This is a genomic window from Zunongwangia pacifica (genome assembly GCF_023499215.1).
In the GTDB taxonomy this organism is placed as follows: domain Bacteria; phylum Bacteroidota; class Bacteroidia; order Flavobacteriales; family Flavobacteriaceae; genus Zunongwangia; species Zunongwangia pacifica.
Window position 1 is genome coordinate 57,672 of record NZ_JAKHSK010000006.1, and the last position, 57,671, is coordinate 115,342.

The window sequence follows — 57,671 nt, forward strand, 5'->3', positions numbered from 1 at the left end:
AACTTCCCCAACGATATTAAAATACGGATATTCGTCCATGATCGCTTTGGTCCATTTCGCGATGCCTTCTTTATCATTATAAGAATAGGTATCTACACGAAATCCGTCCAATCCCGAATATTCGATCCACCAAATCGCATTCTGAATCAAATAATTTAAAACCAACGGATTACTCTGATTCAAATCTGGCATCGTACCGGTAAACCAGCCATCTACACAATATTTAAAATCACGTTCAGATTTATGAGGATCGTACTGCGTGGTCATTCTATAATTAGAATTCTCGTAACCCGGGAACTGGTGCACCCAATCGTAAGTTGGCAGATCTTTGATCATCCAATGCTCACTACCCCAGTGATTGGTTACGTAATCCATAATTAATTTCATGTCTTTTTTATGAAGCTCATCGGCTAGGCGCTTGTAATCTTCGTTTGTTCCATAACGTGGATCGATCTTGTACACATCACTTTGCGCGTAGGTATGATACGAATATCCCGCATCATCATCGGCCAGTAAAGGTGTGCTCCAAAGTGCCGTAACCCCCAAATCTTCCAAGTAATCTAAATGATCGATCACTCCCTGTATATCCCCACCGTGACGACCGCCTTGTTTAGCACGATCTGCTTTTTCCTGCATTTCTACTGAAGAATCATTATCTGGATTTCCGTTAGCAAAACGATCTGGCATAATTAGATAAATGGCATCACTGGCATCAAAACCTTCACGTAACGCTGAACCTTCAGTTCTTTGCTTTAATTCAAAAGTTTTTTTAAGGTCTCTTTTGCCTTTTTTACTAAAAGTGAATTCATAATTCCCAGCAGCAAGATCTCCAGAATTGATGGTTACAAACACATAATTTGGGTTTTCTGTTTTTCTGATATTATTGATAATCAGATCATCTTTTGAAGAAACCTCGTACGTCCCGATATTCTCTCCGTAGAACATAATCTGAAGTTCCGGCAGGTTCATATCGCTCCACCAAAAAGGCGGCTCCATTTTATCGATTTGCGCTTGCGCCACTCCTGAAAATAATATCAGAAGAAACACAAGATGGTATAATTTAGTTTTCATTTTTGTTATTTTAAGCTGACCGCTTTTAGCGATCAGCTCACAGTTTTAATTATATAAGATCTCTCCACACCACTTTGTTTCGGTCGAAATGACAGTGTATTTTGGATGTAATTCAAAGTTTAAAATTTGAGATTCAATATTAATTTTCAAATTCACACATTAGCATATTTCAAATTAATCGATCTCATTTCTATTTTCTTCGAATTCTCTTCAATATAAACACTCGAAGTAAAATTTTTTCGTGAAAAGATTTCTCCACTCCACTTTGTTTTGGTCGAAATGACAAAGGATTTTATTCGTAATTCAAAGTTTAAAAGATTCTAACCAGAATTCGATTTAACAGCATACCGGAGGCTGAGTGAAATCTTTGCAAAAGATTTTTTATCGAAGCTTCCATTTTGGTTGCATTTCGATACTAACTTTCTTCGAAAATTCACTCAATGCTCCAAAACGCATACATTAATCGAATTCCGGTTTCAATATTAATTTTTCAAATTGACACATCTTCACTTTTTTAAATTAATCGATCTCATTTCTATTTTTTGAATCCTATTCAATATTAACACTCTAAGTAAAATTCTTTCGTAAAAAGATTTCTCCGCTCCACTTCGTTTCGGTCGAAATGACAGCGTATTTCGAATGTAATTCAAAGTTTAAGATTTGAGATTCAATATTAATTTTCAAATTTTCGCATTAACACATTTTCAAATTAACTGATCTAACTTCTAGTTACTTCTTTTCAAAAATACTTATCGCATAACCACCGCCAGGAGCAGAAGTCACTTTTAAAGTCGATTTACTGGTTACGGTTTTCTTAGTGATCTTGTAGGCCTGTGGATTGGTTTTGTAATCGGCACCTTTAGCATCTGCATAAATTGTAGCCTCATAATTTTTGCCTTCGTTCAAGAAATCAAGCTTAATTTTAGAGGTTCTAGGCGTCGTTCCGTTTACATTTCCTACAAACCAGTTTTCAGTTCCTTTTGCTTTACGGGCAATAGTGATATATTCTCCTGGCTCTGCTTCTAAATACAAACTTTTATCCCAATCTACCGCTACATCTTTTATAAACTGAAATGCATCGGGGAAACGCATATAGTTTTCAGGAAGATCGGCTGCCATTTGCAATGGGCTATACATGGTCACATAAAGTGCAAGCTGATTGGCCAAAGTTGCATTTACATGAGAATTGTTATCTGGATTTAATTTGCTAACATCCATTTCAAAAATTCCGGGCGTATAATCCATCGGCCCACCAATTAAACGTGTAAACGGTAAAATAGTAACATGGTTAGGGTTAGAACCTCCAAAAGCCTGATATTCGGTTCCCCTGGCCGATTCATTTCCTATTAAATTTGGCCAGGTTCTACGTAAACCGGTTGGTCTAACCGCCTCATGTGCATTCACCATAATATGATAATCGGCAGCTTTTTTAACGGCATACAGATAGTGATTAACCATCCATTGGCCGTAATGAAATTCTCCACGGGGAATAATATCGCCTACATAACCGCTTTTAACCGAATTATAACCATATTTTTTCATAAACTGATAAGCAGTATCTAAATGTCGCTCGTAGTTTCTTACGGAACTTGAAGTTTCATGATGCATCATCATTTCTACCCCTTTAGATTTCGCATATTGCTGAATTTCTGCTACGTCAAAATCAGGATAAGGCGTCACAAAGTCAAAAACATAATCTTTAGATTTGCCAAACCAATCTTCCCAACCTTCATTCCATCCTTCTACTAAAACGGCATCAAAGCCATTTTCAGCCGCAAAATCGATATATTCTTTTACGTGCTGAGTATTGGCACCATGCTTACCGTTTGGCTTTGCATTTTCAAAATCGGTTTCTCCTAATTTTACCGATGGAAATTCATCAGTATAGGCCCATGTGCTTTTTCCGGTGATCATTTCCCACCAAACCCCAACATATTTTATAGGCTTTATCCAAGACGTATCCTCAATTTCATTCGGTTCGTTAAGGTTTAGGGTGATATTAGAAGCCAGGATATCCCTGGCATCGTCACTTACCATAATGGTTCGCCACGGCGAAACTGCAGGCGCCTGAATATAGCCTTTATTGCCTATTGCATCTGGAGTTAGCCACGATTCAAAAATCAACTTTTTATCATCTAGATTTAAACTCATTAATGAATAGTCTTTTAGTGCGGCTTCATGTAGATTAATATATATTCCATCAGCCGTTTTCATCATCAATGCCGTTTGTACGCCAGTTTTAGAAAACTGATTTTGAGAAGCGTTAGAAGTAACGGCATCATCAAAATGATCACGTATTTCGGTTAATTTCGATGTAGTGTAATCGTATTCCTGAGTATCATAATCTCCCGGAATCCAATACGCCGTATGATCTCCGGTCATTGCAAACTGAGTGTGTTCCTCTTTGATCACGAAGTACACTAAGTTTTTTTGCTTCGGAAATTCATATCGAAACCCTAAACCGTCATCAAACATGCGAAAACGAATGATCATTTTTCGATCTGTTGACGGCTGATCTAAGGCAATCGCCAACTCATTGTAATGATTTCTAATTTCAGCTTGTTCGCCCCAAACCGGTTTCCAGGTTTCGTCGAAATTCGATGTTTTTGTGGCTGAAATTTCAAAACCATCCATTAAAGATGTTGAATCATCTTTAAGCGCTAAACCAAGCGTACTGGTTTTTATCACTTCTTCTCCTTTGTAAAATAATTGATACGCGGGAGTCCCATTCTCTTTTAAACTGAATTTCATCTTTAGATTACCATCGGGAGATTTTAACTCCTGAGCCTGCAATCCTAAAACCGAAAAACAAATTGTAATTACTGCAATAATCTTTTTCATATATAAAAATTTATGGTTTGCCATTCTCCTGGTTGATTTAGCTTTTTAAAGTGTTTTGCACCTCAATGGCTTCTCCGTTTAATAAAACGGTCATTGGGTCGTTACCATCTACAGAAAATGTAGTCTCATTTTTACCAATATTGATCTTTAGAATCTGATTTCTGAAATTAACTTTAAAACTGAAACCATTCCATTGCTCTGGTAATTGCGGCGTAAACGATAACTTACCATCGACCACTCGCATCCCACCAAAACCTTCTACGATACTCATCCAGGTTCCCGCCATACTGGTAATGTGGCAACCTTCTTTAACTTCTTGATTGTAATCATCTAAATCTAATCGCGAAGTTCTTAAATAAAAGGTATACGCCTGCTCCATTCTGCCTAATTTTGCTGCCTGAATGCTATGTACACAAGGCGACAATGAAGATTCATGAACGGTAATGGGTTCGTAAAAATCAAAATGCTTTTCTAAGTTCTCTTCTGAAAAATGATCTTCAAAAAGATAGAATCCCTGAAGCACATCGGCCTGTTTGATGTAGCAGCTTCTTAAGATTCGGTCCCAACTCCAATTTTGATTAATTGGGCGCTGCTTTTTGCTAAGCGTACTTACCGGTTCGATCGCTTTATCTAAGAAACCATCCTGCTGAAGATACACCCCAAATTTTTCAGAATATGGGAAATACATATTTTCAGCTACTTCTTTCCACTTGGTGATTTCTTCAGCTTCTAAACTGGTTTTGGTCATAATTCGAGAATAATCTTCAGCATATTCTACCTTAATTTTCTCGATATTTTCGATACAATATTCGATACACCATTTGGCTAAATAATTAGTGTACCAGTTGTTGTTGACGTTATTTTCATACTCGTTTGGCCCGGTAACTCCAAGGATCACATATTTATTCCAGTTTTTACTGAAGTTAGCCCGCTGTTGCCAAAACCTTGCAATGGCGATCATTACTTCCAGTCCCATTTCAGGCACATAACTATAATCGCCAGTAAAACGAACATAGTTGTAAATTGCAAAAACCATCGCACCGTTACGGTGAATTTCTTCAAAAGTAATTTCCCATTCGTTATGACTTTCTTCTCCGTTCATAGTAACCATTGGGTAAAGCGCCGCACCATTAGTAAAGCCTAATTTTTGTGCATTTTCTTTCGCTTTTTCCAAATGATTGTAACGATAGGTCAATAAGTTTCTGGCTACCTGTTGATCTTTGGTCGCCATATAAAACGGAATACAATACGCCTCGGTATCCCAATACGTACTACCACCGTATTTCTCGCCTGTAAATCCTTTTGGACCAATATTTAAGCGCTCGTCTTTTCCTAAATAGGTTTGATTTAGCTGAAAAATATTGAAACGAATTCCCTGTTGTGCTTTGACATCACCATCGATTGTGATATCTGCCATTTCCCAGATTTTCGCCCAGGCTTCTTTTTGCTCCTGAAGTAATTGTGCAAAACCAGAAGTTGTAGCTTTTTGCAGTACATTTTTTGCGGCTGCAATTAACGAATCTTGATTATGATTCATATCTGTGACATACCCGGCATATTTTTGAAGCGCAATTTTCTCTCCTTTACCCACTTTTACTGCATACGCAATACTTACCTGATCTTCTGCTTTTTCTACTTCACCTTCAACCTGAAGTTTTTCACCATTTAAAGTGACTTCAGATTGCATATAAGTTCCAACGTGATATTCGGTTTTTAGGGTTTTAGAGACTACAAAAGCCTGATCGTTTTCAGCCCTAACTTCTAAAGTCTGCCAAAAACGCTCTTCCCAGTTGGCATCTCGGTTAGTGATCCCGCCATCCAGATAGGGCATGAATTTCACAACCGCATCGGCATTCAGCACCTCAACTTCATAATTTATAGCGCCTAATTCATCATCTACAATAGAAAGGAAACGAGTTGCGGTAACTTTTACTTCAAGATCGTTTGGCATCACCGCAACAAAGCTTCTTTGATGATAACCTTCTTTCATATTTAGTTCACGCACAAAGTCCTTTACCTCTTTACAGGTATTTAGATCTAAGGTTTCTTCGTTTATAGCAACATTAATCCCTATCCAATTAGGCGCATTTAAAACTTTAGCGAAATATTCGGGATAACCGTTTTTCCACCAACCTACTTTTGTTTTATCGGGGTAAAAAACACCAGCGATATAACTTCCCTGAAAGGTATCGCCAGTGTATTTTTCTTCAAAATTGGCACGTTGCCCCATGGCACCGTTACCAATACTGAATAAACTTTCAGAAGATTCTACGCGCGTGGCATCGAAACCTTCTTCTATAATAGACCATGCATCTGGTTTAATATAATCCTGATTCATTGTTGATGTTATTTATTTTTGGAGTAGATTTTTTAAAAATTCGATCGAGATCTCTGTAAAATCGCTGAATATATAATCAGCTTCATAAAGTGTTTTTTCTTCACCAATACCTATACTTGTCATTTCACCTTTGTTCGCTGCCCAAATTCCGGCCACAGAATCTTCAAATACGATACAATCTTCTGGAGCGACATTCAGTTTTTCAGCAGCAATAAGAAAAACTTCGGGGTCTGGTTTGGCCTTGCTTACATCTGTACCATCTACAATGGCGGTAAATCCATCCTTCAGGTCGATTTTCTCTAAAATATGGCGTGCATTTTTACTGGCCGATCCCAGTGCGTAGGGGATATTATTTTCATTTAAATAATCCAGCACTTTTTGAACGCCCGGAAGCACCTCGCCCTTATCCATCCTATCTACATAAGACAGGTAATTCTCATTTTTAAGTTGCATCTGGCGATTAAAAGCTTCCTCAGTAAGTTGTTTATTTCCCCAGTTTAGGATTTTGTTGAGTGAATCGACCCTGCTTACTCCTTTTAATTCTTCATTCTGCGCTACGGTGAAATCGAAACCTAAATCATTGGCCAGTTTTTTCCAGGCCAGAAAATGAAATTTTGCAGTATCGACGATTACACCATCAAGATCGAATATGATAGCTTTTTGACTCATTTTAGTAGTATGTTTCTTAAATTCTTAGTTAGTCTTAGTTGGGGCAACCTCTTCATCTACGTCGTGTATTCTTAGGGTAAGCACGGCTGCAATGATAAAAGCTACACCGCTCATCATTAGTGCATAAATAGGATCGCCACCGTAAAAATATTTTACCATTGGGCCACCAATAAGTGCATTCACAATCTGCGGAATGACAATAAAGAAGTTAAAAATCCCCATGTACACTCCCATTTTTCGGGGCGGAATTGCTCCAGCTAAAATAGCGTAAGGCATGGCAAGGATGCTGGCCCAGGCAATACCAATACCAACCATACTTAAAATCACCCAGTTTTCATTGGGCATAATGTAAATGGAAAGCAAACCGGCACCCCCAATAATCAAAGCGATAATGTGTGTTTTTTTTCGGCCTACTTTTTTGGCGATTACCGGTAAGAAAAATGCGAAAACGGCAGAAACGGCGTTATAAACCCCAAATAAAATACCTACCCAATCCCCGGCATTCTGATAGGCAGCACTGCTGGAATCTGAAAGTGGCAATCCGTAAATATGATGTGCAATAGCCGGAGTCGCAAATACCCACATGCCAAATAATCCAAACCAAGAGAAAAACTGTACCCAGCTAAGCTGACGCATTGTTTGGGGCATTTTTACAAAATCGGTAAAAATATCGGTTATTTTAGATTTCTCTTCGTCGGGAATTACATCGCCGGGTTTATCTTCCTGAGCATGAAATCGCTCTAATTCTTCAGGACTATACTCTTTGGTAGTAAATACAGTAATCAAAATACTTACTATTAAAACTACAGCACCAAGAATAAAAGATAAAAGAAGATTTAAAGGAACCTCTCCTTCCGCAGCTCTATTGGTCAAACCAAACCAGTTAGTCAAAACATAGGGCAACCACGAGCCTACCACAGCACCAATCCCAATTAAAACGGTTTGAATACTAAACCCTAAGGTTCGCTGATCACTGGGAAGATTATCGGCCACTAATGCTCTAAAAGGTTCCATCGCCACGTTAAAGGAGGCATCCATGATCATTAGCATCCCGGCGCCAACCCATAAAGACGGCATTATGGCCGTAAATAAATCGGCATTCGGCATTAAAATTAAACCGATAGCGGCTAAAATTCCACCGGTTAGAAAAAATGGCCGACGTCTACCCAACTTTGTCCAGGTACGATCGCTATAATACCCAATGATAGGTTGAACGATCAAACCTGTAACAGGAGCGACGATCCAAAACCACGAGAGATGCTCGACCTCTGCACCAAAAACCTGAAGGATACGGCTGGCATTTGCATTTTGTAATGCGAATCCCATTTGAATTCCAAGAAATCCGAACGTCATCGTCCAGATTTCCCAGAAACTTAATCTGCGTTTCTGCATATCGTAATATTAAAAGGTTACGATAAGCACTAAGACTTATCAAAACTTATTTTAGATAGGAAGTAAAAATATAAGTTCTGATAAATTAACTAATTTGGCGATAAATATAGCTAATAATTTAAAAATTACGGCATTAAATAATTATTTTGTTGATTCTCTCTCTATTAAACCAGTATCTACGATGATGGTTTTATAGCTTTCTTCCTCTTCTGGAGAATTTTCTAATTTCTCTATCAATAATCTTGCGGCTTCCTCGCCCATACGGCTACCATGCTGGCTAATCGTTGTTAGACTAGGAATAAAACGCTTGGATAATTCGCCATCGGTAAAGCCTATGACCTGCACATCTTGCGGCACTTTTTGTCCTTTTTCCTGAACGGCACGCACGGCTGCTGCGGCAAAATGCTCATTAACCGTAAAAAGCGCATCAAAATCTACTTGTTTTACAAATGCTGAAATTTCCTGCTCTACCCGATCCATATTCTCGATTTTGAGAATATTTTTTGGATTCACGCTAAAGCCATTTTCCTGAAGAGCTTCAGTATACCCTAAGGTTCTTAACTTCCCTACGCTTATATAATCTACGGTAGAGATAATCCCTATATTTTTTGCCCCTTTATCGATTAAGCACTGTACTGCTTTTTTAGCGCCTTTTACATCATCAATGATCACTTTATCTGATGGAACTTCTTCTACAGAGCGATCAAAAAGCACGAGTGGCATTCCCTGATTAACCACTTCGGTTAAATGGTGATAATCGCCTTTTTGCATAGTTTCTTTAGCTACCGACAAAATGAAACCATCGATGCTACCGTTAGCCAGCATCTCCATATTCAGCACCTCTTTATCAAAACTATTATCTGAAAGACATACAATGACGCTATAGCCTTTTTCATTAGCAATATGCTCTATTCCACTAATAACTGTTGTAAAAAAATGGTGTACAATTTCAGGAATAACAACCCCAATGGTTTTTGTCTTTCGGTTTTTAAGACTCAGTGCAATATTATTGGGTTTATAATTATATAATTTGGCAAAAGCCTGTACTTTTTGCCGCGTATCTTCCCCAATTTCTGGGCTATCGCGTAGCGATTTTGAAACTGTGGAAATCGATACGTCCAGCTCTTTTGCTATTTGTTTTAAAGTCAGTTTTGGCCTCATAAAATTCAGTCTTCACTATTACCTGTGCTCTTTTCTTCAAAAATACTACAAAAACACGTTTTGAATTAGAGTTTTGACATTTTAAAGCCCTAAAAAACGAAAAGTTGTCAACACTACATCGTTGTAGTGAAGGTTCGTTGAGATATTCTCAAAAAAAGAACTTAAAATTTATATAATTTTAACCTCAGGAAGTAAAAATATAAAGTTTATAATCTAAGTAAAATTCAATAGGGAAATTTATGAGAACATTTATTAAAAGCACATTGTTTTTGCTATTTATGCTACCGATGAGCTTTTTTGCCCAGAATTCTGTTTCGGGAACCGTGACAGAAGCCGCAACCGGAATGCCGGTGCCGGGAGCAAACGTGATTGTAAAAGGAACCAGCAATGGAACCATTACAGATTTTGATGGCTTATACACTATCGAAAACCTTGTAGTTGGAGATACTATTGCTTATTCATTTTTAGGATTCGCTACAAAAGAGATCCCTTTCACAGGACAAGAGACCATTAATGTGCAATTAGAGGAAGACCAGGCCACGCTAGATGAAGTGGTAGTGGTAGGATATGGTACCATTCGTAAAAAAGATGCGACTGGTGCAGTAAACCAAATTTCTACTGAAGATTTTAATCAGGGTCAGGTCAATACTGCAGGGCAGTTAATTACTGGTAAAATCGCAGGGGTAACCGTAACCTCAGATGGTGGAGCACCAGGTGAAGGACAAAATATCAATATTCGTGGTATTGGATCTATTTCTTTAAATAGTTCACCGCTATACGTAGTGGATGGTATTCCATTAGACAACAGTATTGTTGGTGGATCCAGAAACCCACTCGACTTTATAAATCCGAATGATATCGAAAGCATGACGGTTTTAAAAGATGCTTCTTCTACAGCAATTTATGGCTCTAGAGCTGCTAACGGGGTGATCCTAATTACTACCAAAAAAGGTAAAGGACAGGAATTTAAATTCAATTATTCTGGTAATACCACGGTATCCAGACCTACCAAATATGTGGATGTGATGAATGCTGACCAATTTAGAACTTTAGTAAATGAGGTTGGAAATGATGCCGCAATTGCCAGACTTGGTAATGCCAATACAAACTGGCAAAAAGAAATTTATTCTGAAGCGATTGGTTTTGACCACAATTTAAGTACGACAGGAAACATTGGCGGCTTTATGCCAACCCGTGCTTCTATTGGATATACAGATCAAGATGGTATTTTATCTGGAGATAACTTTTCCAGAACTACAGGTTCTATAAACTTACGCCCCAGCTTTATGGATGGACATTTAAAAGTAGAGCTCAATGCCCGAGGAATGTATACTGAAAATACATTTGCGAACCGTGATGCTATTGGTACCTCTGTAGGTTACGATCCCACCCAAGCTATCTACGACGCAAATTCACCTTTTGGCAATTATAATTCATGGTTGGTATATAGTGAAGAAGCTGACAGATATGTATTGAATAACCTGGCTCCTGTTAACCCAATTGCCCTGATTAATGAAAAAGATGATTCTGCTGAAGTACGTCGTTTTATTGGAAATGCTAAAGTAGACTACAAATTACATTTCTTCCCGGATATTACAGCTACTGTTAATATTGGTTTAGATAAAACAAATAGTAACGGAAGAACTTTTGTTTCTAAAGACATGCCATCCGCTCAATTAGATTGGAATGGATCTTACAATTCGTATAGTAATATAAGTACTAACAAACTATTTGATGCTTATTTAACTTATGATAAAGATTTTGGCGACCATTCTTTAACTGCTGTAGTTGGATATTCTTATCAAAGCTTTGAAAGAAATAAAGACTCTTACAACAGTTTAAGAGTACAAGACGGAGTGAATCCTGTGGTTATAGATAACGAAAAAAGCGTTTTGCTATCTTATTTTGGTAGAGCGAATTATAACTATGCAGATCGTTTTTTAATTACGGCAACTTTAAGAGCAGATGCATCCTCTAAATTAAACCCTAATGATCGATGGGGATATTTTCCATCAACAGCTGTTGCCTGGAATATTCATAATGAAGAGTTCTTTAAGTCTAACACCATTGATCAGCTTAAACTTAGGGTAGGTTACGGTGAAATTGCCAATGTTAATGGATTAAAGGATTACCTTTACTTAACCAGATATAACGCCTCTCAACAAAACGCGTACTATCAGTTTGGCCCTTCTTACTACCAAACTTACCGACCAGAAGCTATAAACAAAGATTTACGTTGGGAAGTAGGAAAGACTTTTAATGCAGGTATCGATTATTCTTTTTTTGATAGCAGAATTTCTGGGTCTGTTAATGCTTACTTGAAGAAAACCGAAGATCTGATTAGCTATGTTACTGTTGATCCTTTTACCAACTTCTCTAATAAGATTGATAAAAACATAGGTGACATGGAGAATAAGGGAATTGAATTTGAAGTGAATGTAGTTCCTGTAAGAACCGATGATTTTAAATGGAGTATTGGATACAACATTGCTTATAATGATAATGAAATTACCAATTTACCCGATCAGGTTGAGGTTGGTGGCATAAACGGAGGTACCGGTAATAATATTCAATTACATAAAGAAGGTTATTCTCCTTTTAGCTACTGGGTTTATAAACAGGTTTATGATGAAGCAGGAAGACCAATTGAAGGGGCTTATGTAGATCGTAATGGTGATAACCAGATAAACGATGACGATAAATACCTTTACAAAGATCCTTTTGCAGATATTACTATGGGACTTAATACCAATCTTAGTTTTAAAAATTGGGATTTAGCGATAGTGTCCAGAGCAAGTTTAGGAAATTATGCCTATAACAACATGGCTTCGGCAAAATCTTACGAGATAAGAGCTACCGAAAATAGCATTTTAACCAATCTTCATAGAGATTACTATAATACAGGTTTCCAGAGTTTAACAGAAACTAACCTGCAAAGTGATTACTATATACAGGATGCCTCTTTCTTTAAACTAGATAATATTACCCTAGGTTATACCTTCGACCAGATCTTTAAAGAATCTACACTGCGACTTTATGGTACTGCACAAAATGTACTTATTGTTACAGATTACGACGGCCTTGATCCAGAAATTAATGGAGGTATCGATAACAATTTTTACCCAAGACCAAGAATGTATACCATTGGTGTAAATCTTAATTTCTAAACAATTATGAAAATGAATTATATAAAGAAATTAGCACTCATCATACCAACACTTATCCTAGTGTCGTGTCATGATGACTTAGATCAGGATCCTAAAATAGACCCGGATAGTTTTACAGAAAACGATGTATTCGCTAATGCTGATGAAGCAAGGGGCGCCTTAGCTAAACTTTATGCCAGCTTAGCCTTAACAGGACAAGAAGGACCAGCAGGACAACCTGATATTTCTGGTATAGACGAGGGTACTTCTCAGTATTCCCGAATGTTATTTAGTCTAAACGAGCTTACTACAGATAATGCTGTTGTAGGTTGGGGTGACCCGGGACTTCCTAATTTGCATGCCATGAACTGGGGAGCAAGCAACGATTTTACTACCGCAATGTACTATCGTCTTGCACAGGAAGTGTCTTTTTGTAACTCCTTTATAGCCAATGCATCCTCTTTAGACGACCCTGCAATCGAATCTTTTATTGCTGAAGCAAGATTCTTACGAGCATTTGCATATTACAACCTAATTGATCTTTATGGAAATGTTCCTTTGGTAACACTAATTTCAACAGAACTGCCCTCTCAAAACTCTAGAGAAGAAATCTTCAGTTTTATCGAATCGGAATTAACCGAAATTCAAAATTCTTTAATGGAAAGCGGCGCTAATGACTATGGTCGCGTAGACCGTGTTGCTGCCTGGGCATTGCTTTCTAAACTATACTTAAATGCTGAAGTTTGGATTGGGCAGGATCGCTATACCGAGGCTATTACGTATGCCAAGCAGGTGATAAATTCCAGCTATACCATCAATACTACCGATGCTAACGGAAACGGTTCTGCTTATGACGAACTTTTCCTTGCCGATAACAATAGTAATGGCGCTCAAAATGAATTCATTTTCGCCTTAAATTTTGATGGTAACCAGTCGAGAACTTATGGTGGCACTACATTTCTTGTGCATGCTGCTATAGGAGGAGATATGGATGCTGCTAATTTTGGAGTAAATGGTGGATGGTCTGGTTTAAGAACAACAAAAGCTTTGGTAAATAAATTCGATTATGCGGTTACTGCTTCAAATGAAGATGGTGATCCAACCGAATGGGCAGACCAAAGAGCTATGTTCTTTACAGAAGGGCAAAATCTTGAGATCAATACAATCGCAAATACATTTACCGATGGTTATGCGGTAACAAAATTCAAAAATATTGATTCTGAAGGAAATGCCGGTAGTGATGCCGGTGGTGATTTTGTAGATACCGATCTTCCTTTAATCAGAATGGCAGAAATATACCTTACCTATGCCGAAGCGGTGACTCGCGGTGGCTCTGGTGGAAACATTCAGGAAGCTGTCGGTTATATTAATGAACTTAGGGAAAGAGCTTTTGGAAATGCTGATGGTAATATTTCATCCAGCGATCTAACTACAGATTTTGTTTTAGATGAAAGAGCACGTGAATTATATTGGGAAGGTCAGCGAAGAACAGATCTTATTCGATATAACGATTTTACAACAGGTAGTTATCTATGGCCATTTAAAGGCGGTTCAAAATCAGGGACATCTGTAAGTGATTACAGAACTTTATTTCCACTACCAAGTAATATCATCTTAATCAATCCCAATTTAACGCAAAATACAGGCTATTAATAAATATAAAGACACAATGAAAAAGTTAACACTATTATTCATCGCGTTTATCGCAATATTAAGCTTTACAGCTTGTACCGAAGATGATGATTTCACTTTTACAGCAAAACCAGATCCAGATGGTATTGCGTTTATGAATACAACAGCCGAGACCTATAATTTATCAGCTGCCAATTCAAATAACCTTGCAGAAAGATTTGTTTGGAACCAAGTAGATTTTGGCGTACAAACTCCGGTGAATTATGAATTGCAGGGAGCTGTTGAAGAAGCTTTTAGCAGCTATTCGGTTTTAGGTGATGTAACAGAAACTAACCTTGCCGTTACTGTAAGTAATATGCTAGAATTAGCAAAAGAAGCTGGTTTGGATAACGATCCTGAAACTGAAGCTCCAAATACAGGCAACATCTATTTTAGGGTTAGAGCCTATATTGGTTCAGATGCCGGTAATGTGTTAGAACAAACTTCAGATATTTTAACGGTTTCAGTGACACTTCCAGAAGAATCTGATGGTGGTATCGAACTTAAAAGAGAGCTTTATTTAGTAGGCGATGCTACCGCAGCGGGATGGAGCAATAACAATAACAACACACCAATCTTTAGAGATGGCGAGAATGATGATATTTATTATTTTGAAGGTCGATTTGCAGGTGGTGATGGTGTTGAAGGATTTAAACTTTTAGAAAGCTTAGGAAACTGGCAGCCACAATGGGGTATTAACGAAGGTACTGCTACTAGTAGTGATATTTTAGGTGGTGATCCACAGGCGTTCCCAGTTGCCGACGATGCTTACTACAGCTTTACCATCAATGTTGCTGATGGTACGTATGCTTTTGAAAGTATCGATACCAGTGATGCCGCGACTTACACAAGTATTGGTATTATCGGAAACGCAACACCTGGTGGATGGGATGCCGATACTGATATGACGCAATCCACCTTTAACCCTCATATCTGGTACGCAACAGGTTTTGTATTAGTAGATGGAGAATTTAAATTTAGAGCAAACGATGCCTGGGATAATAACTGGGGGAAAGCTTCAGATGCACTTAGCGGTGAAGCGGCTCTTGGAAGTACAGATAATATGACCGCTATTCCTGGAACTTACAATATTTGGTTTAATGATCTAGATGGACGTTATATCTTAATTCCACAAATTTCAGAATAAATAATCTAATTGAAAGGGCTGCATTGGCAGCCCTTTTTAAACTTTATTTTATGAAAAAAACATTAAAAAATATTCCATTAGTCTATTTGCTAATATTGGTTATTTTCTTCAGTTGTTCTTCAGATGACGATGCAACTGTAGATCCAGATGATGACGGAGGCATAACGCAACCAGAACCTGTTGAAGCTTTAAACCTTGCTGAATATGACAATGGAAGCCGCGTAATGATGCAGGCTTTCTACTGGGATGTAGAACCAAGATTTGAATGGTGGAATACAATTTCAGATAAATTAGGCACCTGGTCAGATGCCGGGGTGAACCGTATCTGGATCCCACCTGCAAGTAAAGGGCAATCTGGAGGCTTCTCTATGGGCTACGACCCTTCAGATTATTATGACTTTGGAGAATACGATCAGCATGGTACTATTCCTACTCGATTTGGAACCCGTGAAGATTTAGAAAACCTAATTTCCAAAGCACATGAAAACGATATCGAAGTGATCGCTGATATCGTATTAAATCATAATTCTGGTGGTGGTTTAGAATACAATCCCTATCGAAAAAGAGAAACTTATACTTTGTTTGATGAAACTCACGGTAATGCCTCTGGAATATTTAATAGAAATTACGAGGATTTTTATCCAAACAGCGTAAACGATTACGATCCGCCAAGTTTATTTTACCAGGAAACTAACTTAGATCATCATAGAGAACACGTACAAAACTGGTTGTGGAAAGACGAAAATTCTGTTGCCAAATATTATAAGAACGTAATGGGCTTTGATGGCTGGCGTTTTGATTATGTATTAGGATTTGAAGATTTTGTAATTAAAGACTGGTTAGAAGCCGTTGGTGGTTTTTCGGTAAGTGAACTTTGGGATGGCAACCCCAACGTACTAAGAAATCATATTGAAGCTACCGGAAGCGGTGTCTTCGACTTTGCTGCTTTCTATGTTATGGAACAGGCTTTTGACAGAAATCATGATCTTACAGGTCTTACTAACGATCAGGTTTGGCAAACAAACCCTGAAAAGGCCGTAACTTTTACCGCAAATCATGATACCGAAAAAGATGGGAACGAGGATAATATCATCGCACCTGAAAATAAGCTGAAAGCCTATGCCTTTATCATGACACATCCTGGTTATCCAAACGTATTTTATCTGGACTACGAAAATCCGGAATTTCAGGATCAATTAAATAAATTAATACGCATTCATAATAGTTTAGCCACCGGTTCTTTAGAGGTGATCTATGCAGATAATGATGAATACATCATGCAAAGAAGCGGAAATGCAGAAAATCCGGGGCTTGTTCTTTATATCAATACTTCAGGGAACACAAAAAGAAGGACCATTACCACTAGTTGGGACACCAGAGTTTTAATAGATTATTCTGAAAATTCAAATTACAGTCCAATGGTAGAAGAAAACGGTGAAGTAACTATTGAAGCACCTGCAAATTCTTATGCAATTTGGTCGATTACCAAATAACATTTTTTACCAAATTATATAAAACGGGATGAATACACTTTCATCCCGTTTTTTGTTTTTTTTATGATACTAAAATTAAATTTTTAAAAAGTAAACTCTATTTTTAAAGTTCTGTTCAGATTATCAAAATCTGACTTCAAATTTTATTTTCCCTCTTATCTATTAAAAGTCAGCATCTAAACTTCTGCAAACATTTTAACGAGAAAGTTATCGGATTTTGTGAACTTTAAAATGTTGATAAATTTTCAATTAATTGAAAACTAATTTATTAACAGCTTTTTATTGATAACTTTTGAATTATCAATTAAATACGCTTGTAAATAATTATTTACATTTACCCTACCAAATTTTACTTTTCTAATTTAAATAGACGTGATTTATGCCTGTACAAACAACTCCTAAAGCTCCTAAAATTTATACTCAGGATGAAGCTTTTAAAGCTTCTTTAGCGTATTTTAAAGGTGACGATCTTGCTGCCCGCGTTTGGGTCAACAAATATGCCTTAAAGGATTCAGATGGTAACATCTACGAGCAAACCCCTAACGATATGCATCGTAGAATTGCAAAAGAGATTGCTCGTGTAGAACAGCGATATCCAAACCCAATGACCGAAGATGAGGTTTTTGATCTTATTAAGGATTTTAAATATATCGTACCGCAGGGAAGCCCAATGGCGGGAATAGGAAATCCTTATCAAATTGCTTCGCTTTCCAACTGTTTTGTTATTGGCAATAGCGGAGATTCTGATTCTTATGGAGGAGTGATGAAAATCGATCAGGAACAGGTACAATTAATGAAACGTCGTGGGGGTGTTGGTCACGATCTATCCCATATAAGACCAAAAGGGTCACCGGTAAAAAACTCGGCATTAACCTCAACAGGAATAGTTCCTTTTATGGAGCGTTATTCTAACTCTACCAGAGAGGTTGCGCAAGATGGCCGTCGCGGAGCTTTAATGCTTTCGGTATCGATTAATCACCCAGATTCAGAAGATTTTATCGATGCAAAAATGGAGCAGGGTAAAGTGACTGGAGCGAATGTTTCAGTACGAATAGACGATGATTTTATGAGAGCTGTAAAAAATAAAACAGCTTATACACAAAAATATCCGGTTTTTAGTGATGCTCCTAAATTCAGTAAAGAAATAGAAGCCGAAAAGCTTTGGAAAAAAATTGTGCATAACGCCTGGAAATCGGCTGAACCGGGTATTCTTTTTTGGGATACCGTAATTAACGAATCGGTACCAGATTGTTATGCCGATCTTGGCTATAAAACAGTATCTACCAACCCATGTGGCGAAATTCCACTTTGTCCTTATGATTCCTGCCGACTATTAGCGATCAACTTGTTCTCCTATGTTGAAGATCCTTTCACTAAAAAGGCTAAATTCAACTATGAACTTTTTAAAAAACACATAAGCGCTGCACAGCGAATTATGGACGATATTATCGATCTGGAATTAGAAAAAATCGATGCTATTTTACAAAAAATCGATGCTGATCCTGAAAGCGAAGAAGTGAAAGCCGTAGAAAAAAATCTTTGGTTAAATATTAAAAAGAAAGCCCAGGAAGGTAGAAGAACCGGTATTGGAATCACTGCCGAAGGAGATATGCTAGCCGGGCTTGGTATAAAATATGGAAGCGAAGAAGGCGTAGATTTTTCAACTGAAATACATAAAAATATTGCCCTTGCTGCTTATCGCGCTTCAGTAGAAACCGCAAAAGAAAGAGGAGCTTTTACTATTTTCGATTCAGATCGAGAAAAAGAGAATCCTTTTATCCTTCGTCTTAAAGAAGCCGATGAGAAATTGTACTACGATATGTTAGAACACGGTCGTAGAAATATCGCACTTTTAACCATTGCGCCTACCGGAACTACAAGTTTAATGACGCAAACAACATCGGGGATCGAGCCTGTTTTCTTACCGGTTTACAAACGTAGAAGAAAAGTAAATCCTAACGATAAGGATGTTCGTATAGATTTTGTAGATGAAGTTGGCGATAGCTGGGAAGAATACGTGGTTTTCCACCACCGTTTTAAAGAATGGATGAAAGTGAATGGCCATGATACTGATAAAAATTATTCGAATACCGAGTTGGATGAATTGGTAAAAGCGTCTCCTTATTATCAGGCTACCAGTAACGATGTAGATTGGTTAAGTAAGGTAAGAATGCAGGGAGCTGTCCAAAAATGGGTAGATCACTCGATTAGTGTGACTATTAATTTACCAAATGATGTTAGCGAGGAGCTTGTTGGTAAGCTATATCTTGAAGCATGGCAAGCGGGCTGTAAAGGGGTTACCGTTTACCGTGATGGATCACGATCTGGCGTTTTAATCTCTAACGACGAGAAAAAAGAAGAAGATAAAGAAGAAAGCGGAATCTTCCCTACAAAACGTCCACAGGTTTTAGAGGCCGATGTGGTGCGTTTTCAAAACAATAAAGATAAGTGGATCGCTTTTATCGGATTAATCGATGGTCGACCTTATGAGATTTTTACAGGATTTTCAGATGATGAAGACGGAATCCTTATCCCTCGTTGGGTAAATGAAGGCTTGATTATTAAAAACCGAAATGAAGATGGAACGTCCCGCTACGATTTTCAGTATAAAAACAAAAGAGGGTATAAAACCACTATTGAAGGATTGTCGCATAAATTTAATCCTGAATTCTGGAATTACGCGAAACTAATTTCAAGTACGCTAAGACATGGTATGCCAATAGACAATGTGGTAAACCTGGTAAACAGTCTTCAGTTAGATTCAGAGTCGATTAACACCTGGAAAAATGGTGTTGCAAGAGCTTTAAAACGCTTTATTGAAGATGGTACAGTAGCCAAAAAGGAGAAATGTACCAACTGTAATTCTTCTAATCTTATTTATCAGGAAGGATGTTTAACCTGTAAAGATTGCGGATCTTCTAAATGTGGATAACCAATAAGGATTAAGACTATATAATTTTAAGTGTTAAAAAAAGGCTGCCAATTGGTGGTCTTTTTTAATTTTACCAGATTCCTAGTCTGAAATAATAAAAATAACCATTATTACAAATACCGGATCATCAAAAAAACGTTCTAAAACTTCTAGAAGATCAAGATTATTAATTTGCTTAGATGATTTTATAAGGGAGCCATGCACCTACTCTGTAAATTTAGTAACAGGAATATTTTAGTATTTCAGGTTACTTAACGGCAGACTACATTTTATACAAAACCGTTTTCTGTTAAAGTTTAAAATCTTATGATTTTAGATTTGTTTGTGGGAATCAAAAATTTTATCCTATTAAAAAGGAAAAGAACCCCATGAAAAAGGAAATCACATTAGAAAAAGTAATTTCCAGCGCCCCAGATTTAATTTTATATGCCGCCCCGATCATGATCGGATTAGCACTTTTAGAATTTTATTTTAGCTGGAAAACTAAAAGAGACCTTTACGAGAAGAAAGATTTCTTAACATCACTTACTATTGGATTAGTGTATATTTTACAAAGTTTAGTCACCAAATCGATTATGTTTGGATTGGTGCTATGGGTGTATAATTCGGTTTCCTGGAGTATTCCGGTAAACTGGTTCACTTCAATTTTATGCTTTGTAGTACTCGATTTTTGCAGATATTGGGCACATCGATATGGCCACGAAGTCAATTTTTTGTGGGCAACCCATGTAACCCATCATAATTCAGAAAAATATAACCTGTCTACCTCGTTCAGATTATCATGGACGCAGCAAATAAAGGTGATCTTTTTTATCCCGATTAGCTTTTTAGGATTTCATCCAGTCGTATTTTTTATTTGTCATCAAATTGCCGTTTTATACCAGTTTTGGATCCATACAGAATTGATTGATAGAATGCCAAAATGGTTTAGTTTATTTTTTGTAACTCCATCGCATCACCGTGTACACCACGGAAGAAACGAAAATTACTTGGATAAAAATTATGGCTCAACTTTTATCATCTGGGATCGTATGTTTGGTACTTTTGAACCTGAAAAAGAAAAATCGATTTACGGAATTATAGATCAGCCTAAACATTTTAATCCGGTAAAACATGTTTTTCATGTTTGGGTAGACATTTTTAAAAATATGCGACGAGCCGGAAGCGTGAAAAAAGCCTTATGGATTTTTGTGGCACCGCCTAGCTCACTAGAAAAAAATCCAGAAAAAAACACGATTAAAAATAAAGAATCCCGTCTATAAAACGAGATTCTTTGTTGGCATTATATTTTTTTCGACTAAACATCGCAAATATCAATTCCTTCTTTTAAAGCGGCCAGTTTATCATCGTAAGTTGGGATAAACTCTTGAGCAAGATAACCGTCAAAACCGGTTTCTATGATCGCTTTTACAATTGCGGGATAAAATAATTCCTGGGAGTCATTAATCTCGTTACGTCCGGGAACACCGCCAGTATGATAATGATTAATATATTTATGGTGTTTTTTAATGGTCGCAATTACATCTCCTTCCATAATTTGCATGTGATACACATCGTAAAGGAGTTTAAAGTTTGGCATTTTGGTACGTTTTGCCAATTCTACACCCCATTCGGTATGATCACACATATAATCATGATGGTTTACTTTACTGTTTAAAAGCTCCATAACCAGATTCACATTACGTTCCTGCGCATATTCCAACAATGGTTTTAACCCAGTTACACAGTTTTTAAATCCGGTTTCATCGTCCATTCCGCGGCGATTACCAGAAAAAACAATCACATTTTTAATTCCGCGTTTCGATGCTTTCTCAATTAATGGCTTATAGGATTCCTGTAAATGTTTATGGTTTTTAATATCGTTAAAACCATTTTCGATATTTGCAAACGTATCGGTCGCCATCGAACATTCTAAACCGTATTTCTCTACCGTATCCCATTCTTCAGGTGTTAAAAGATCGATGCCTTTTAATCCAATTTCCGCAGCATTTTTGGCAAATTCTTCTAAAGGAATACTTTGGTAGCACCAGCGGCATGCCGAATGTTTAATATTATTCTTTAAACGTTTCATATTTAGGTTGGTTGGTTTTGCTTCAGTCTCCAATGCAATCATTGGGCTCAAACCTAAAACACCGGCACCCACGGCCATTGCCTTAATTGCAGATCTTCGATTTGTTTTACTCATCCTTTTCAGAAATTATTAATAAGCGTAAAATATACATTTTAAATTAAAAACCGACTTTAAATCTTATATTTTTAATGATCTATTAAATGTAATGGTTTAAAATTAAGCAATTTCAAAGTTGTAACCCGATTTTACCAGCTTTTGATAATTATCATAATCAAATTTGTAGAGAAAAGCTCCTCTTCTAGAGGTGGTTTTATCTTTCTCATTCAGCTTAATTAACAATCCCAGCGTCATTAGTTTTTTCCTAAAATTTCGATCGTCCAGCTTCTTTTGATAAATCGCTTCGTACAATGATTGCAGTTGTGGGATCGTAAATTTTTCTGGTAATAATTCAAATCCTATAGGCTGATATCTGGCTTTACGCTTTAATCTTGCCATGGCATCTTCTACCATCTGACCGTGATCTAACACCAATTCTGGTAATTCATTCAATTCAAACCAATGAGCGCCATGTTCTTCGGTAAGTTCTTTATCGTAATCGTCGATTCTAATCAACGCAAATTGCGCGATAGAAACACAACGGTAACCAGGATCACGATCGGCCATTCCGTAGGCTTTTAACTGTTCCATAAAAACATTGTCTAAACCTGTAATTTCTGTAAGCACACGTTTAGCGGCCTCGCTTACATCCTCTTCCATACGTACAAAACTGCCTATTAAAGACCAGGTTCCTAAAAATGGTTCGACCCTTCGTTTAAAAACAAGCAATTTTAACTTTCCTGCATCAAAACCAAAAATAATACAGTCGGTTGCTACATACATTTTATCTTTTTGAACGTAAAGATCTTTTAAAGCTGGCGTCATAAGTGTATTTTATACAGTTTGCTGTTAAATATAGGGAAATACTTAAAAAATATTCACCTAAAAAGATGAATGTAAATTTTACGTTTATTATATTTGATCTATAAATTTACTAAAAATTAGCACATTGAGTACTTCAAACCAAGCGCAAAACATACCGGAAGTTTTTTCTGATTTTAAGCCAACGATTAAAATTGCATCTCCCGGAAGAATAAACCTAATTGGCGAACATACCGATTATAACAATGGCTTTGTAATGCCTACCGCTATCGATAAAAAAATATATTTTGATTTTAAAGAAAATGCAACCGATAGCACTTGTCGTGTTTATAGCGCCACATATAACGCCTATTTAGAATTTGATTTACATAATTTATCCATAAGTGATAAATCATGGGAAAACTATATTTTGGGAGTAGCCAACGAGATTAATGTTTTAGGTAAAAGCTTAAAAGGCTTTGACTGTATTATAAAAAGTGATCTTTCTACCGGAGCAGGGATTAGCTCTTCGGCCGCATTAGAATGTGGTTTTGCCGCGGGTCTAAATGCGCTTTTCGATCTGGGACTAAGCAAACTAGAAATCACGCAGCTTTCGCAAAAAGCCGAACATCATTTTGTGGGCAATAAATGCGGAATTATGGATCAATATGCTTCAGTAATGAGTAAGCAGGACCATATTATTCTTTTGGATTGTGAAAGTTTACATGCTGAATATATCCCGGCAGATTTTAAATCCTGTAAATTATTATTGCTGAATACCAATGTTTCGCATAACCTGGCCGATAGTGAATATAATACCCGCAGACAGGAATGTGAAGCTGCCGTAGAAATTATTCAGAAAAAATACCCTGAAGTAAAAAGCCTTCGTGATGTAAACATTAAAATGCTTGAAGAATTTAAAGAACAATTGCAGGGAAAACAGTACCAGAGAGCACGCTACGTTATTGAAGAAAATGAAAGGGTCATAAATGCCACTAAAGCAATAAAAGCGGGAGAACTTAACGAATTTGGAGATTTAATGTACGGTTCTCATGACGGACTTCAGCATAACTACGAAGTAAGCTGCCCAGAGCTTGATTTCTTGGTTGAATTCTCCAGAGATAAAGACTATATCTACGGTTCCCGAATGGTGGGTGGCGGCTTTGGCGGCTGTACCATTAATTTAATCGAAGCCGATAAAATAGAAGAATATGTTGCTGAAGCCGCTGATGCTTATTTTAAAAAATTCAACATAAAATTAGATACCATTGCGGTTTCCCCTAGTGAAGGTACCATTGTGGAAAAATTATAATTAACCTTATAAATCAATAAAAATGAGTCACGATATTAATTCGATCCCTCATAGAAGATATAATATTTTAACTGGCGAATGGATTCTTTGTTCACCACATCGTACCAAACGACCATGGCAGGGGAAAACCGAAAAAGATACCACTCCAAAAAAGGAAACTTACGATCCTGGTTGTTATTTATGCCCGGGAAACACCAGAAGTACCGGTGATAAAAACCCAGATTATAAAGAACCATATACTTTTATAAACGACTTCTCTGCCCTGTTGATCGATAGCCCGGTGGCCACTCAGGAAAACGGATTGATGAAGGCCGAAACAGAAATTGGGATCTGTAAAGTGGTTTGCTTTTCTCCAGATCATTCACTTACGCTTCCGTTAATGGAAGAAGAAGATATTACCAAAGTAGTGAAAACCTGGAAAAAGGAATATGCCGAATTGGGAAGCCAGGAGAACATTAACTACGTGCAGATATTTGAAAATAAAGGCGCCATTATGGGCTGTAGCAATCCGCATCCCCATGGGCAAATCTGGTCCCAAATGTCTATCCCAACCGAAATTGAAAAAAAATCGAAGCATTTTAAAGAATATTGGGATAAAAACCAAAGCAGTTTGCTGGGCGATTATTTAAAGCAGGAACTGGAAGCTAAAGAGCGAATTATTGTAGAAAATGAGCATTTTGTTGCGATTGTTCCTTATTGGGCGGTTTGGCCGTATGAAATTATGATTGCGCCAAAGAAACACCAGCAGCATATTGGACAGTTAAACGAAGAAGAAGAAAAAGCCTTTGCTGAAATTCTTAAAAAACTGACCATAAAATACGATAACCTGTTTGAAACCTCATTCCCATATTCAAGCGGAATCCATCAAATACCTACCGATGGCGCTGAATATCCCGAATGGCATTGGCACATGAGCTTTTATCCGCCTCTTTTACGTTCAGCTACCGTGAAAAAATTTATGGTTGGTTACGAAATGTTTGCCGGCCCACAACGAGACATCACTGCAGAGCAGGCTGCACAAACATTACAAAACCTAAGCGATATTCATTATTTAAAGCAATAATTTTTCCAACTAATCAACCAATAAAAAAATCCCGAAGTGTAATGCTTCGGGATTTTTGCTTTTAAAACTTATACTATTTTAATCTTACCAGAACATGGCGTAAAGCATGGCTACAATTAAAATGATTACAAAACTTCCGATATTAAAAATAGGGCCTGTCTTGAATAAATTCCTGCTAAGCGTAATGGATTTCTCCTGGATTTTCCCTCCGGTTTCCAAATAACTTATGATTACCATAATAATCATGGTTAAAATCCAGGTAGCCATCATCTGGTGCATAAATGGCCAGTTAATAAAGAATGGTGAATCGCTCCATCCGCTTGGTCCTACTTTAAAGTACAATGCAATAGGGATAGAAACCAATACGCCCCATATCGCTGCATTATTTGTTGTTTTTCTCCAGAATAAACCTAGCATAAATACCGCTAAGATCCCCGGACTAACAACCCCGGTATACTCTTGAATATATTGAAAAACCTGTCCTAAACTCTTTAATTGTGGTGCTAGAATAATGGCAATAACCAAAGCGATAGAAGCAGTTACCCTACCCACATTTACCAGTCCTTTTTCTGAAGTTCCCGCTTTCTCCTGGAAGAACGGCTTATAGATATCCATGGTAAAGATCGTAGCGGTAGAATTAAGCATAGAAGCTAATGACGATACAATTGCTGCTGCAAGTGCTGCTAAAACAAGCCCTTTAAGTCCCGCAGGTACAAATTCCTTAATTAACCAAGGTGCCGCATTATCATTGATAATTCTTCCGTTTTCCCCAAAGAAAGAAGCACTGGTTACCCCTTCGTTAATCATACCACTGGCATCACTATTCATCACAAATGCGATAATACCCGGAATTACGGTAATAAGCGGAATTAATATCTTTAAGAATCCTGCAAGTACGATCCCGCGTTGAGATTCCTTTAAACTTTTAGCTGCAAGGGTTCTTTGAATAATATACTGGTTAAAGCCCCAATAATAAAGGTTTGCTACCCAAAGACCACCAACTAAAACAGCGATTCCCGGTAAATCCCACCAGGCATCCTTACCATTTGGTGTAATAATTTCACCTTTATCAAGGATCATAGAGAATTTCTCTGGTACCTGCTCGTAAACTTCAGCCATACCGGTAAAGATATTTCCATTACTAGAAACATGCTCTAAAGCGATATAAGTGGTGATTAAACCACCAATAACCAAAAGTACCACCTGTACAACATCTGTCCAGGCTACAGCAGATAAACCGCCGTAAAGAGAGTAAGCCGCAGCAAACAAAGCAAGACCGATAATACATTCCATAAAAATAGCGCCATCGCCGCTACCAATAATGGTATCTAGTGCGGTAGCCCCTAAATAAAGAACTGAAGTAAGATTCACGAAAATGAATAAACAAATCCAGAAAATAGCTAAGATCGTCTTCAGGTTTTTACTGTAACGAACCTCAATAAATTCTGGAATGGTATAAAGTTTCTTTTCAATAAAAATGGGTAAGAAAAATTTACCCACCACAATTAAAGTAATCGCAGCCATCCATTCGTAAGAGGCAATGGCTAAACCTAACGCAAAACCAGAACCAGACATCCCGATAAACTGCTCTGCAGAAATGTTTGCTGCAATTAGTGAAGCCCCAATTGCCCACCACGGCAAAGATTTACTGGCCAGGAAATAATCCTCTGAAGTATCTCCTTTGCCACGAGAAACCCATAATCCTACCCCGATTATAAGCAACGCGTAGGCAACAAATACGATCACGTCTAATAATTCAAATTCCATATAAAAAAGTTTAGATTGTATTTTAAGAAAATTTATATATTCAAAATAAATCGATGTAGCCCTCCATATTTATAAAAACTCATCGAATCCCAAATGAAATAAAATTTTCATAATATTTTGCTAAAGATATTACTTTTTTAGTTTATAACCGTAAAAAATACGCTTATAGTCAAAGTTACTATTTTTTGACACTAAATTTAAAACTGATTCTATTGTAGTAGGTTTCACCGGGTTGCAAGACACTATTAGGAAAATTCCTAAAATTTGGCGAATCTGGAAAATTTTGACCTTCAAAACAAATAGAAGGAAATTCAGATATTCTGGTTTGATAAGTTAAATCTTCTGGTAACGATTCTGGCGCGTACACTACAACCGCTGGCTGATTGGTAGACATATCTAATTTTATCCCTGTTAAGGGTGCAAAAAGTTGTGCCGATAACTCGTCCCCATCACTGTTAAGCACAAAAGTATCATCCAGATTCCTATTTCCTATCAAACGGTTAGTGGCGAAATCTTTAGCATGTCCCTGCAGATTGTTTAAATTTCCGGTAGGTAATTGCTTATCGTTAATTTCTAAAATCTTATCTGCATTAATTTTTAAAAAGTGATCGCTTACGCTGCCTTCCCCATTAAGGTTAAAATAAGCATGATTGGTTAAATTTACAACCGTTTTTTTATCGGTTTTTGCTTCGTATTCGATAATCAAATCGTTTTCTTCATTCAGGGTATAGGTTACAAAGACTTCTAAATTACCGGGATAACCTTCTTCATTATGCTTACTTAAGTATCTTAATTTTACCGAAGGATTTTCGTCGTGATTTTCTTCAATAATATCCCAGTATTTATACTGAAATCCATTTTCCCCACCGTGTAAATGCACTCCATTTTCCTGATAAAGACTAAATTCTTTGTCATCAAGTTCAAATTTTCCTTCAGAAATTCTTCCGGCATATCTTCCTATGGAAGCGCCAAAACACTGGTTATGTGTTTTATTTAAGGGTGATGGTAAGTCCTGGATCCTTGGTGAAACGATCACGTTCACCATTTTATGGTTTTTATCATAAAGTTTAATACTTCCTATAGCCGCACCAAAATTTACGATATTAACCTCTGTACTGGCTTTATTTACCAGCTTTACGGTTTTTAACTCTGTATTATTTTCCAATGTTATATAATTTATAATCATAAAATCGTCCTGTGATCTTATACAGGACGATTTTAAATCTATTTCTTTTCTTCAATCCAGTGATCAATTTTAGATTCTAAAACATCTAAAGGTAATGCCCCATCCAAAAGAACGGCATCATGAAATTCTTTAATGTCAAAATTCTCGCCTAAAGCCGCTTTAGATTTTTCTCTTAAATCCAGTATCTTTTTCATGCCAATTTTATAAGCGGTGGCCTGTCCTGGCATCACGATATGCCGCTCTACCATCTTAACACAATCACTTTCGGCATTAGGAGTATTCTTTTTATAAAATTCGATACCTTCTTCCCTACTCCATTTTTTATGGTGAATGCCGGTATCCACTACCAAACGGCAGGCTCTCCATAATTCCATTGCCAAACGACCAAAATCGGAATACGGATCTTCATAAAACCCAATCTCTTTTGGTAAATATTCACTGTACAATCCCCAACCTTCAACATAAGCACCATAACCACCAAATTTTCTAAATTGAGGTATCCCTTTTAATTCCTGAGCAATGGCAATTTGCATATGATGGCCGGGAATACCTTCATGATACGCTAAAGCTTCTAATTGATAGGTTGGCATGGCTTTCATATCATAAAGATTTACGTAGAAGATGCCCGGGCGGGAACCATCTGGTGCCGGCTGCTCATAAAATGCTTTTCCGGCACTTCCTTCACGAAAAGCTTCTACTGCTTTTACTTTAATTTTGGCCTTGGGTTTAGTTAAAAATAAATCGTCCAGTCTGCCACGCATTCTATCTATAATCGATTTTGCATCAGCTAAATACCGTTTTTTTGCTTCAGGAGTATTCTCGTAATAAAATTGCTCATCTTTTCGCATAAAATCGAAAAAATCCTGTAACGAACCTTTAAAGTTCACCTCTTCCATGATTTTCCCCATCTCTCCCTGAATTCTGGTCACTTCATTAAGACCGTATTCATGGATCTCTTCCGCAGTCATATCTGTTGTTGTGGTACGTTTAAGGGTGAGACTATAAAACTTATCTCCTTTAGGAAATTTCCAGGCACCATCGTCACTATTGGCTCTTTTTTGTTGACTTTCCAATATCTCTATTAACGAAAGATACGCGGGTTGCACGTAATCTACCAGCACCAGTTCTGCCTCTCTTATCAACTTTACTTTTTGCGCTTCACCAATTTCGAGTTTATCAACTTTTCCCTTAAAATCTGCTAAAAGCGTACTTGCATTTTCAGATTTTTCAAAAGGCTTTCCTTTAATGATATTTCGGCAATCGTCAAGTACCTTTTCAAAAACAAATCTTGGAGGAATAATACCATTTTGTTCTCTAATTTTAATTCCGCCAATCACCTGTTCAAAAGCCTTTTTAAAACCTTTTAATCTTGAAATATAAGCCGTAGCGTCTGCTACCGAATCGATCCTGTGATTATTGATTAAAAAAGCCGGCAGACTGGAATGATATCCAAACATTTGATTTACCGGATAATCGTAAAACCGATAATCGTAATCTTCAATTTCGTTATTAACTTGTCTTTTGTAAAGCTCGTAACTTAAACTGGTCTCCTTATTTAAGGAATTTGGATCTATATTTTCCAGATACTCCTTACGCTTTCTTGCTTTTTTTAGCTCGTCTGCATATCGTAAATGAGAAAAATTATCCCATTTTCCATAATTGGTTTTTCTACCCAGTTGGGTTTGCATCATAGGCGATTCCTGAACTTCAATTTCAAATTGCTCTTCAAAATATTGATTCAGTTTTTCAGAAGCTTCGGTAATTTCGGCTTCAGAATAATCTTTTTTCTGCTGATTTTTACAGCTAGCAAAAGCTAATAGTGCCAGAAAAACGCCTATATTTTTTAACTTCTTCCGCATTATATTTTACTTTTTTAAAACCGAAAATTTGATGGCAGAATCTCCAAATACGGTATGGGTTTGTTTCTGAAAATCTTCTTTTTCAGCTTTAAATATATTGTCTACATACGTTTGAGGATTAAGATCGATTAAAGGAAACCAGGTACTTTGAATCTGGATTTGTATCTTATGTCCTTTTTTAAAAGTATGGTTTACTCCCTGCAAAGTAATATTTACATCGGTCTTTTTATTGGACTCAAACGGCTCAGGTTTCGAAAAGTCGTTTCTAAAACGTCCTCGCATCACTTCACTACGTACCATCATATGGTAATTACTCATTTTTAAATGATCCATAGTTTCGGGATAATTTTCTGCATCTGGTGGGTAAACATCGATTACTTTTACTACCCAGTCTGCTGCCGTTCCCGTGGTTGCAACATTTAGCATGGCTTCAATTTCACCAACTACGGTAAGATCTTCGTCTAAAACTTCGGTTTCATAAACCAGTACATCTGGCCTTCTTGCGGCAAATCGCTGATCGCCGGTCATGTACTCACGTGGTGTAAATACCGTCTTAATTTCATCGTTATAAGACACCGGTTTTTTAGGATCACTTACAAACTCCTGTTTCGTTTCGGTTGGCTCGGTGGTAAGTTCTTGCTCGTCCCCTAAGTAAAAAGTTTTTGCTACGGAATTTTTTGGAGGCCATTGCTCATAATCTGTCCATTCCCGGTTACCGGTATCATAGATATGTGCTTCGGCCAGATCTAGCGAACCTTTACCATTTTGTTTTAAGAAATGATTGAAGAATTTAGTTTCATAATCTTGTTGGTATCTTGTTGAAATACTATCGCCAAAATATACATTACCAACCGCCTGTCTTCCGCTTTCTCGTGCCCAGTCACCGTGACTCCAGGGCCCGTACACCAAAATATTGTAGGTATTGCTGGATTCTTCAATTTTCCTGTACTCGTTAAATGGTCCATATAGATCTTCAGCGTCAAATAATCCTCCAACGATCATCACTGCAGGTTTCACATCATCTAAATGCTGAATGATCCCTCTGGATTTCCAAAATTCGTCGTAATTAGGATGGTCTTTTAGCTGTTGCCAAAATTCGTTATCTTCTTTATAATATTCATCTAAAGTACTCAGCGGTGTATGATCCAAAAAGAATTGATATTGATCCTGAGTACCTAAATCTGGTAATTCGTACCAGCTCTCTGTCGTAGGACCGTCTTTTTGATATCCAAAAAGGGCAGTTACCCGCCAGTAGCTTAATAAATACGCGCCATTGTGATGAAAATCATCGAAAAAGAAATCTGATATTCCAGCCTGTGGTGAAACGGCTTTTAAAGCTTTATGGGAATCTACTAAAGAATATACCGAATAGAATCCTGGATATGAAATTCCCCACATTCCAACATTCCCGTTATTATTATCTACATTTTTTACCAGCCAATCGATGGTATCGTAAGTATCACTGGCTTCATCAAACTGCTTTCCTTTTTTATTGGGAATATAAGCACGCATGTTATCGTACTTTCCTTCGCTCATCCAGCGTCCCCGTACATCCTGATAAACGATAATATTCCCCTGCTGCATCAAATAAGGATTAGGGCCAATCATAGAACGCATTTGCCCTTCTCCATAAGGTCTGGAGCTATAAGGCGTTCGTTGCATTATGATTGGATACTTTTTTGAGGTATCTTTTGGGGAGTAAATTGTAGTATGAAGTTTTGTACCATCCCGCATGGGGATATCAACTTCAGTTTTGGTGTAATGATCTTTTATATTGTAATCGCTGCCCGATTGTGCAGCAACCTGAAATACTACAAAGAGTAATAACGTATAAAGTAATGATCGCTGGTGTAATTTCATTATTCAGGAATTGTATTTTTAATCCCTAAAGATAGAAATTACACCGCGAATGGTAAAGGATTTTTATCTTTTAGCTAGCTCCCCTTTTTTCTGAAGTCCGCTTTCCAACCAAGAGATATATTCTGAAGCTTTTGGCGTATAACCAGTTGGCTTGTTTAATAGATTAAAATCACTGTCTAAAAGCACATAAAAAGGCTGCGAATTATTTTTAAAATTTAGGGTCTGGAAAGTGGCCCACTTGTCTCCAACCGTCTTTATTTTCTTAATACTGCCGTCTGGACGTTCATAATTAAATTGCTTATCTTCTGGCAGCTCTTCTTTATCATCTACATAAAGTGATATTAAGATATAGTCGTTTTTAAGAATATCGTAAACTTTAGGATCAGTCCATACCTGTTCTTCCATTTTACGACAGTTTACACAGGCCCAGCCTGTAAAATCGATAATAATTGGTTTTCCCTGTTCTTTTGCTGCTTGTACACCTTCTTCAAAATCATGATAACTTTCCAGTCCCATTGGGCCACTGGTATCTTTATCGTAAAGGCTATAAAACATTGGTGGTGGAAAACCACTTAATAATTTTAAATTAGAATAAGAAGTGTTGGTAAGCCCGGGAATTAAATAAAGTACAAATAGCAAACTTATAACCCCAAGACCAAACCTTGCTTTGCTTATTTTTTGCTTTGGCCCGTCATGCGGAAAGCGAATTAAACCAAAAAGATAAAGGGTTAGACCAATGCCTAAAATAATCCATATTCCTAAGAAAACTTCTCTTTTTAAAATTCCCCAGTGATCTACAAGATCCGCGTTCGATAAAAATTTAAAAGCTAAAGCCAGTTCTATAAATCCTAAAACCACTTTTACCGAATTTAACCAGCCACCACTTTTTGGTAAGGAATTTAACCAATTTGGGAATAACGCAAATAAAGCGAAGGGTAAGGCCAGTGCCAGACCAAAACCGCCCATTCCTATAGAAAGTAAGGTGGCACCACCATCACTACTTAAAGAACCGCCAAGAAGTGATCCTAAGATTGGCCCGGTACAGGAAAAAGAAACAATGGCCAAGGTTACGGCCATAAAGAAAATCCCGATAATCCCACCAATACTGGTGGCTTTATCATCGAGTTTATTTCCCCATGAACTTGGTAAAGTGATTTCATAGTACCCAAAAAAAGAAAATGCAAAAACAATGAAGATCACAAAGAATATTACGTTTAGCGTAACATTCGTCGAGATATTATTCAGCAATTCAGGGTTTACACTGTCCAGTAAATGGAAAGGCAAACTTAAAAGCACGTATATTAAAAAGATAAAGAAACCGTATAATATAGCATTGGTCACTCCTTTAGAACGTGTTTGCGCCCCTTTGGTAAAGAAAGATACCGTTAACGGGATCATAGGGAACACACAGGGCGTTAATAAAGCAATTAAACCACCTATAAAGCCTAAAAAGAAAATACTTAAATAAGAAGATTCTTCTTTTTTCGCTTCGTAGCCTTCCCAGCCCTGTACTTTAATATCTAATTGCTGCGCTAAACTCTGGTCTTCTTCCTCTACCGTTAGATCGGTAAATCCCTGTGTTACTTTGTTACTCCCAAGGGAAATGGTAAAGCGTTCGGTTTCTGGCGGTAAACATTGTTTATCATCGCAAACCGAATAATACACTTCTACAATAACCTGGGTATCTTCAGGATGAGTAACTTTTATTTTCTGGGTAAATTCAGCTTCTTCTTCAAAATAGGTAATATTAGCTTCAAAAACCTCATCATAAACCGGTGCCACTTCTGGCTCTAAAGTTTCTCCAATAAGTTCGTACTCTTCTTCTTCAACATTAAAAGTGAATTTTGTAGGGATTGGAGCGATATCCATTTCTACTTCCTTTTGGGAATACAAATGCCAGTTACCCTCTAATTCGGCTTTAATTTTTATAATATAAATACTATCATTTTCTTTTTCGAAAGAAGCTTCCCAGGTCACCGGATTTTCAAACTGTCCACTTCCGCCAGCCATTGATGGATCAAAAACCTGCGCTTGTAGGGGTAAAATAGCAAACAATAGTAATGCTAAGGCTATAATTTTTTTCATTGATGAAAGGTAATTTTTAATATGGGTTGATTTTCGGATGTTATCGCAAATCGGTTATCTGCCCGCCAGTTTACAATCCAAACGATTTTATCACCAGAAGTTAATAACCAGGTATTTTCTTTTTGCGGCAAAGATAATTTATTGTCCTTAAAAAAGTCGCTTACTTTCTTTCGACCTTTCATCCCAAATGGATGAAAACTATCGCCTTCCTGCCAACGACGAAGTTTTAAAGGATATTGTAGTTTATTGGCATTTACATAAATAATATTCCGGTTGGTTTCCTGTATTTCTGAAACCTGATGGAAACTAAATGCCGCATTGGGCAGCATAAAATTCTCTTCATTTTCAGCAATTTCATAGGTTGTTTGTAAATGAGACTGATCGATTTTAGTCAAATAAAGCTCATCTCTGTCTTTTACCAATCGGTGCGTATTGGAAAACACCATTTTGCCCGATTGTGCCTCGAGTAAATTATAAACATCATTCCATTCGGTAAAACCAAATGTTTTTAGCAATTGGTATAAAACCGCTTTCGCATGCGGTAAACGCTGAAGAAAAAGTACATCGAGAGCATAGCCAAAATCGACTTTCTTAACGGCTTTTTTATAGATCAGCTCGGTATAATCTTCTACAAGGTCTAATTGCTGTCGCAGGTATTCCTGAGTATTTTTAAAGCCTTCTAAAAATTGAGGGTTCATTTCCTCGAATATTGGAACAACCTGATGCCTTATTTTATTCCGAAGATATTTTGTAGAGGCGTTACTGCTATCTTCCCGCCATAAAATCTCGTGCTCCCGTGCATAGTTTTCAATTTCCTGCCGACTAAATGTTAATAATGGACGTAAAATTTTATCATTTTCAGCTTTGATACCGGCCAATCCTTCTGGTCCGGTACTTCTCACAAAATTAATCAGGAACGTCTCTAAAGAATCATTGGCGTGATGCGCTACCAGAATATAATCTGCATTTTCAGCGATTCGTAGTTCTTCGAACCAGCGATATCGTAATTCTCTCGCCGCCATTTGTATGGAAAGTTTATGCTCTTCAGCAAAAGCAGTGGTATTAAAATGCTGAATATGTACTTTTATCCCAAGATTTTGTGCCGCCCGTACTACAAACTCTTCATCACCATCACTTTCGCGGTCTCTCAGGTTAAAATTACAATGGGCTATAGCGAAATCCAGCTTTAGCTTTTTACAAAGGTGCATTAAAACCATACTATCTACACCACCGCTTACCGCCAGAATCATTTTGGCATTCACCAAATTTGGGAAGCTTGATTTTACATGATTTTTAAAGGCTTTTTCCATAAAAATCAAAGATACAAAATTCGATAAGCTCAACTTTTAAAGTTTCCTGTTTTTGAACTTAAGATTGACTTAATAGAAATTATAAAAAAACACTTATCTTTGACGTTAGTAACGAAAGACAGAATATTCTTGATTAAATCATTTTCAGATAAAGAAGCAGAGAAAATTTGGAGTGGAATAGCCTCCAAAAAGCTGCCTCCAAATATTCAAAATGTTACACGCAGAAAATTAAGAATGATTAATAATGCGCACCATATAAATGACTTAAGAATTCCGCCCGCAAATCATTTGGAAAAATTGAGCGGAAATTTAGAAGGATTTTTTAGTATTAGAATTAATAGGCAATGGAGATTGATTTTTAAATGGAATAACGACAGTGCTTTTGAAGTAAAGATTATTGATTATCACTAAATTTTAACGAATGAACAAATTAGAAAACATACATCCAGGAGAAATATTAAAGGAAGAATTTCTAGATCCTTTAAAGATTACGGCATACAGACTTTCTAAAGAAACCTTTATTCCTCAAACTAGAATTAGCGAAATTATAAATCGTAAAAGAAGAATAACAGCGGATACGGCATTACGCTTTTCCAGATTTTTCGGCACTTCTGCCAAATTTTGGTTAGGATTACAAGACGATTATGATTTAGAAGAAGAAAAAATATTAAAGGAACAAGAATTTAATAATATTAAACCTATTGAAAGCAGTATCGCTTAAGCTTTTCTATATATTCCCTTCTAAAACCTGTCGCATCGCCCTGGCTTTTACCATACATTCTTCGTATTCATTTTCTGGTTTGGATTGTGCGGTGATGGCTCCACCAACCGAAAATGATGCGTATTTATTTTCTGAATTATAAAGAATACTTCGAATTACAACATTAAAATCGAAATCTGCTGCCGGTGTAAAATAACCAATCGCTCCGCTATAAAGTCCTCGTTTGGTTTCTTCCAGCTCTTCGATAATTTTCATTGCTGAAATTTTAGGAGCGCCCGTCATGCTTCCCATTGGAAAGGTACTTTGCAACACATCGACTGCCGAAATATCTTCCTGAAGTTCTGCTGAAATTGTTGAAATTAACTGATGTACCTGCTTAAACGAATACACCTCGCATAATTCTTCTACCTTTACGCTTCCTTTTTTTGCGGTGCGAGAAAGATCATTTCGTACCAAATCTGCGATCATAATATTCTCTGATCGTTCTTTTAGATCTTCAGTAAGCTTTTGGGCGTTTAAAGCATCAATTTTTGGATCGCTATGTCGTGGGGCAGTTCCCTTTATAGGTTGCGAAACTACTTTATTTCCTAGCTTCTGAATATAACGCTCTGGCGAGGCGCACATCGCGTGATAGTTCTCCAGGATTAAAAAACTGGCAAAAGGCGGATTAGAAATCGTATTAAGCGCATTAAAAACCTGCAAAGGCTCTAAATCGATATTTTCAGCATAAAATTCCTGGCAAAAATTAGCTTCGTAAATATCGCCCCGATGAATATGCATTAACATATTCCCAATCTTCTCTAAATATGCTTCTTTAGAAAGTCGGGAATTTATAGTAACTGATTTTTGAGCTTTTTCAAAGTTTTTTTCAGCAATTGCAAGATCATTAATTTCCGTAAAATCCAGATCAATTTCATCATCCACCACTCTTAGGTATTGCACTTCAAGCTGGTTTCCCTTCAGTAAAAATAATTTTTGCGGCTGAAAAAAGTAAAGCTCAGGAAATAAAAGTCCGTCGTAATTTTTACTCTTTAGATTTTCGATATCATTCTTAAGATCGTAGGATAAGTATCCAAAAATCCAATCGGCCGTAGTTTGCTGATATTCTTTTAATTTTTCAAAAGCTTCTACCGCATCGGTTTTGATGGCCGTAAAAGCTTCTACTGCCAAAATCGCATCGTATTGCCGGTATTTATCGGGATAATTATTACTATCCAGCCAGATGACTTCTCTAAAACCAGAAGCCCAGATGAGCAATTTTTGCTTAAATAAATCGACATCAGAAAGTTCAAAAATCTTGGTACTGCGCACACTTATGAAGTTTGTTGTGCAAAAGTATTTATTTTTGAAGTAATTTCTTTTTCTAATTCAGGGTTTACTACAATTCCATTTTTAAAATTATCGTAAAAGCTGGGAAAACTTAGGGTTTCTACAACTTCACCTCCAAAAATACTAAAAGCGGTTTTTGCATATTTTAGCGAAGCGGAAGCACCACCCTGCCCAGGAGAAGCGGCGGCTAAAAATATTTTCTTACCGGCTAAAAACTGATGTTTATAACGTGAAGTCCAGTCGATTAAATTTTTAAAATATGCTGATAAGCTTCCGTTATGCTCGTTAATCGTGATAATTAAAGCATCATTTTGCGCAATTTCGGTCGCAAATTTTTCAGCATTTTCAGGAACTCCCTGTTCCTTTTCTATATCTTCCCCATAAAACGGTAAGCTGTAATCTAAAACATCAATATGTTTCGTGATATAATCTGAAGGTAAACGATCCATAAGATTTTTTAGTAATTGTACATTTATTGACGTACTACTGTTTGATCCTGCAAATCCTAATATATTTTTCATCATAATTTTTACTCAAAATTAGCAATTTATAAGGCGAAGGGCAATTGTTTCTTAAAGAAACATTCTATCTAAACCATAAGAAATCTTTATGCATTTAAATGTTCTAAAAAATGGAAGAGATACTATATTTATACTGAATAAAATAAGAAGAAAATAAAGTACGATGTATATTTTAAAAAACGAGCATTTGCAAATCGGAATTCAGCATAATGGTGCCGAATTATGCAGCATTAAAAACCTGAAAAACAACAAGGAATATATGTGGCAGGCCGATCCTGAAATTTGGGGAAGCCATGCACCAAACTTATTCCCGGTAATTGGTGCCTTAAAAGGAAATCAGATTAAATACGAAGGTGAATTTTACGATATGCCCAGACATGGTTTTATAAGGCATAACGAAAATCTAGAAGTAAAAAAGCAAACAGAAACCTCGATTACCTTCAGTATAAAAAGCAACGAAGAATTACGTAAGATCTATCCTTTTGAGTTTGAATTTGAGCTTAGTTTCACTTTAAAAGCTACATCGATCGAAGTGAACCACCTGGTTAAAAATCTGGACAAGAAACCTGTTTATTTCCAGATTGGCGGGCATCCGGCCTTTAATGCGCCACTTTTTGAAGGTGAAACTTATGAAGATTATTATCTTGAATTTGATCAAGACCTCACTTTGGAGACTTATCTTTTAGGAGAAAGCGGCTTAGTAAGTGAGCATACCAGAACAGTAATCGAGAACAGTAATAAACTACAGCTTACCAAAGATCTTTTTAATAACGATGCTTTAATTTTTAAAGATATTCCTTCTAAACATATAAGCTTAAAAAGCAAAAATCACGGTGCGATACTAAGCGTTTCTTACAAGGATTTTAAAAACCTGGGAGTTTGGGCAAAACCTGGCGCACCTTATGTTTGTATTGAACCCTGGCTTGGGATTGCAGATGTAGAAAGTACCGATCAAAATTTTAAAACCAAGGAAGGTATTATTGAATTAGAAACTGGTAAAGAATACAGCGCTACCTATACCATAACGATCGAATAACTTTTAAATTAAGTAGTCTAAAACATCGATTCTCAAACAAATTCTTGATTTCAGGGTAATTCTTTGAGAATCATAGACTACCTTTGCAAAAAATTAAACCTCCCGTTGTGAGTTTTCAAGACCTTAATTTAAATACCCCGTTGCGCAATGCATTGGAAGATATGGGCTTCCAAAAACCAACGCCCATCCAGGAACAGGCATTTGCGCCTGTGATGTCTGGAAAAGATGTTGTAGGTATTGCCCAAACCGGTACCGGTAAAACCTTTGCTTATTTACTGCCGCTGCTTAGAATGCTTAAATTTTCCAAGCAAAAGAATCCGCGTATTTTAATCATGGTACCTACTCGCGAGCTGGTGGTACAGGTTGTTGAAGAAATCGATAAGCTGGCAAAATACATCAATTTAAGAGTGGCCGGGATTTATGGCGGTGTAAATATTAATACCCAGCAACAGGAGTTACAACGCGGTTTAGATGTTGTAGTGGCCACGCCACGGCGACTTTATGACCTCGTTTTACGACGAGCGGTGCAACTAAAATCGATTCAGAAGTTCGTGATCGACGAAGTTGATGTTATGCTAGACCTTGGTTTTAAATTTCAGGTGAACAATATCATCGAACTGCTACCTCCCAACAGGCAAAGCATTATGTTCTCTGCTACGATGACCGAAACGGTGGAGGAAATGATCAATGAAAATTTTAACGCTCCAGAGAAAATTTCGATCGCGGTGAGTGGTACTCCGCTAGATAACATCAAACAACAAGGCTATATTTTGCCCAATTTTAATACAAAAGCAGATCTTTTAAAGCATTTATTTAGCGATAAGGAAACCTTTAAAAAGATGCTTATTTTCATTTCAGATAAACGAATTGCCGATCGATTATTTGAAAGTTTAGGACAAAAATTTCCCGGTGAAGTTAGTCTGGTACATACAGGTAAAAGTCAGAATTACCGACTAAAAAACGTAGAAGATTTTGATGAGGGCTTAACCCGAATTATGATCGCTACCGATGTAATGGCTCGTGGTTTGGATCTTGATGATGTTTCTCACGTGATCAATTTCGATACCCCAAATTATCCTGAAAATTATATGCACAGGATTGGGCGAACCGGCCGTGCCGAGAAAACAGGAAATTCGATACTTTTTACTACTGAAAAAGAATTGGAGCACCTAAAAGCGATCGAGGAGTTAATGAAAATGGAAATCCCAAAAATGGAGATTCCTTCGGAAGTAAAAATTTCGACTGAATTAATTCCTGAAGAACGACCAAGAGCCATTGAAATTAACAATCCAAGCAAACCAACCGATGAAGCCGGCCCTGCATTTCACGAGAAAAAAGAAAAAAACAAAAAAGTAAATCTTGGCGGTTCTTACCGAAGGGAAATTGCAAAAAAATATAAAAAGCCTAAAACACGAGGCGATAAAAACGCCAACCGCAGGCGCAAAAAATGATAATCAAAAAGGAGCAAATTTGCTCCTTTCTTTATACCATCTTAAGTTTAAAACTTTAGCTTCTGTTCGTTTTCTTTGCCGCCTTCGCTGCTCTCTTTTCTTTTAAGCTTAAAACTGGTTCTTTTTTAGCCGAATTTTTAGCTGGTGACTTTGCTTTTGCCATAATGAATAAGAATTAGGATTACCCTATTAAAGATACTAAATCTTAGGCTACAAAAACGAAAATTATGATGCCGGAAATGCTAAAATTTAATAGGGATTTTTAGCGACACTGAATAGAATTTCTCTGTCATAGAAACCTCCAAATTATAAGCTTCAGCATAAATATGCTTTAGGCGTTTTTGGATATTTTCAAGACCGATTCCCGAATTTTGGTCTAAAAGCTCCTTGCGTTCTGCAACCGAATTCTTAAGGAAAAACAGAAGTTGATTTTCGATAATTTCGAGCTTCAATTTTAAGTTCAGAATTCCATCAGAAGATTTTCCGTGTTTAAATGAATTTTCCAAAAATGGCAGAAAAAGCATTGGTGGAATCTCGATATCCAATGAAAATTCAGCAATGCTTATTTCAGCAATTAATCGTTCGCCAAACCTTAGTTTTTCCAACGCGATATAATCTTTTAAGTGCTGAATTTCTCGTTGCAAAGGCACTTTGTTTTTCTTGGTTTCATATAAAATATAGTCAAGTAAATCGGCCAATTTTAAAATCATCCCCGGAGCCGAATCTTTTTTGGTGAGCGCTAAACCATAAATCGTATTTAGGGTATTGAATAGAAAATGAGGATGAATTTGCATTTTTAAATACTGCAATTCCTGAATTTTAAGCTGTAATTCATTTTCCAACAACGTATTTTTTAGCTCTTCATTTTTATTTAAGGTTTTAAAATACGACTTGGTAAGACTTAAACCACACCCCAATGCTATCACCAGATATACGGCAAAAAATATAAAAGTTAAGCCTTTAGAAACCGGATAACTTCCCTCCCACTCTAATCCTGCGCTAAGCAGATAGCCATAAAATGCTGAAAAAATGATTAGCGAAGCTGAAATAACCAAAGCATAAAACGAATAAAGACCAAATAAAAAATATTTTCTTTTGGAAAGATAATTGGGTATTAAAGTATACGCAAAAGTATAAGTGGTACCAATGGTTACCGGCATTAACGCCAGAGAAAATTGTGCTGATAACCATAAATCTGAATCTTTTATCGCAAAAAAGAACATATAAAAGAAAAGTACAGCCCCCCAAAATAAGCTATGGAATGCGACTTTCTTTAAAATATTTAAAATTAAACTTAGCGACATAAAATTACAAATATGCTAACCATATTTATGCGTTTTCAACTTTTGCGATGAATAACAAAAAACTGTCAGTTTTCTACAAGTTTAGTGATAATTGCACCTAAAAATCTATCTTTAATGTAGAAAAGCAATAAAATCCTGTAATCTATCGCAAAGTGAGTTTTTGAGGCTAAAAGGCTAATAAGTTTGCTTCATCAATCTTTCAAAAATTTAATATGTACATTTTATTACTGTATCAAAACCGTGGATTTTTCGGTCAAATAGCCGATAGAATGAATGAAGGCGGCCCTTTTGCCATGTGGACCATCCTAATTTGCTTTTTACTTACGTTAGGCCTCATTGCTTTTGCTGCAACAAAATTAGCACAGGATCATCTTTTCAAAAAAACGCTCAGTTTAATTCATCATGTAGGATTATTTGCTTTTGTAAGTGGATTATTTTTTCAGTTTATTGGTTTAATACAAATGTTTGATGCGATCGAATCCTGGGGAAATGTATCTACTGAATTATTAGCCGGAGGTTTAAAAGTAACCTTACTCACCATCATTTTTGGTACTTTTACCTTTCTTATTGGCCGATTGGGAATCATTATTTTAACCGCCATAAAAAAATAAAACTATTGCTAAAATTAGTTAATTTTAAACAGCAATAATTCGGAATAAATGTTGGCACCCATTAATTGTATTCTTGTAGATGATGAGCCTGTTGCGCTGGATATTATGGAAAATCATCTCTCTAAAATTGAAAATATCCATATTTTAGCCAGGTGCACCAATGCGACTGAAGCTTTTAATATAATTAGTAAGGAAAATGTTCACTTAATCTTTCTGGACATTAATATGCCGGGAATATCTGGGATTTCCTTTGCTAAATCCATCAATAAAGACCTTAAGATTATTTTCACCACAGCCTATCGGGAATATGCTGTAGATGGTTTTGACCTGCATGCGGTAGATTATTTGTTGAAACCTATTTCTATTGAACGCCTGCTGGATGCCATAAATAATTATCGAAAAAATCATTCTCAGAAAGAAATTGTCAAAATCGCTGAAAAGGAAGCCGAATTTATTTTTGTGAAGATCGATAGACAAATGGTTAAAATCGACTTTGAACATTTGCTTTATATTGAAAGTTATGCCGATTATTTAAAAATCCATCTATTAAACGAAACGAAAATAACAAGGGAAACGATAAGCGCTATTGAAGAAAAGCTACCAACGTCTAGGTTTTTAAGAACACACCGATCGTTTATCGTTGCAATACCTAAAATTGAATCCTACACCAATGAACAGGTAGTGGTGAGACAAAAATCGATCCCTATAAGCAGGAGTTATAAAGATATGGTGTTAGAAAAATTAGCTGAATATCATTAAAAAAGACTATAAAAACATGGAAAATCTCATTCTAAAAAATCCAATATTCCCTATTGAATTTTACTCAGTTCCACAGGCTTTTAATTTACTTCCTAAACCAATTAAAAAGCCCTAACCTTATAATTTCTGAGTCTATTTAGAATGAAAAAGGCAGCTAATTAGCTGCCTTTTTCATTCTATTTTCGTTTTACAAATGTGTTCTTACATGTCTATTTACAGGAATACAATCGTAAGAAGGTCTTATTGCGGGCCAGGTTCCATCTGCATTGGCACATTGTTCGTATTGGGTAATCACGGTACAGGACGTACAATTACCAAAGCGTACAGAATCATCAAAGTTTATACTATTCCATTGTCCAAACATCCCATTAGAATTATTAGGGCTGTTATCATTTACGCTGTTTGGGGTGGTAGTAACAAAATTTAAATTCCCCCTGGCCCAACCAGATTGGTTGCTTTGAGTGCCGGGCCATTTAAATCGACCGTAATTTTTAGAATCAGAGTGTTCTGGCTGTTCTCCAGCTCCCGGACCGGCAAACCTAATATTAGTATTAGGAGCTTCAGAAAATGTTATTTCCCCTTCATTATAAATAAGCGAATTGGGATCCATATCAATCTGCTTTAAACTCATCACACTATAATTGTGAATTTTACCCGTAGATGAAAAAGCTATAGAACTATTGGGGATGAGCATATTTCCTGTATTAATGATTAATCCGCTTAAATTAAATCCCCAGTTACCATCCATTTTAAACGTACCACAATTTGAAAAAACACTTTTTTCAGTATTATCATAATTTTGGGACATCGACATGGTACCCGCATTTTGCATGTGCAATGTTGGATCTGTAGAATAAACCCCTAAACAGGTTAAATTACCATAATTATAAAAAGTATTCGTGCCTGCAGAGTTACTGAAATATAGATTCCCGGTCATATCGATGGTACCATAATTATCTAATCGTAATGCCGAACTCGCATTACGGGTATTAATTTCACCGTCTATCGTCATCGTTCCGTGATTTTCTATCGTATTCTCCCTACCGTCGTTATTTAAATTTAAATTTCCAAATTTATAATTACCACCTTCTTCAATTACAAGATGAAAAGTATTTCCATTCATTTGGATATCCTGGTTATCCCCGTTTAGGCCTTTTATATTTCCGCTTTTAAATACATGAAGATTAAAACTAACAGGGAAAGTATTGGGCACAATAAAATTTCCGTCGATATTTACATTTATCCTGCTTGCAGCGTTACCGTTAATTGTATTATCTATCTTAAGCGTAGATCCTGAAGGAATACAGATTGTGGTGTTATCCTGAAAAGTTACATTGTATCTTATCGTAATATCTCCCTTTATGCAATAGGTTCGGTTAGATCTAAAGGTAAATCCTCCATTCCAAATACTTGAAGAAATGGTCTCATCACAATTACACTGACCAAAAACTGAATATGCTGAAAATAAGATCAGTACTAAACTGAAAAGTTTTTTCATTATTTCTTTTCTGAAATTATTTTACAACCAGCACAACATTTATAAAAGAACAGGCCGTTGCATCACCTATAACATCATAAGTAAGAACCCCATTACTATTTATCGAAAGCTTTGATAGCACTGAAGTATCATAATCGGTTACATAATACTCAAGATCTGAAGCCGATTCAAAATAAGGTATTCCTGAAGCGCCAGGACTCGAAACCAGTGGAGATGAAAATTGATCTTTATAAGCCTTATACAAATCAATAGTCCTTCTGTTTCCTTTTGATGAAGTATCTATATTTAAACTTGGCAAATAAAAAAACCGCACTACATTTCCAGAAATACAAACCCAGTCTGGATCATTTGAAGGTCCCACCTGCTGACTTAAACATTTTCTTGTAGTGTCATAAATTAAAAGTCCTGTGGCAGGCGAAGAAATTCTATTACGCGCTGCAGTGGTCATTCGTGGAACCAGCACTCCTCCTGTAGAACTTTCAATATCCAATATTGAACTATTATCGGGGCTGGCAGTGCCTATACCAACTTGGGCAAAGCTTAAGGCAAAATTTGTAACAATAAAAAAAAGGGCTAAAAATGCCCTATTAGTAGTAATTATATTCATATATAGATTATAGATGTAGGGTTAACTATAAATCGCGTGCAATACTATAACAAAGTATTTTTAGTAAAAAATAAAAAAAGCTAACTTTTATAATAAAAAATGTTAAAATAAATTTGAATATGATAATTTCGGGATCTTTTTAAGCCTTTTCAATAAAAAAGCACCGTTCAAAATTTTGAACGGTGCTTTTTTATTGAAATCCTAAGGGAATCCTTTCTGGAAGTAGAAATGAGAAAGTCCTTTAAATCTTCAAAAAAGATTAAAAATTTTAGGAATTATACATGTAAAGCACGATTATCTGTGGCAGCCAATGCCGCTTCTTTTACAGCTTCAGCATACGTTGGATGCGCGTGGCTCATTCTAGAAATATCCTCGGCAGAAGCTCTAAATTCCATTGCAGTAACAGCTTCAGCGATAAGATCGGCGGTACGGGCTCCTATCATGTGCACACCAAGAACTTCATCGGTTTTCTCGTCAGCAAGGATTTTAATCATTCCGTCGATATCCCCGCTAGCTCTGGAACGACCTAAAGCACGCATTGGGAATTTCCCTTCTTTATATTTTATTCCTTCTTCTTTTAATTGCTCTTCAGTTTTACCTACAGATGCCACTTCTGGCCAGGTATAAACCACACCCGGAATAAGATTGTAATTAATATGTGGTTTTTGTCCGGCAATGGTTTCAGCAACAAAAGTTCCTTCTTCTTCAGCTTTATGTGCTAACATTGCTCCTTTTACCACATCTCCAATCGCATAAATATTCTCTACATTGGTTTGCAAATGATCGTTCACTTTAATACGGCCTTTATCATCCATTTCTACTCCGGCAGCATCAGCATTAAGACCCTCAGTAAAAGGACGTCGTCCAACAGAAACTAAGCAATAGTCCCCTTTAAGCTCGACTTCTTTATCTCTTTTATCATCTGCTTTCACGATAATTTCATCTCCATTACGCTCCACAGACTTTACTTTTGTACTGGTATAAAATTTCACACCCTGTTTTTTAAGAACTTTGGTAAGCTCTTTAGAAAGCGCACTATCCATTGTTGGGATAATTCTATCCATAAATTCAACTACAGAAACCTCTGCACCTAAACGGCTGTACACCTGCCCCAACTCTAAACCAATTACTCCACCGCCAATAACGATTAAATGCTTAGGAATTTCTTTCAGTTTTAAAGCTTCGGTAGACGTGATTACTCGCTCTTTATCAAGTTCTATAAATGGAAGGTTAGAGGGCTTACTACCAGTAGCGATGATGGTTTTCTTAGCTTCGATAGTTTCAGTTTCACCATCATTCTTTTTAATATCAATATGAGTTTTGTCTTTAAAAGAACCAATACCTTCAAAAACATCGATCTTGTTCTTGTCCATTAAGAACTTCACCCCATCGCAAGTTTGGCTAACCACAGATGCTTTGCGCTCCATCATTTTTTCAAGATTTATTTTTACGTCTCCTGAAATTTCAATGCCGTGATCCTCAAAATGCTTTACCGCATCGTGATAATGATGTGAAGAATCTAAAAGGGCTTTACTAGGAATACAACCTACGTTTAAACAAGTTCCACCAAGAGTAGAATATTTTTCTATGATTGCAGTTTTCATTCCCAGTTGTGCGCAGCGTATGGCTGCCACGTATCCACCGGGGCCAGAACCTATAACTGCAACATCATATGTACTCATAACAATAAGTTTTTATGTTGATTTTATAACAATACTTACAAAAGTACGACTATTCTCTAAACCACCAATACCACATAATCGGCTTTATAAAGTTTTAATAAAGAACATTGGGTAAGCTCAAGTTCTTTATTAAAAACCTTTGTGCAAATTTGAGCTAATCTTCGGGGTATTATCGCCTTTGGCAGCGCCAGTAAAACCGAAATTATAATCGATATTGGTAATAATTGCATAATATTCCTAAGATTTTACTACCGTATTCGATTTAAAATGACCGTGGGAAAGGGAAACCTTGCATACTTTTATCTAAAATCGTAACATTACAATCGAAAAACTAATCTAAGCTAAACTTTTATAATTTCTAAAAAACATCTTCTATTTACCAAATCTTGAATTTTAGAAATAAAACCCTCTAAAAACTGAATGGAAAACCACACTACCCACTCTAAAGAAAACGTCGACAAAAAAGAATTGAGTATTTGGGCTGCATTAATCCCTGTTTTTGCGCTCATCATCATGCTTGGTTTTAATGTTTTGGTAGTTTATGGAGATGAGGCCTTAAGTGGTTCTAATCAGTTTATTTTACTTTTAGGAGGTGCTGTAGCGGCAATCGTAGGGTACTTTAATAAGGTGAAGTTCGACACTATGATCGATGAAGTCGCTAAAAACATCCAAAGTACAGCGGGAGCGATTTTAATCTTATTAATGGTTGGAGCTTTAGCAGGTACGTGGCTAATTAGCGGAATTATCCCTACCATGATCTATTATGGTTTGCAAATTCTAAATCCTACAATTTTCCTGGCAGCAACAGTAGTAATTTGTTCTGTTATATCGGTAGCAACAGGAAGTAGTTGGACAACTTCTGCAACCGTAGGTATCGCTCTGGTTGGTATTGCCGACGCTTTGGGCATCCCGTTAGGAATGACGGCGGGAGCTATTCTCTCTGGCGCTTATTTTGGTGATAAAATGTCTCCATTAAGTGACACCACCAATCTTGCACCAGCAATGGCGGGAACAGATTTGTTCACCCATATTCGATACATGGCCATTACGACGGTACCAACGATTGTAATCACAATATTAATATTTGTAATTATAGGTTTTAATTTAGACACCAATGGTTCTACAGATACCACGGCTATTTTAAATGCTATTGAATCGTCTTTTCATATTTCGCCCTGGCTATTTGTTGTACCGGCCTTAGTCATCTTTTTAATTGTTAGAAAGACTTCGCCACTTATAGCCTTACTTATAGGTACTTTACTTGGTGCCGTTGCTGCACTTATTTTTCAGCCAGACATTGTTCTTGAAATTAGCGGAAGCGATGAACTAACTTTTGTTAGTGCTTACCGCGGAATTATGGATGCCATTACCGTAGATACCGCAATAGAAACACAATCCAAAGCTTTAAATGATCTTTTTGCTTCTAGTGGAATGGCCGGCATGCTAGGAACTATCTGGTTAATTTTATGTGCCATGGTTTTTGGCGGAATTATGGATGCCATTGGTGCGCTAGCCAGAATTAGTAAAGCCTTACTGAATCTCTTTGATAGTGTATTTGGCCTTTTTGCAAGTACCGTTGTTAGTTGCCTGGCACTTAATATTACAGCATCAGACCAGTACCTGGCCATCGTAGTACCTGGAAAAATGTTTGCCAAAGCGTATAGAGATAAAGGTCTAGCCCCAGAAAATCTTAGTAGAACCTTAGAAGACTCAGGGACGGTAACTTCAGTTTTAATTCCATGGAATACTTGTGGTGCATATCATAGCGGCGTACTTGGGGTGCCGGTAATTTCCTATATGGGATATTGTTTTTTTAATTATTTGAGTCCGTTTATGACCTTATTATTCGCAGCATTCCGCATAAAAATTAAAGAGCTAAGCACTTCAGCAAACGCACATACCGCGTAGCTTTCCGAAGAAAATAGAATACCCCTATAAGAATATTCTTTCGTAATAATCAAATTCTATCACAGTATAAAAATTAAGAATTTGAATTGCATGGATGCATCAGTCTCTTGGGTTATATTTGCACTGCAATTAAGAAAAGAAAGTAAAACCCAAAAACAACAAGATATGTCTATTGTAGGTAAAAAATTTCCAAACCTAAGCGTTAACGCTATGAACGATTTAGGAGATACATTTAAGTTAAATGTATTAGAGGAGGCTCAAAAAAATAATAAAAAAGTATTGTTATTCTGGTATCCAAAAGATTTCACATTTGTTTGCCCAACAGAATTACATGCTTTTCAGGCTGCTTTAGAAGAGTTTGAAAAAAGAAATGTAATGGTAATTGGGGCTTCTTGTGATACTCCTGAAGTTCACTTTGCATGGCTAAACACTCCTAAAGATGATGGCGGAATTGAAGGTGTTACTTATCCAATATTAGCAGATTCTAACCGTAACTTAAGTTCACGTTTAGGAATTCTTGATATCACAGGAGAAACTTACGATGAAGAGACTGGTGATATTACTTTAGAAGGTGATAATGTAACCTATAGAGCTACTTATCTTATCGACGAAGAAGGAACCGTATTCCATGAAGGTGTTAACCACATGCCACTTGGACGTAACGTACAAGAATTCTTAAGATTAATCGATGCTTATACTCACGTACAAAAGAATGGTGAGGTTTGCCCGGCAAACTGGGAAGAAGGTAAGGATGCAATGAAAGCCGATAGAAAGGGTGTTGCAGATTACCTTAGCTTAAACTAAAAAGTTTTAAGTAGCATTCTCATTTTGTGAGATAAGCTAAAGAAAGACTTAAAAAATATTTTCATCTCGGGATGTTATCCCGAGATGTTACTATCCTAATTTGGGAAAAAAATTGCTATGATGAAGACATTAGATCAAGATAATTTAAGTGAAATTGTATCCAATAATGAAACTGTAGTGGTACAGTACATGGCTGGATGGTGTGGTAATTGCCGACTTATGAAACCGAAATTTAAAAAATTATCGGGAGAAAATGAGAACGCAACATTTATTTTAGTGGATGCTGAAAAGTATCCGGAAAGTAGAAAACTGGCAAATGTAAATAACCTGCCGACTTTTGCCACATTTAAAAATGGAGAATTTGTAAATCAGGTTCAAACGAATAAGTTTGACGTTCTAAAAGACTTAGTAAATGAAGTTACCAGTAATTAAACACTTGCAACGTAATAATGAAGCAGATAAGCTTCAGGCAACTGTAGAGGTTCTGGAAAGCTTTACCGAACACCGATCGGTTTCTGACGAAGAAATGGATGTTATTGGTGAATTAATCACTAATATTTGTGGTGCTATAGAAGTTCATAAAATGGTAAGCGAAGAAGGAATGAAAGATACAGATGCTGCCAATGCTTTTGTGAAAAAAGTTTTAGGATCTATAGATCAGTAAACTCTCTAAGGGCAAGCCTAGGAGAATTTAATATCGATTATTGAGTAAAACGTAACGATAAAAACACCAAAATCGGGTTAATTGTTAATTCAGTTCACCCGATTTTTGTTTTATGATAATTTTAGTATCACTCCATTACAAATAGTCTAAATTTAGCTGAACTAAACCTTAACCAAATTTATTGCTATGTCTGAAATATCGTTTAAAGGCGAAAGAGTGATTACTTATGGCGATCTGCCGGCGATTGGTGAAAAAGCACCACATTTTGACCTTATAAAAACCGACCTGTCCAAAGCCAAATTAGAGGATTTTAAAGGGAAACGAGTTATCCTTAACATTTTTCCCAGTATTGATACCGGAGTTTGTGCAACTTCTGTACGAAATTTTAATGAAAGAGCAACCGATTTAGACAATACGGTAGTGCTTTGTATTTCTAGAGATTTACCTTTTGCACAAAAAAGGTTTGTAAATGACGAAGGTTTAAAAAATGTTATTAACTTGTCTGACTTTAAAGAACGTGAGTTCGGGAAAGACTACGGGGTAGAAATGATCACCGGTCCTCTAGAAGGGTTACTTTCCCGCGCAGTTATCGTTCTGGATGAAAATTTAAATGTAATCCATACCCAGCAAGTGCCAGATATCGTTGAAGAACCAAATTATCTTGCTGCGTTAAAAACGCTTTTATAAAATGAAAGATAGTTTCCTTGGGAAACGTATTCGTGGTGGTGGTTATGCTTTAAAAGGTGCATTGCTACTCATAAGAAATGAGCCCAGCATACAGGTACAATTTGCTATTGCTATAGTTGTAACTGTTGCCGGGTTTTATTTTGATATTACCAAGACCGAATGGATGTTTCAGTGTATCGCTGTTGGAATGGTAATGAGCGCTGAAGGACTAAATACAGCCATAGAAGCTATTGCCGATTTTGTGCATCCTGATTTTCATCAAAAAATAGGGCATATTAAAGATGTTGCCGCCGGCGCCGTATGTATTGCAGCTTTTGTAGCCATTATTATTGGCTGTATAATTTATATCCCATACTTGCAGGCTTTATAAGGTATGCAAGTTAAATTTATTGTAAAGTAATTTATACTTTTACCTAGCCTTGAAGAACTTTTTAAATTTAGGAAAAATTTTCTATGAAAAAGTTTCCTTTCTTATTGCTCTTTATACTTTCCGTTAGCGTAAAAGTTCAGGCTCAGGATATAAAAGAACTTGGACTGATGCTCGAAAATTACGAGTATCCCTATCTTGTTTCTTTTTATCATTTTAATGCGCAAAAACATGCGTATAAAATGGCGTATATGTATATCCAACCAGGGCAAAATAACGGAAAAACCGTAACCTTGCTTCATGGTAAAAATTTTAATGGCGCGTATTGGGAAACAACCATCGATGCTTTAGTCAAGGAAGGCTTTAATGTTTTAGTACCCGATCAATTAAGCTTCGGGAAATCCAGCAAACCACAAGATTTTCAATATACATTTCAGCAATTAGCCAAAAATACCAAAGGATTGATCGATTCTTTAGGGATCAAAGAAACTACCATATTGGGGCATTCTATGGGTGGAATGTTAGCCACTCGTTTCGCTTTAATGTATCCTGAAATTACTAAAAATCTGGTGCTGGTTAATCCCATTGGTTTAGAAGACTGGAAACTTAAAGTGCCTTACCAAAGCGTTAACGACTGGTATAAAAATGAAATTGGAAAAACCTACGAAGACATTAAAAACTACCAAAAAGAAAGTTATTATGACAGGCAATGGAACAAGGATTATGCAAAATGGGCCAAACTTTTAGCGGGATGGACACTTAACAAGGATTATGATCGTATCGCCTGGAATGCCGCCTTAACATACGACATGATTTTCACGCAACCGGTCGTATATGAGTTTAGCGAAATTACTGTTCCTACCCTACTAATAATAGGAACAAGAGACCGTACTGCTTTGGGCAAAAATTTGGTCTCTAAACAAGTAAAATCGACGATGGGATTATATGAAAAACTAGGCAAAACAACCCAACAAAAAATCCCTAATGCCCAGCTAGTTGAAATTCCAAACACGGGTCATTTACCGCATATAGAAGCCTTCGATAAATTTATTCATCCACTTCTAAACTATCTTAAAAAATAAAGCATCTTGATCGGCGTTTTTTTATAAAACAGACCTCTTTTAAAATTGAATTTTATTTTCTTTATTTTAGAAGGGGCTAATTTGTATTTTTGCCAAAATTCCGAAAAACCACGCATGGCCAAAAAGAAAACCAGAACTAAGAAAACCACTAAAAATTCAAAGAAATTTTCGTTAAGGCTTAACCGGCACCAAAAAGTGGTACTGGGTAGTTTTCTTATGCTTTTTGGGTTAGCCCTTATCGTGGCTTTTGTGTCCTTTTTATTTAACTGGCAGGCCGATCAAAGTACCTTACAGGAATTTAGCGACCGTAGTGTAGAAGCCAAAAACTGGTTAAGTAAATTTGGTGCTTTAATTAGTGATTTCTTTATTTACCAAGGGTTTGGCATCGCATCTTTTTCTATTGCGGTGTTAATCACCATATCTGGAATTTACTTATTTTTTGGAATGGCTTCCAGGAAACTGGCTTCATTTTGGTTTTGGGGAACTTTAGTCATGATCTGGCTATCGATCGTACTCGGTTTTTTCACCAAGCATGCTATTTTGGGTGGTACCATAGGTTTCGAGATGAACGATTTTCTTCAGGATTACTTAGGTTTTTTTGGCACTGTCCTTCTCCTTTTTTTTCTTTTTATTGCGTACACGGCTTTACGCTTAAAGCTTACGCCAGAAATGGTAGGTAGTTTTGTAAAAACTAAAAAAGACGACATTAATGCCGAATTTAAAGCAGCGAAAGAAGCTTCTGTACAAAAAATGACCGCTAATGTCACCGATGAAGAGCAAGATTGGAAGAAGCAAATTATAAGCACGGAAGAAAAACCTGTGGTAGACGATACTGCTCCTGAAATTGATTTTGAAAATAACCTTTCTGAAGTTAATAGTTCTTCAGAAAAAACACATATCAATTATACTTCCGAAGAAAAAGAAAAGGAAACCGAAGAGCTTGCAATGGAGGTAGAAACTGCGCCCGAAGAAGAAGTAGTGGATGAAGATAATCGCAGTAAAAAATTAGTGAGCGATTTTGGCGAATTTGACCCAACATTAGAGCTTGGAAATTACAAATACCCTACGCTGGAATTATTACAGGATTATGGCGGTGGCATTACCATTAATCAAAAAGAGCTTGAGGAAAATAAGAACAGGATTGTAGATACGCTTAAAAACTACAAGATCGAGATTGCACAAATTAAAGCTACCGTTGGACCAACGGTAACCCTATATGAAATCGTTCCTGAAGCCGGAATCAGGATTTCAAAAATTAAGAATCTTGAAGATGATATCGCCCTTTCCTTAGCGGCATTAGGAATAAGGATTATCGCGCCCATCCCGGGAAAAGGAACCATAGGTATTGAAGTTCCTAATAAAAACGCCACCATCGTTTCTATGCGATCGGTGATTGCTTCGCCTAAATTTCAAAATGCCGAAATGGAACTGCCAATGGCATTGGGTAAAACCATTAGCAATGAAACTTTTGTTGTAGATCTTGCCAAAATGCCACACATGCTTATGGCAGGTGCGACAGGACAGGGTAAATCTGTCGGGCTTAACGCGATCCTTACTTCCCTACTCTATTGTAAACATCCTGCGGAAGTAAAATTTGTACTGGTTGATCCTAAAAAGGTAGAATTAACGCTTTTCAACAAAATCGAGCGTCATTATTTAGCAAAATTACCCGATACCGAAGATGCAATAATTACCGATAACACCAAGGTTATCAATACGCTAAACTCTCTTTGTATCGAAATGGACGATCGTTACGAACTACTTAAAGATGCCATGGTTCGTAATATCAAGGAATATAACGTGAAATTTAAAAACCGAAAGTTAAATCCTGAAAACGGACATAAGTTTTTACCTTATATCGTACTGGTAGTCGATGAGTTTGCCGATTTAATTATGACTGCAGGTAAGGAGGTTGAAACACCTATAGCACGTTTAGCACAGCTTGCACGGGCGGTAGGAATTCACTTAATTATCGCAACGCAAAGACCATCGGTAAACGTCATTACAGGGATTATAAAAGCAAACTTCCCGGCACGTATTGCTTTTAGGGTAACCTCTAAAATCGATTCTAGAACGATCCTGGATGGCCCGGGAGCCGATCAGTTAATTGGTCGTGGGGATATGCTTTTCACTCAGGGAAGTTCGATGAAGCGTTTACAGTGTGCTTTTGTAGATACCCCTGAAGTTGATAAGATCACCGAGTTTATTGGATCGCAAAAAGCCTATCCAGATGCCCACATGCTGCCAGCTTATGAAAGTGAGGAAAGTGGCACAGGACTTGATATAAATGTGAACGACAGAGATGGGCTATTTAGAGAAGCCGCTGAAATTATTGTTACCGCCCAACAAGGATCGGCATCATTATTACAGCGAAAACTTAAAGTAGGATACAACAGGGCCGGTAGAATTATAGATCAATTGGAAGCCGCCGGTATTGTAGGACCTTTTGAGGGAAGTAAAGCAAGACAAGTTTTATTTACAGATCTGGCAGCTTTAGAGCAATTACTTAATGAAGAACCTAAATAAAGAAATAAAAGTAAAATGAAAAAAATAGTATTTCTAATACTTGCATGTTTTAGCCTTGGAATACAGGCTCAGAATTCTCAAAAAGCTGAGCAACTTTTAAATGAAGTTTCAAAAAAGGTAAGCAGTTATGACAATATGGTGATCGATTTTAAATATGCTTTGGAGAATACTTCAGAAAATATTCATCAGGAAACTCGTGGCGATGCGAGCATAAAAGGTGATAAATATGTGTTGAATTTTATGGGCACCACGCAACTTTTTGATGGTAAAAAAGTATACACCATAATACCAGAAGACGAAGAGATTAACATCTCTAATTATGTTGCTGAAGACGAGAATAACATCACACCATCTAAAATGTTTACCTTTTATCAGGACGGATATAATTTTGACTGGGATATTACACAAAATGTTAACGGAAGAACCATCCAGTATGTAAAATTAACTCCAAAAGATAGCGATGCTGAGGTAAAAAATATTTTATTGGGAATCGATAAAGAGACCAAAAATATTTATAATCTTATCCAGACTCAGCCAAACGGGACTAAGATTACGATTACGGTAAAAAGTTTTAAAACCAATCAGTCTCTTGCTCAAAATCTATTCACTTTTGATGAGAGCAGATATAGCAATTATTATATTAATCGATTAGATTAATCTTACATCCTTGAAAATATTAGACAGGTACATACTGGTAAGTTATCTACAAACGTTCTTTACCGTTTTTATTATTTTGATGTTCATTTTTGTACTTCAGGCTATCTGGTTGTACATTGGTGAACTTGCAGGTAAAGATTTAGATGTTGCTATCATTCTAAAATTCCTTTTGTACACCACACCAAAGTTGGTACCTATGGTATTACCGCTAACCATATTGTTAACTTCAATTATGGTTTTTGGTAGTTTTGCCGAGAATTATGAGTTTGCTGCTATGAAATCTTCAGGGATTTCTTTGCAGCGGGCCATGCGTGGTTTAACCGTATTTATTTTGTTGGTAAGTGTCACCGCTTTTGTTTTTGCCAATAATGTGATTCCTGCAGCCGAGTTTAAAATTATAAATCTCCGTAAAAACATTGCGAAAATGAAACCTGCCATGGCCATTACCGCAGGTGTTTTTAACGAAGTTGGAAATATTAATATAAAGGTTGATAAAAAAACCGGGGATAATGATCAATATCTGCATGATGTCATAATTCATACAGGCACAGAGCGTGGTGGTGATTACACGGTAATAAAATCGAAAGAAGGGGAATTAGTAAGTAGTGAAAATTCGAATGTATTATCTTTAATCCTTACCGACGGAAATTACTATCGAGAGGTACAACCCAGTGACTACTCTAAAAGAGATCATAAACCTTTTATGAAAAGTTACTTTAAAGAGTACACTATTAATATCGACCTGTCTGAATTAAATCAGGTGGATATGGAAGACGAAAGTTATACCACCCAAAGTATGCTTAGGATTGGTGAGCTTACTAAAAGTATCGATAGTTTTTCGGTTTCATTAAACGAACGTAAAGAAGCTTTCGCTACGTCGATGTATAGTAGAACGGGGGTTAAATCGTTAGATATCAATTTCACTCCCGCAGAATCAGATAAATACAAAAGCTTTAAACACTCTATACTCGATAACTATAATAGCGATCAATCTCAACGAATTGTAGATGATGCGATTAGAACTACTAATGCTGCAATTTCTCACCTTTCTATTAAAAAACAAGAGTTTAAACAAAGTGCAAGACGCTTAAACAAATATGAAATTGCATTACATGAAAAATATGTACTTGCGGTAGCCTGTATTATACTCTTTTTTGTTGGTGCCCCTTTAGGTGCCATTATTCGTAAAGGAGGTATGGGCCTTCCTATGGTGATTGCAATTGTTATTTTCCTCACTTATCATTTTATAGGAATTTTCGCTAAAAACAGTGCAGAAGACGGTAGTGTTAGCCCGTTTATAGCGACGTGGCTTAGTACATTAATTATGCTGCCACTGGGCGTTTATTTTACCTATAGAGCCACTACAGATCAGGGATTATTTTCTTTTGATATGTTTACTGAACCTATCTCGAAATTCTTGAAAAAGATAGGATTGGTAAAGCCTAAAGACAAATAGATTAAATACCTTTGCTAAACTAAAAAAGCTGCAAAATGTCAGGAATTAATGAAGGACATAAATCCTTTAAATTAAATACAATTAAAGAGGCTATTGAAGACATCAAAGCTGGTAAAGTTGTTATTGTAGTAGATGATGAAGATCGTGAAAATGAAGGCGATTTTGTTGCTGCTGCCGAAAAAGTAACTCCACAGATGATTAACTTTATGGCTACTCACGGCCGTGGATTAATTTGCGCACCTATTACCGAGGATCGATCTAAAGAATTAGGATTAAACCTAATGGTAGATGATAATACCGTTTTACATAACACGCAATTTACGGTTTCTGTAGATTTAATAGGACATGGTTGCACCACAGGAATTTCTACTCACGATCGTGCAAAAACCATAAAAGCATTAACCGAAAAAGAAACCAGGCCAGAAGATTTAGGACGACCAGGACATATTTTCCCGTTACGGGCTAAAAATGGAGGCGTTTTAAGAAGAACCGGGCATACAGAAGCTTCTATCGATCTTGCCCGTCTTGCAGGGCTGCAATCGGCAGGGATTTTGGTTGAAATCTTAAATGAAGATGGTACCATGGCCAGACTCCCAGAGTTAATGGAAGTCGCCAAAAAATTTAATCTTAAAATTATTTCCATAGAAGATTTGGTGGCGTATCGTATGCAACACGATTCGCTTATTGTAAAGGAAGAAGATTTTAAAATTAAAACCAGATTTGGCGAGTT

At 36.7% G+C, this 57,671-nt stretch carries 46 protein-coding genes (2 of these 46 cut by a window edge); 25 read left to right on the forward strand and 21 right to left on the reverse strand.

The genetic code is table 11. The features are described from left to right. From L1967_RS05735 to L1967_RS05760, 6 genes are all read right to left on the reverse strand, one after another. Positions 1-1,071, reverse strand: the 5' portion of a protein-coding gene (locus tag L1967_RS05735) for a glycoside hydrolase family 13 protein (RefSeq protein ID WP_249600771.1). Its footprint begins 777 nt before the window's first position; the window shows 1,071 of its 1,848 coding nt (coding positions 1-1,071); it begins with the start codon at positions 1,069-1,071; its stop codon lies beyond the left edge, outside the window. 729 nt (positions 1,072-1,800) lie between these two features. Continuing rightward, positions 1,801-3,912 carry a glycoside hydrolase family 97 protein gene (locus L1967_RS05740; protein ID WP_249600772.1) on the reverse strand — a complete coding sequence of 704 codons (2,112 nt, stop codon included), beginning with the start codon at positions 3,910-3,912 and terminating at the stop codon, positions 1,801-1,803. Between the two features lie 37 nt (positions 3,913-3,949). Further along, entirely contained in the window at positions 3,950-6,250 is a 2,301-nt protein-coding gene (locus tag L1967_RS05745; protein WP_249600773.1) for a glycoside hydrolase family 65 protein, read from the reverse strand. A gap of 12 nt (positions 6,251-6,262) precedes the next feature. Beyond that, on the reverse strand, positions 6,263-6,919 hold the full coding sequence (gene pgmB, locus L1967_RS05750; RefSeq protein WP_249600774.1) for a beta-phosphoglucomutase: 657 nt from the start codon (positions 6,917-6,919) through the stop codon (positions 6,263-6,265). 24 nt (positions 6,920-6,943) lie between these two features. Then, complete coding sequence (locus L1967_RS05755; protein ID WP_249600775.1) at positions 6,944-8,311, reverse strand: MFS transporter; 1,368 nt, start codon at positions 8,309-8,311, stop codon at positions 6,944-6,946. Positions 8,312-8,452: 141 nt separating this feature from the next. Then, on the reverse strand, positions 8,453-9,472 hold the full coding sequence (locus L1967_RS05760; RefSeq protein WP_249600776.1) for a LacI family DNA-binding transcriptional regulator: 1,020 nt from the start codon (positions 9,470-9,472) through the stop codon (positions 8,453-8,455). Between the two features lie 239 nt (positions 9,473-9,711). On the opposite strand from L1967_RS05760, the gene L1967_RS05765 reads away from it, so the two are divergent. From L1967_RS05765 to L1967_RS05790, 6 genes are all read left to right on the forward strand, one after another. Then, a complete protein-coding gene (locus L1967_RS05765) occupies positions 9,712-12,639 on the forward strand; it encodes a SusC/RagA family TonB-linked outer membrane protein (RefSeq protein ID WP_249600777.1) in 2,928 nt (975 codons plus the stop codon). Between the two features lie 6 nt (positions 12,640-12,645). Continuing rightward, on the forward strand, positions 12,646-14,271 hold the full coding sequence (locus L1967_RS05770) for a RagB/SusD family nutrient uptake outer membrane protein (RefSeq protein ID WP_249600778.1): 1,626 nt from the start codon (positions 12,646-12,648) through the stop codon (positions 14,269-14,271). A 16-nt stretch (positions 14,272-14,287) separates the two neighbouring features. Next, positions 14,288-15,436 carry a SusE domain-containing protein gene (locus L1967_RS05775; RefSeq protein WP_249600779.1) on the forward strand — a complete coding sequence of 383 codons (1,149 nt, stop codon included), beginning with the start codon at positions 14,288-14,290 and terminating at the stop codon, positions 15,434-15,436. A gap of 50 nt (positions 15,437-15,486) precedes the next feature. Continuing rightward, positions 15,487-16,929: an alpha-amylase gene (locus tag L1967_RS05780; protein WP_249600780.1), complete on the forward strand. Its 1,443-nt coding sequence runs from the start codon at positions 15,487-15,489 to the stop codon at positions 16,927-16,929. Between the two features lie 379 nt (positions 16,930-17,308). Next, entirely contained in the window at positions 17,309-19,861 is a 2,553-nt protein-coding gene (locus L1967_RS05785; RefSeq protein WP_249600781.1) for an adenosylcobalamin-dependent ribonucleoside-diphosphate reductase, read from the forward strand. A 368-nt stretch (positions 19,862-20,229) separates the two neighbouring features. Continuing rightward, positions 20,230-21,123 carry a sterol desaturase family protein gene (locus L1967_RS05790; RefSeq protein WP_249600782.1) on the forward strand — a complete coding sequence of 298 codons (894 nt, stop codon included), beginning with the start codon at positions 20,230-20,232 and terminating at the stop codon, positions 21,121-21,123. 35 nt (positions 21,124-21,158) lie between these two features. On the opposite strand, the gene L1967_RS05795 is transcribed toward L1967_RS05790, so the two are convergent. Together L1967_RS05795 and L1967_RS05800 are read right to left on the reverse strand one after the other, a co-directional pair. After that, entirely contained in the window at positions 21,159-22,046 is an 888-nt protein-coding gene (locus L1967_RS05795) for a hydroxypyruvate isomerase family protein (protein WP_249600783.1), read from the reverse strand. A 102-nt stretch (positions 22,047-22,148) separates the two neighbouring features. Beyond that, complete coding sequence (locus L1967_RS05800; protein ID WP_249600784.1) at positions 22,149-22,853, reverse strand: NUDIX hydrolase; 705 nt, start codon at positions 22,851-22,853, stop codon at positions 22,149-22,151. Between the two features lie 124 nt (positions 22,854-22,977). On the opposite strand from L1967_RS05800, the gene galK reads away from it, so the two are divergent. Then, the gene (galK, locus tag L1967_RS05805) at positions 22,978-24,141 is read left to right on the forward strand and encodes a galactokinase (RefSeq protein ID WP_249600785.1); all 1,164 of its coding nucleotides are present in this window, start codon (positions 22,978-22,980) and stop codon (positions 24,139-24,141) included. A gap of 22 nt (positions 24,142-24,163) precedes the next feature. Then, on the forward strand, positions 24,164-25,204 hold the full coding sequence (locus L1967_RS05810) for a UDP-glucose--hexose-1-phosphate uridylyltransferase (protein WP_249600786.1): 1,041 nt from the start codon (positions 24,164-24,166) through the stop codon (positions 25,202-25,204). A gap of 84 nt (positions 25,205-25,288) precedes the next feature. On the opposite strand, the gene L1967_RS05815 is transcribed toward L1967_RS05810, so the two are convergent. The 6 genes from L1967_RS05815 to tilS form a co-directional block, all read right to left on the reverse strand. Then, entirely contained in the window at positions 25,289-26,971 is a 1,683-nt protein-coding gene (locus L1967_RS05815) for a sodium/sugar symporter (RefSeq protein ID WP_249600787.1), read from the reverse strand. A 178-nt stretch (positions 26,972-27,149) separates the two neighbouring features. Further along, positions 27,150-28,136, reverse strand: a complete 987-nt coding sequence (locus tag L1967_RS05820; protein ID WP_249600788.1) for an aldose epimerase family protein — start codon at positions 28,134-28,136, stop codon at positions 27,150-27,152. Positions 28,137-28,195: 59 nt separating this feature from the next. Next, positions 28,196-30,016: a DUF885 domain-containing protein gene (locus tag L1967_RS05825; RefSeq protein ID WP_249600789.1), complete on the reverse strand. Its 1,821-nt coding sequence runs from the start codon at positions 30,014-30,016 to the stop codon at positions 28,196-28,198. 6 nt (positions 30,017-30,022) lie between these two features. Further along, positions 30,023-31,876, reverse strand: coding sequence for a CocE/NonD family hydrolase (locus L1967_RS05830; protein ID WP_249600790.1), 1,854 nt, complete (start codon positions 31,874-31,876; stop codon positions 30,023-30,025). A 63-nt stretch (positions 31,877-31,939) separates the two neighbouring features. After that, on the reverse strand, positions 31,940-33,961 hold the full coding sequence (locus L1967_RS05835) for a protein-disulfide reductase DsbD family protein (protein WP_249600791.1): 2,022 nt from the start codon (positions 33,959-33,961) through the stop codon (positions 31,940-31,942). Continuing rightward, positions 33,958-35,271 carry a tRNA lysidine(34) synthetase TilS gene (gene tilS, locus L1967_RS05840; RefSeq protein ID WP_249600792.1) on the reverse strand — a complete coding sequence of 438 codons (1,314 nt, stop codon included), beginning with the start codon at positions 35,269-35,271 and terminating at the stop codon, positions 33,958-33,960. Before tilS ends, L1967_RS05835 begins: the two co-directional genes overlap by 4 nt. A gap of 129 nt (positions 35,272-35,400) precedes the next feature. On the opposite strand from tilS, the gene L1967_RS05845 reads away from it, so the two are divergent. Both L1967_RS05845 and L1967_RS05850 read left to right on the forward strand, forming a co-directional pair. After that, entirely contained in the window at positions 35,401-35,682 is a 282-nt protein-coding gene (locus L1967_RS05845; protein WP_249600878.1) for a type II toxin-antitoxin system RelE/ParE family toxin, read from the forward strand. 10 nt (positions 35,683-35,692) lie between these two features. Next, positions 35,693-35,992: a HigA family addiction module antitoxin gene (locus L1967_RS05850; RefSeq protein WP_249600793.1), complete on the forward strand. Its 300-nt coding sequence runs from the start codon at positions 35,693-35,695 to the stop codon at positions 35,990-35,992. A gap of 6 nt (positions 35,993-35,998) precedes the next feature. Here the strand turns inward: L1967_RS05850 and pabB are convergent, their stop codons facing one another. Together pabB and L1967_RS05860 are read right to left on the reverse strand one after the other, a co-directional pair. Then, positions 35,999-37,303, reverse strand: coding sequence for an aminodeoxychorismate synthase component I (pabB, locus tag L1967_RS05855; RefSeq protein WP_249600794.1), 1,305 nt, complete (start codon positions 37,301-37,303; stop codon positions 35,999-36,001). Between the two features lie 2 nt (positions 37,304-37,305). Continuing rightward, complete coding sequence (locus tag L1967_RS05860; protein WP_249600795.1) at positions 37,306-37,845, reverse strand: NADPH-dependent FMN reductase; 540 nt, start codon at positions 37,843-37,845, stop codon at positions 37,306-37,308. A 160-nt stretch (positions 37,846-38,005) separates the two neighbouring features. Between L1967_RS05860 and L1967_RS05865 the strand changes: the two genes are divergently transcribed. Further along, positions 38,006-38,878: an aldose 1-epimerase family protein gene (locus tag L1967_RS05865; RefSeq protein WP_249600796.1), complete on the forward strand. Its 873-nt coding sequence runs from the start codon at positions 38,006-38,008 to the stop codon at positions 38,876-38,878. Positions 38,879-38,985: 107 nt separating this feature from the next. Continuing rightward, positions 38,986-40,329 carry a DEAD/DEAH box helicase gene (locus L1967_RS05870; protein WP_249600797.1) on the forward strand — a complete coding sequence of 448 codons (1,344 nt, stop codon included), beginning with the start codon at positions 38,986-38,988 and terminating at the stop codon, positions 40,327-40,329. 242 nt (positions 40,330-40,571) lie between these two features. Here L1967_RS05870 and L1967_RS05875 read toward each other — a convergent pair whose 3' ends face one another. Next, positions 40,572-41,633: a sensor histidine kinase gene (locus L1967_RS05875; protein ID WP_249600798.1), complete on the reverse strand. Its 1,062-nt coding sequence runs from the start codon at positions 41,631-41,633 to the stop codon at positions 40,572-40,574. Between the two features lie 212 nt (positions 41,634-41,845). Between L1967_RS05875 and L1967_RS05880 the strand changes: the two genes are divergently transcribed. Together L1967_RS05880 and L1967_RS05885 are read left to right on the forward strand one after the other, a co-directional pair. Further along, on the forward strand, positions 41,846-42,244 hold the full coding sequence (locus L1967_RS05880; protein WP_249600799.1) for a hypothetical protein: 399 nt from the start codon (positions 41,846-41,848) through the stop codon (positions 42,242-42,244). 48 nt (positions 42,245-42,292) lie between these two features. Further along, positions 42,293-43,003 carry a LytR/AlgR family response regulator transcription factor gene (locus L1967_RS05885; RefSeq protein WP_249600800.1) on the forward strand — a complete coding sequence of 237 codons (711 nt, stop codon included), beginning with the start codon at positions 42,293-42,295 and terminating at the stop codon, positions 43,001-43,003. A gap of 187 nt (positions 43,004-43,190) precedes the next feature. Here the strand turns inward: L1967_RS05885 and L1967_RS05890 are convergent, their stop codons facing one another. From L1967_RS05890 to L1967_RS05905, 4 genes are all read right to left on the reverse strand, one after another. Beyond that, the gene (locus L1967_RS05890) at positions 43,191-44,501 is read right to left on the reverse strand and encodes a hypothetical protein (protein ID WP_249600801.1); all 1,311 of its coding nucleotides are present in this window, start codon (positions 44,499-44,501) and stop codon (positions 43,191-43,193) included. Positions 44,502-44,517: 16 nt separating this feature from the next. Beyond that, positions 44,518-45,108, reverse strand: a complete 591-nt coding sequence (locus tag L1967_RS05895) for a hypothetical protein (protein ID WP_249600802.1) — start codon at positions 45,106-45,108, stop codon at positions 44,518-44,520. Positions 45,109-45,383: 275 nt separating this feature from the next. Continuing rightward, the gene (lpdA, locus tag L1967_RS05900; RefSeq protein WP_249600803.1) at positions 45,384-46,790 is read right to left on the reverse strand and encodes a dihydrolipoyl dehydrogenase; all 1,407 of its coding nucleotides are present in this window, start codon (positions 46,788-46,790) and stop codon (positions 45,384-45,386) included. Positions 46,791-46,846: 56 nt separating this feature from the next. After that, positions 46,847-47,020: a hypothetical protein gene (locus L1967_RS05905; protein WP_249600804.1), complete on the reverse strand. Its 174-nt coding sequence runs from the start codon at positions 47,018-47,020 to the stop codon at positions 46,847-46,849. 190 nt (positions 47,021-47,210) lie between these two features. Here L1967_RS05905 and nhaC point away from each other — a divergent pair, with 190 nt between their 5' ends. The 11 genes from nhaC to ribB all read left to right on the forward strand — a co-directional run. After that, entirely contained in the window at positions 47,211-48,698 is a 1,488-nt protein-coding gene (nhaC, locus tag L1967_RS05910) for a Na+/H+ antiporter NhaC (RefSeq protein ID WP_249600805.1), read from the forward strand. Between the two features lie 165 nt (positions 48,699-48,863). Continuing rightward, positions 48,864-49,502 carry a peroxiredoxin gene (locus L1967_RS05915; RefSeq protein WP_249600879.1) on the forward strand — a complete coding sequence of 213 codons (639 nt, stop codon included), beginning with the start codon at positions 48,864-48,866 and terminating at the stop codon, positions 49,500-49,502. A gap of 117 nt (positions 49,503-49,619) precedes the next feature. Further along, the gene (locus tag L1967_RS05920; protein WP_249600806.1) at positions 49,620-49,934 is read left to right on the forward strand and encodes a thioredoxin family protein; all 315 of its coding nucleotides are present in this window, start codon (positions 49,620-49,622) and stop codon (positions 49,932-49,934) included. Further along, positions 49,915-50,166, forward strand: a complete 252-nt coding sequence (locus tag L1967_RS05925) for a DUF6952 family protein (protein ID WP_249600807.1) — start codon at positions 49,915-49,917, stop codon at positions 50,164-50,166. The genes L1967_RS05920 and L1967_RS05925 overlap by 20 nt, the downstream gene beginning before the upstream one ends. Positions 50,167-50,352: 186 nt before the next feature. Further along, positions 50,353-50,853 (forward strand): thiol peroxidase, encoded by a 501-nt coding sequence (gene tpx / locus L1967_RS05930; RefSeq protein WP_249600808.1) that lies wholly within the window; start codon positions 50,353-50,355, stop codon positions 50,851-50,853. Position 50,854: 1 nt separating this feature from the next. Next, complete coding sequence (locus L1967_RS05935) at positions 50,855-51,223, forward strand: diacylglycerol kinase family protein (RefSeq protein ID WP_249600809.1); 369 nt, start codon at positions 50,855-50,857, stop codon at positions 51,221-51,223. Between the two features lie 83 nt (positions 51,224-51,306). Next, a complete protein-coding gene (locus tag L1967_RS05940) occupies positions 51,307-52,302 on the forward strand; it encodes an alpha/beta fold hydrolase (protein ID WP_249600810.1) in 996 nt (331 codons plus the stop codon). A gap of 114 nt (positions 52,303-52,416) precedes the next feature. Further along, positions 52,417-54,828, forward strand: coding sequence for a DNA translocase FtsK (locus tag L1967_RS05945; protein ID WP_249600811.1), 2,412 nt, complete (start codon positions 52,417-52,419; stop codon positions 54,826-54,828). A gap of 15 nt (positions 54,829-54,843) precedes the next feature. After that, a complete protein-coding gene (lolA1, locus tag L1967_RS05950) occupies positions 54,844-55,485 on the forward strand; it encodes an outer membrane lipoprotein periplasmic chaperone LolA1 (protein WP_249600812.1) in 642 nt (213 codons plus the stop codon). 10 nt (positions 55,486-55,495) lie between these two features. Then, positions 55,496-56,941, forward strand: coding sequence for an LptF/LptG family permease (locus L1967_RS05955; RefSeq protein ID WP_249600813.1), 1,446 nt, complete (start codon positions 55,496-55,498; stop codon positions 56,939-56,941). 35 nt (positions 56,942-56,976) lie between these two features. Further along, positions 56,977-57,671, forward strand: partial view of a 3,4-dihydroxy-2-butanone-4-phosphate synthase gene (ribB, locus tag L1967_RS05960; protein ID WP_249600814.1) — the 5' portion only. The gene runs 454 nt beyond the window's last position; the window shows 695 of its 1,149 coding nt (coding positions 1-695); its start codon is at positions 56,977-56,979; its stop codon lies off the right edge, out of view.

Excerpts from the sequence above, each read along its gene's own strand:
- L1967_RS05895 (WP_249600802.1), bottom strand. The coding sequence starts at position 45,108 with ATGAATATAATTACTACTAATAGGGCATTTTTAGCCCTTTTTTTTATT.
- L1967_RS05945 (WP_249600811.1), top strand. The coding sequence starts at position 52,417 with ATGGCCAAAAAGAAAACCAGAACTAAGAAAACCACTAAAAATTCAAAG.
- L1967_RS05920 (WP_249600806.1), top strand. The coding sequence starts at position 49,620 with ATGATGAAGACATTAGATCAAGATAATTTAAGTGAAATTGTATCCAAT.
- L1967_RS05790 (WP_249600782.1), top strand. The coding sequence starts at position 20,230 with ATGAAAAAGGAAATCACATTAGAAAAAGTAATTTCCAGCGCCCCAGAT.
- tpx (WP_249600808.1), top strand. The coding sequence starts at position 50,353 with ATGTCTGAAATATCGTTTAAAGGCGAAAGAGTGATTACTTATGGCGAT.
- L1967_RS05825 (WP_249600789.1), bottom strand. The coding sequence starts at position 30,016 with ATGCGGAAGAAGTTAAAAAATATAGGCGTTTTTCTGGCACTATTAGCT.
- L1967_RS05925 (WP_249600807.1), top strand. The coding sequence starts at position 49,915 with ATGAAGTTACCAGTAATTAAACACTTGCAACGTAATAATGAAGCAGAT.
- pgmB (WP_249600774.1), bottom strand. The coding sequence starts at position 6,919 with ATGAGTCAAAAAGCTATCATATTCGATCTTGATGGTGTAATCGTCGAT.
- L1967_RS05875 (WP_249600798.1), bottom strand. The coding sequence starts at position 41,633 with ATGTCGCTAAGTTTAATTTTAAATATTTTAAAGAAAGTCGCATTCCAT.
- L1967_RS05760 (WP_249600776.1), bottom strand. The coding sequence starts at position 9,472 with ATGAGGCCAAAACTGACTTTAAAACAAATAGCAAAAGAGCTGGACGTA.
- L1967_RS05880 (WP_249600799.1), top strand. The coding sequence starts at position 41,846 with ATGTACATTTTATTACTGTATCAAAACCGTGGATTTTTCGGTCAAATA.
- L1967_RS05885 (WP_249600800.1), top strand. The coding sequence starts at position 42,293 with ATGTTGGCACCCATTAATTGTATTCTTGTAGATGATGAGCCTGTTGCG.
- L1967_RS05765 (WP_249600777.1), top strand. The coding sequence starts at position 9,712 with ATGAGAACATTTATTAAAAGCACATTGTTTTTGCTATTTATGCTACCG.
- L1967_RS05755 (WP_249600775.1), bottom strand. The coding sequence starts at position 8,311 with ATGCAGAAACGCAGATTAAGTTTCTGGGAAATCTGGACGATGACGTTC.
- L1967_RS05810 (WP_249600786.1), top strand. The coding sequence starts at position 24,164 with ATGAGTCACGATATTAATTCGATCCCTCATAGAAGATATAATATTTTA.
- L1967_RS05905 (WP_249600804.1), bottom strand. The coding sequence starts at position 47,020 with ATGCAATTATTACCAATATCGATTATAATTTCGGTTTTACTGGCGCTG.
- L1967_RS05860 (WP_249600795.1), bottom strand. The coding sequence starts at position 37,845 with ATGATGAAAAATATATTAGGATTTGCAGGATCAAACAGTAGTACGTCA.
- L1967_RS05830 (WP_249600790.1), bottom strand. The coding sequence starts at position 31,876 with ATGAAATTACACCAGCGATCATTACTTTATACGTTATTACTCTTTGTA.
- nhaC (WP_249600805.1), top strand. The coding sequence starts at position 47,211 with ATGGAAAACCACACTACCCACTCTAAAGAAAACGTCGACAAAAAAGAA.
- L1967_RS05835 (WP_249600791.1), bottom strand. The coding sequence starts at position 33,961 with ATGAAAAAAATTATAGCCTTAGCATTACTATTGTTTGCTATTTTACCC.
- L1967_RS05745 (WP_249600773.1), bottom strand. The coding sequence starts at position 6,250 with ATGAATCAGGATTATATTAAACCAGATGCATGGTCTATTATAGAAGAA.
- L1967_RS05890 (WP_249600801.1), bottom strand. The coding sequence starts at position 44,501 with ATGAAAAAACTTTTCAGTTTAGTACTGATCTTATTTTCAGCATATTCA.
- L1967_RS05770 (WP_249600778.1), top strand. The coding sequence starts at position 12,646 with ATGAAAATGAATTATATAAAGAAATTAGCACTCATCATACCAACACTT.
- lpdA (WP_249600803.1), bottom strand. The coding sequence starts at position 46,790 with ATGAGTACATATGATGTTGCAGTTATAGGTTCTGGCCCCGGTGGATAC.
- L1967_RS05785 (WP_249600781.1), top strand. The coding sequence starts at position 17,309 with ATGCCTGTACAAACAACTCCTAAAGCTCCTAAAATTTATACTCAGGAT.
- L1967_RS05775 (WP_249600779.1), top strand. The coding sequence starts at position 14,288 with ATGAAAAAGTTAACACTATTATTCATCGCGTTTATCGCAATATTAAGC.
- L1967_RS05780 (WP_249600780.1), top strand. The coding sequence starts at position 15,487 with ATGAAAAAAACATTAAAAAATATTCCATTAGTCTATTTGCTAATATTG.
- L1967_RS05795 (WP_249600783.1), bottom strand. The coding sequence starts at position 22,046 with ATGAGTAAAACAAATCGAAGATCTGCAATTAAGGCAATGGCCGTGGGT.
- L1967_RS05850 (WP_249600793.1), top strand. The coding sequence starts at position 35,693 with ATGAACAAATTAGAAAACATACATCCAGGAGAAATATTAAAGGAAGAA.
- L1967_RS05940 (WP_249600810.1), top strand. The coding sequence starts at position 51,307 with ATGAAAAAGTTTCCTTTCTTATTGCTCTTTATACTTTCCGTTAGCGTA.
- L1967_RS05935 (WP_249600809.1), top strand. The coding sequence starts at position 50,855 with ATGAAAGATAGTTTCCTTGGGAAACGTATTCGTGGTGGTGGTTATGCT.
- lolA1 (WP_249600812.1), top strand. The coding sequence starts at position 54,844 with ATGAAAAAAATAGTATTTCTAATACTTGCATGTTTTAGCCTTGGAATA.
- L1967_RS05915 (WP_249600879.1), top strand. The coding sequence starts at position 48,864 with ATGTCTATTGTAGGTAAAAAATTTCCAAACCTAAGCGTTAACGCTATG.
- tilS (WP_249600792.1), bottom strand. The coding sequence starts at position 35,271 with ATGGAAAAAGCCTTTAAAAATCATGTAAAATCAAGCTTCCCAAATTTG.
- L1967_RS05865 (WP_249600796.1), top strand. The coding sequence starts at position 38,006 with ATGTATATTTTAAAAAACGAGCATTTGCAAATCGGAATTCAGCATAAT.
- L1967_RS05800 (WP_249600784.1), bottom strand. The coding sequence starts at position 22,853 with ATGACGCCAGCTTTAAAAGATCTTTACGTTCAAAAAGATAAAATGTAT.
- L1967_RS05815 (WP_249600787.1), bottom strand. The coding sequence starts at position 26,971 with ATGGAATTTGAATTATTAGACGTGATCGTATTTGTTGCCTACGCGTTG.
- L1967_RS05740 (WP_249600772.1), bottom strand. The coding sequence starts at position 3,912 with ATGAAAAAGATTATTGCAGTAATTACAATTTGTTTTTCGGTTTTAGGA.